This window comes from Aureibaculum koreense (assembly GCF_034296135.1).
Classification (GTDB): Bacteria; Bacteroidota; Bacteroidia; order Flavobacteriales; family Flavobacteriaceae; genus Aureibaculum.
Genome location: NZ_JAXKVV010000003.1, coordinates 115344 through 173014, shown reverse-complemented (window position 1 = coordinate 173014; position 57671 = coordinate 115344). Strand labels below are relative to the sequence as shown.

The window sequence follows — 57671 nt, the reverse complement described above, 5'->3', positions numbered from 1 at the left end:
TAGTCTGTAAAGTGCCTTTGTATAATTTTTGATTTCCCATAATACAAATATACATAATTTATTTATATACATAAGAAAATTAGGTATTAAAATATGACTGTAATAATATTTATTTAAAAATTGGAAATCAATTGAGGTAAAAACACCCCTATTGAGCTACGCTCGGTATCTTCAATGAAAATACATTTTCATTTCGATAATCCTCAAGGGGACAATTCGTACCAATAAATTTTTTTGATAAAAATATTCATTTTTCCATTTTAAAGAAAAGCATTATCGTGTAAAAGCCCTCCCTTGTGGGGAGGGTTGGGCGGGGCTTTTCTCTAAACCGAAAAATGCCCTTCCAATTCCTTCAAGGTAGCGGCAGAAGTTTTAATGTCTTTTACCACAAGTCCTTTTTCAAGGACAACAATGCGTTCACAGACTTCAGTTACGTGACCTAAATCGTGACTTGAAATTAAAACGGTAGCTTTATTTTCTTCGGTCAATGATTTTAATAATTTTTTAAGCCGGATTTGTGTAGTTGGGTCCAAATTGGCAAAAGGTTCGTCTAAAATAATTACTTCGGGGTTTCCGATTAAAGCGGCAACAATTCCTGCTTTTTTCTGATTTCCTTTAGATAAATCGCGTAAATACTTACGTTTTCCTATAATTTCACCGTTAAACAATTCTTCAAAAGGTTGTAAAAAAGTGTCAACATCGGCTTTGTTCATACCGCGTAATTCGCCGATAAAATAGAAATATTCTTCGGGGGTTAGATAGCCAATTAAGAAACTTTCATCAATAAAAGCAGCGGTAAAAGGTTTCCAATCTTCACTTTTGTTAACTTGAATTTCGTTATTGGTAATTGAGCCTGTAGTAGGTTGAATCAAATCTAATAGCAAATTGAAAAAAGTGGTTTTACCGGCTCCATTATTCCCTACCAATCCAAAAGATTGTCCTTTAGGAATTTCTAAACTCTCTAATTCTAAAACGGTTGTTTGTCCGTATTTTTTTGAAATATTTGTTGCTTTTATCATTGTGGGAATATTTTTTTGTTTATTAGCTTTTTCAGTTTATTTAATACCTACAAGGTTTTTCTTGGCTTAAGTCATCGCTTGAAACCTTGCGGGAGAGGCCTTAATTATCCTGCTCAAAAGCGTTTATCATTTTATATTTTGTGTCTGTATATTTTTTGGTAATACTTGTCATTATTTTTTGATGAAAAACAATCCCAACAATTCCTAAAATAATAAGTGTAGTAATTCCTGCTTCAAAATTGATGAGTTTATAGGGGATGTAAAAGAAAATCATTGGAATGAATAACAACGGAAAGCCGATAATCCATTGCACAGCACCCGTACCTTGATAGTTAAAAGCGGCCCGTTGGGTCAGATCAATTTTCTTTCTGTTAAATGAACCTCCATATAAAAGCACATGAGAGTTTACACCAATATTGTAAATCATTGCTGCAAAATGAACCAATAAAACTTTCCAGCCAAAATAAACATAAGGAATACTGATTACAAACATTAATACAGCACTCATCATCATTAAGGTATATTTAGAGCTGAGGTATTCTTTATATTTGATGTTTTGGCTCATTAATAATTTATAATAGCCACTGTCCCAAGCGGGAATAAATTGGCCGAAATTTATCATAAAAATACCGGTAACAAAGATTCCCACAAAGACATAAAAACCAACCATGTTTTGGTATGTAGGATTTGGGTAAAAAATAAGCCCGTAAAACAAACCAAGAACTACAATAAAAATGGAAGAACGAGGCCTTTTATTTCTCCACAACAATTTTAAATCGAGTTGTAAAAAAGGTGCAACGGAGCCGAACCTACGTGTCCAAGCCATGTCTGTTGTGGTGGCGATTTCAGTTTTTGCTTTAAGAGACCTGTCTATATACAATTTCTGCTTTAGAATGGTATAGTTGATATAATATAATAAAAATAAAATACCTATTGGAATGATAAGCAATAACGGGTTCGCAGTAATGGAATTTACAGCACTACCAACCAAATCTGTAAACGAAATAACATTGAAATAATTCAGTCCGAATAAAATACCCGCAAAAGCCAAAATGGGTAAAAAGGACAGTTCCGTTTCAGCAGATTTACTTTCAATTATAAAATTTAAAAAGTTGGTAATTAATGTAAAGACTATCAACAAGAACATCCATGAAAATACAACCGACCCGCTATAGCCATTAAAAAGTAAAATAACGCTAAATGGAATAATGGTAAATAATGGTAAAAAGTTAAAGAACGAACTCGCTGACCTGCCCAGCACATAATGTAAAATACTGCTACGTTTTAGGGGTAAGGTTAATAATGGTTTGATGTTCATTACCGGTAATTTCTGAAAGAAAAACCGCATTAATAAATCTCCCAACAACCAATAAAACAAAAAACCGTTAACTATAAGCAAAGGGTCTTGAGTAGGAAATTGTTCTTTTAATAAGGGGTAAAGCCCAAAGCCCATTCCTAAAAAAATGAGTATAAAATATAAAGCTAAAAAGACCATTAAAATATTCAATGCCATACTTTTTTGCCAATAAGAAGATCGGAAAAATTGTTTCCATTGTAAGCTAAAAAAACGTGAGAACATGTTGTTGATTTGGTATTATTAGTTGTTGATATGCTGTTTTTGTTACATGACTTATCAAAAGGTGTTTTGTTTCACGCAATCCCGATAGCGATCGGGAGCAAAGCAAAAAAACGCAAAGACCGCCAAGATTGATTTTTTAATAATTCAACTGAATAGCATTTGCATTGCAAACAAATTGTTCTTTATCGCTTTCATTTTTAAAAACTAAAAACAAATCGGTAACCTCATCTGTTGGGGTTATTTTAATATTGTATGTTTTTAAATTATCTTTTTCCTTACTAAAATATCCCAATTTGGTTTGCCCAATAACCTCACCGTCTTTCGCACCTTTTCGTATTTCGACGGAGCCTTTGTAGTCATAATTTTTACCATAATAGGCTGTAAAATCAATACTCTTTAGACCGCTTAAATCGATTTTATTGTATTTTAAGTATGAATTATGTTTAATAGACCCTAAAAGAGAATTCCCTCCATTTTGCCAATTTCCTAATCCCGCACTTTTTTCATCAGCTTGTTGGGCTTCAAAATAGGGTGCTTTAAAAATTAGTTGGTTTCTGCCTGTTAATTCAGCATCCTTTAGACCTTCTTTTCCCCTATCGGTATAAGAAGCAGTTAGAATGTAAACTCCGTTTTTGTCAGAATTTTTATGTTTGTCAAATGTTATTGTTCCCGATAAGGGCAACATTTTTTCATTGGAATTCGCTTCTAGTTTTAAAGATAAAATATAATCTACAATTTTTTGAGCATCGTTATTGCTCAATGTTGGATGAGCCACCATCATGGTCTCTCCCCAAACACCAGAACCACCATTAATAATTTTACTAATCAAATAGCCAGTATCTTTCTTACTGTATTTTCCAGCTATGTCTTTATAGCTTGGTCCATTAACTTTTTTGTCAATAGCATGGCAAGCTTTGCAATCAGCGTTGTCTATTATGGTTTTACCTTCAGGATCAATTATTTTTTGATGTCCGATGGTGGCTGTAACCATATCTTTTCCTTGCGGGATATAATTCAAACTAACTTTGACATCCTTAGGGTCAATAGTACCGCTTTGCGTGTCACCATCTTGCTTGTCATTAACAGAAATAGTGTAATCTATGGTTTTACCCCTCCAATAGAAATTATTGTTTGTATTTGTTTTTATTTCTAGTTCAGGTACATCGTTACCCACTAATATTTTTGTAGAAGTGGTTGAGCTTTCCCCTAATTTATCGTTAACTTTTAAACTTACTTCATAAGTGCCAATGTTATCAAAAGTAAAAGTAGGGTTAACTTCCGTAGATTGAATTTTACCATCGTAAGACCATTCATAAGTTAAGTCATCCAGATCATAATCTTTAGAAGAATTTCCGGAAAAGCTTATGGTTAGCGGTTCACCACCGATAGTTTTATCAGTTTTAATATTAGCAATTGGTTTTCTGTTGCCTGGGATATATTCAATTCTGTTTAAACGAGCGTCAAGATTTCTGGTATTCCATGATTGGCCATATTCTAACAGATACATATTGCCATCCGAGCCGAAAATCATATCCATCGGATGCGAAAACTCCGAATTGGGCATAAACGGTTCTGCTTTTACATAATCGTGATTATCATCTAATGTAACCACGTAAATCCAATCACGCATCCATTCGTATAGGAATAATTTGTTTTCAAAATACTCAGGAAAATGTTGTTTGGCATTAGGATAGTCATCTTTGTGAAAGACGGGTCCCGACATCGGATTAACACCGCCAATTCCCAACCACGGAAATTCTTCAGAAGCATCATATGAATACCAAATTTGTGATTTTTGTACAGGAGGTAATTGCTTAAGTCCGGTATTGTTTGGTGAATTATTAATTATACTGTCCGGATTAAATTTTGGACCGGAAACATTGGTTGCAAAATTAAAATCGTTATAGGCTTGATTGTTCCCTCTGGTATATGGCCAGCCGTAAAATCCCGCTTTTCTGGCTTGGTCAAATTCACCCATTCCTTTAGGGCCCCTGTTGGGATTGTCTTTCCCTGAATCTGGACCCACATCGCCCCAATAGATATATCCTGTTTTGCTGTCAACCGACATTCTAAACGGATTTCTATTGCCCATTATGTAAATTTCTGGTCTGGTTTTTTCGGTACCCATTGGAAATAAATTACCTTCAGGGATAGAATAGGTGCCGTCGTCTTCGGGCTTAATTCTTAGAATCTTTCCACGTAAATCATTAGTATTACCTGCTGATTTTTGGGCATCCCACAAGGCTCTTCCTTCACGTTCGTCGATAGGTGCGAACCCTGCCGATTCAAAAGGATTGGTATTGTCGCCAACGGTAATAAACAAATTGCCATTTGGGCCAAATTCTAAGGATCCTCCGCTATGACAGCACTTTCTAATCACGGGGATTTTTAATAAAATCTTTTCCGAACTGATATCTAATGAATCGTTAATTAGATTAAAACGAGAAATATGTTGAACGGGTTCATCACCCGGTGCGGAATAAAAAAGATATATCCAATTATTTTTTTCATAATTGGGGTCAACCGCTAACCCTAATAAACCATCTTCGTTGCCATAAAATACATCAACCTGAGCAATTTGTTTTGTTTTTTCTTCTTTAAAGTCATATAATTTTAAATTGCCACGTCGTTCAACAAACAGAATACCTTTGCCTGGTAATTCATCAAGTTCCATTGGTTCATCTAAATTAAAATCCAATACAGTTCTTGCAAATCTATTTTCTTCAGGAATTTTTTCCGTGGTAGCTTTGCCATAATCCAACTCATTATTACCAATAGCATAAGTGATGCCACCTAATAAATGACTTAAGAATATAGGATTCTTATATGTTTCATCGGTATGTCCCATTCCCGTATAAAACGCCCTTCCGCCATCATAATTATGGTACCAGCTCATCGGGTGGTTTTCACGATTTAGTCCTCCCTCATAACTATTTTCATCGATTTTTAGAAGCACATTAATATCAGGATTAATATTTTTAAAATTATACCATTCGTCTTTTTTAACCCACGTGCTATCAAGCATTTTGGTAGATGGATGATTGTGGTCAACTACATTTAAAGTGGCTTCTTGTATTTTTGGGTGACTGTCAAAATAAGCACCAGCCAATTTACCGTACCAAGGCCAGTCATATTCCGTATCGGTTGCGGCATGCACACCCACAAAACCACCGCCAGCTTGAATATAACGCTCAAAATGTGACTGTTGTGCATGGTTCAAAACATCTCCCGTAGTGTTTAAAAAGATAATTGCCGAATACGTTTTTAATTTTTCTTCTGAAAAGAAACTGGCGTTTTCTGTGGTATCGACTAAAAAACCATTTTCTGAACCCATTTTTTGCAAAGCTGAAATTCCAGCAGCTATTGAGCCATGCCTAAATCCTTCTGTTTTGCTAAAAACCAGCACTTTTTTTTCTTTGGTTTTGGAAGTACAGGATAAAACAAATAGGCAAAGAACAATTGCAATTAATTTTAAAAATGGTTTCATTTGAGAGGTGTTTGATAGATTTATATATAGGTAAAAAAACGTTTAATAGGTAAAAGTACCAAATTCACTTTTAATAGTTAGTTTTTTTGTTGGAGAAGCTTCTACTTTTCCAATAATTTGGGCATCAACGTTGAAAGAATTTGAAATTTTAATAATGTCAACAGCTATTTCTTGTGGGACGTACAATTCCATTCTGTGGCCACAATTAAATACTTGATACATTTCTTTCCAATCCGTATTTGATTGTTCTTGAATGAGTTGAAACAAAGGAGGGATATCAAATAAGTTATCTTTTATGATGTGTAGGTTATCTATAAAATGTAAAATTTTAGTTTGTGCACCACCGCTACAATGCACCATACCGTTGATTTCAGAACGATGCTTTTTTAAGATTTCATTGATAATAGGTGCATACGTTCTTGTTGGTGATAGTACTAATTTACCAGCGTCTATCGGAGAATTCTCGACTTTATCCGTAAGTTTTACATTGCCAGAATATACCAAATCTTCAGGTACAGAATGGTCATAACTTTCTGGATATTTTTCGGATAAGTATTTTCCAAAAACATCATGACGGGCTGATGTTAAGCCGTTACTACCCATTCCGCCGTTATATTCGGTTTCGTAAGTTGCTTGACCAAAAGAAGATAAGCCCACAATTACATCACCAGCTTTTATATTGGCATTGTCAATTACATCGCTACGTTTCATTCTGGCAGTAACCGTAGAATCAACAATTATTGTTCTGACCAAATCGCCAACATCAGCAGTTTCACCCCCTGTGGATTTTATGGTAACACCATGTTTTCCTAAATCGGCAATCAGTTCTTCTGTACCATTTATTATTGCAGAAATTACTTCGCCTGGAATAAGATTTTTATTACGACCAATTGTTGAAGAAAGTATAATATTATCAGTTGCCCCAACACATAATAAATCATCAATATTCATAATCAATGCATCTTGTGCAATGCCTTTCCAAACAGAAATATCACCAGTCTCCTTCCAATACATATATGCCAAAGACGATTTTGTTCCTGCTCCATCGGCGTGCATGATAAGGCAGTACTCATCATCGTTGGTTAGATAATCGGGTACAATTTTACAGAAAGCTTTTGGGAAAAGTCCTTTATCTATATTACTGATGGCTTTATGTACATCTTCTTTTGATGCGGAAACGCCTCTGAGGTTATATCGTTGGTATTTGTTCATGTTGTTAAGTTATTGGGTTATTCTGTTATTGAGTTATTTTATTTACCTAATAACCCAGTAACTTAATAACTTCATTATTTATAAAGATAAAGTTTCCGCTTCTTATAATCTATAATCGCATTGCCTTCTTCTAAAACATCAGCACCAATAATTCCGTTTACGGGTTTGGCTTCTTGTTTTGTCAATGCGTTATTGATGTGCGATAAATCTATCAACACCAGTGGGACTTTTTTAATTTTAAAATCGCCTATTTCAATCTTATTCTTTTTAGAAATTTGTGTGTCAATTTCTTCTGGTCCTGCACCAGCCGCTTTATGCTCGGAATCTTCGGTTTTTAGATTAAATTTTTCAATTTCATCAAAACCCACACAGGAATTTGAAGCACCGGTATCTAAAATAAATCGCCCTTTTACACCGTTGATTTTGGCTTTTATCTCAAAATGATTGGTAGCGATTTTTTTTAATTTAACACTAATGTATTTTTTGTTGATTAAAAAATCTTTCAGGCTCATGTTTAAATAACAGATTTGAATTGTTCTAAAAATCTGATATCATTTTCAAACAGCATTCTAATATCCGGAATTTGATATAACAACATCGCAATACGCTCAATGCCCATTCCAAATGCAAATCCACTATACTTTTCAGGATCAATTTTTGTATTTTTTAGCACATTCGGATCTACCATACCGCAACCCATAATTTCTAACCAGCCTGTGCCTTTAGTAATTCTGTAATCGGTCTCTGTTTTTAAGCCCCAATAAATATCAACTTCGGCACTCGGTTCAGTAAACGGAAAATAGGAAGGTCGTAACCTAATTTTTGATTTGCCGAACATTTCTTTGGTAAAATAAGTCAATGTCTGTTTTAAATCGGCAAAAGAAACATCGGTATCAATATACAAACCTTCCACTTGATGAAAAATACAATGTGAACGTGCAGAAATGTCTTCATTTCTAAAAACACGTCCCGGAGAAATAGTTCTAATTGGAGGTTTATTATTCTCCATATACCGTATTTGAACCGAAGAGGTATGCGTTCTCAGCAACATATCTTTTTCCACATTTTTGTGTTTTTCAACAAAAAAAGTGTCTTGCATATCTCTTGCTGGATGATATTCTGGTAAATTCAATGCGGTAAAATTATGCCAATCATCTTCAATTTCCGGACCTTCGGAAATGGTAAATCCAATACGGGAAAAAACATCAATAATTTGATTCTTAACGATAGAAATAGGATGTCTTGCACCCAACTCTATAGGCTCAGCCGGTCTGGTTAAATCTCCATAAACATTTTTTTGCAAAGCACTATTGTCTAAGGCATTAGTAAGTGTTTCAACCTTATTTTCAGCAGCAGTTTTTAAGTTGTTCAAGGCTTGTCCGAATTCCTTTTTCTGTTTCGGATCAACATTTTTAAACTCGGCAAATAAACCCTTCAATATTCCTTTACTGCCTAAATATTTTATTCTAAATGCTTCTATTTCTTCCTTTGAACTTGAATTAAAAGCATTGATTTCGTTAATGAATTCTTTTACTTTGTCTAACATTTATTGCTTAACTTGGATTGCAAATTTACTATTTTTAGACAATAGATTAAGAATAGTTTTCTATTATTCTAAAGTTAAATGAGTTCAAAATAAATAATTATTGTTTTTAAATTGTCAAAAATATAATTTAACTACATTTGTTAGAAGAATATTGATAAAATCACAAAACTAAGCTCTGCAAATTATGGAATCAAAAATAAATGCTTTTATGGACGAGGTGAGAAAACGCAATCACCACGAGCCAGAATTTTTACAAGCAGTACAAGAAGTTGCCGAAACGGTAATACCCTACATTGTTGACAAAGAAATTTATTATGGGAAAAATATTTTACTGAGAATGGTAGAGCCTGAGCGATTAATTTCGTTTCGTGTAGCATGGACAGATGATGACGGAGAAATTCATGTGAATCGAGGTTACCGTATTCAAATGAATTCGGCCATTGGTCCCTATAAAGGCGGTTTGCGATTCCACCCTACTGTAAATGCAAGTATTCTAAAATTTTTAGCTTTTGAGCAGGTCTTTAAAAACAGTTTAACAACTCTGCCCATGGGTGGTGGTAAAGGCGGTTCGGATTTTGATCCAAAAGGAAAATCCGATGAAGAGGTTATGCGTTTTTGCCATGCTTTTATGTTAGAACTAAGTAGGCATATTGGTCCAAACACCGATGTGCCCGCTGGAGATATCGGAGTGGGTTCAAGGGAGATTGGGTATTTATTTGGTATGTATAAAAGAATTAGAAATGAGTTTACGGGTGTAATAACAGGTAAAGGTCGCTCTTGGGGCGGTTCATTGATTCGGCCAGAGGCAACGGGTTATGGAACGGTATATTTTGCCCAAAGTATGTTGGAAACTCAGGGTGAAGACTTTAAAGGGAAAGACGTGGTTATTTCTGGTTCGGGTAACGTAGCACAATATGCCGCTGAAAAAGCAATTCAATTGGGAGCGAAAGTATTAACGCTTTCAGATTCTCAAGGTTATATTTTTGATAAAGGAGGAATCAATCAGGAGAAATTAGAGTATGTAATGGATTTAAAAAATAATAAAAGAGGACGTATTTCAGCGTATGCAGAAAAATATGCATCAGCAACATTTCATAAAGGAGAAACGCCGTGGCATATTAAATGTGATATTGCCTTGCCCTGTGCAACACAAAACGAACTTGATGGTAATGATGCTAAAACACTACTTAAAAATGGTTGTATTTGTGTGGCGGAAGGAGCAAATATGCCTTCTACACCTGAAGCTATCCATGAGTTTCAAAAAGCAAAAATTCTTTTTGCACCAGGTAAAGCTTCAAATGCGGGTGGTGTTGCCACTTCTGGGCTGGAAATGTCTCAAAATTCGTTAAGAATAAGCTGGTCAAGAGAGGAAGTGGATGAACGTTTAAAAGGAATTATGTCCGACATCCACAATTCTTGTATTGAATACGGTAAAGAAGAAGATGGTTATTGCAACTATGTTAAAGGGGCAAATATTGCTGGTTTTGTAAAAGTGGCTGATGCCATGTTAGCTCAAGGAGCGGTTTGATGTTTGATAGTAGAATAGATGTTATAAATTAATCACGCAACCTTAACTAATAGTATACATCTAATTAAAAAAATTACCAAATATGAAAATGAGAGAAATATTTTTCTTATTGATAGTAGGCATGTTCTTTTTTGGCTGTGATAAAGAAGATACCAGTCATTCTAAACTTGTAGCAATTGATCTCATAACTGAAGTTGAGTCTTCTTTTTTTGAAAAGACGGTAATTTTATTTGAAAATAGCAATTACTTGATAAAAACCAATTTTACTATCTATATTAACTCATATCCATTCAAAGTTATATTTGGTGCAGGGGAGGAACCAATACCTTTAGGAGGTTATGAAGAGATTGAAGCACAAGCGACTCAAGATTCGAAGAATCAGGAGTTTTTATTGATGACAGATTATCTATACCGTCCTAGTGATAGTACTTATATTTTGGCACACCATTTAGAGAAGGGCTCTTGCTTGATTTTTGATAAAAGGGAAAATAGAACATTATCTACAATTGAGATGGAAAAATATATGGAAGGAGGGCCAATGACATCAACAGGAGGTCGTAGGTTTTATTTAAAAGGAGTTTTGTTTTTAGAAACCTTTGACTTTATTAGTTAATAAATCATAAGTCTATTTAATATATTTAAGATCCGCATTAAGAAATACTTCTATTGTGATGTGGTTAAAGTATTTCCGTCAAACACGATTAAATATTTCCCTATATTTGTGTTAAACACAAATAATGACAAAAAAAACGCTTCCAAATCTAAAAACCTACATATTTGAAGATTTTGCTTTTGAACAATTAATGCAAAATCGGATTAATAAAGTATTGATTGTCTGTTCCAATTACGATTTTTATATGTTGGAAGAAGACGGACGAATTGACGAGCGTATTTTTAATGAATATACAGCCTTAAACTTAAGGTATCCACCAACCTTTTTGCATGCCAACTCGGCAAAAAAAGCATTAAAAACTTTAGGTTCCGACAAGATAGACCTAGTAATAACTTGGTTGGATATTGGTAGTTACAAAGCCTTTGAAACCTCAATTTTATTAAAAGAGTCTTTTCCAAAAGTACCCATTGCGGCATTGAGCCATTATTCTTCGGAACTGAGAAAAAAAATATTAAGGGAAAATGTTGGTATTATCGACTATGTTTTCCACTGGAATGGAAATGTTGATATTTTCTTGGCTATTATAAAATTGGCGGAAGATAGAATGAATGCCGATAAGGATATTAATGAAATTGGTGTAAAAGCTATTTTATTGGTGGAGGATTCGCTTAGGTTTTACTCTAGATATTTGCCCGTTATGTATAGGATTATTTTAAAACAAACACGGTCGTTTATGTCTGAGGGTTTAAATGAACATAGGGCTATGAATTTAATGAGGGGTCGTCCAAAAATTTTATTGGCTACCCAATATGAAGAAGGGTTGGCATTGTTTGAAAAATATAAAGAAAATCTGCTGGGCGTAATTTCTGATGTCAATTATTTTAAGGATGGCAAACGCGATCCTACAGCGGGATTTCAATTTTTAAAATACGTACGGAATATTCAACGCTATTTTCCTTTTTTGATACAATCTTCAGATAAAGAAAATGAAAAAAAAGCTTTAGAATTAAAAGGAAAGTTTTTATGGAAACATTCCGAGACCATAGAACTGGAACTAAAAAATTATATTACCAAATATTTTTCTTTTGGTGATTTTGAATTTTGGGACCCCGAACAACATAAAGTACTTGCTACGGTCAAGGATTTAAATGCTTTTCAAAAAGCACTGACAATAGTTACTAAAGAATCGATTACCTATCACGCAATTCGTAGTGAATATTCAAAATGGTTACGGTCTAGAGCACTTTTTCCACTAGCAAATTTATTTCATAATGTTGAATATGCAGATTTTGAAGATGCGGAAGAAATCAGAAACTTTTTAATAGAAGCTATAAAAGTTTACCGCATTTATAGAGCTAGAGGTGTAATTTCCAAATTCAACAAAAATAAATATGATAAATATTTAGGTTTTGCAAGAATTGGCGATGGAGCTTTGGGCGGAAAAGGCCGGGGTTTAGCCTTTATAGATTCATTTCTAAAGCGGAATAGACTGTTTAAAAAATACGATAATGTTGTAATATCTATACCAAGAACAGTAGTATTAAGTACAGAAGTTTTTGATGAGTTTATGGATCAGCATAAGCTTTTGAGGTTTGCGGCCGATTGCGATAACGATGAGGAAATTTTAAGCAAATTTGTTTCAAAACCATTGCCCAACTGGGTAATGGAAGATATTAAAGCATTTTTAAAAGTAACTAAACATCCAATAGCTATTCGTTCTTCAAGCGTTTTGGAAGATTCTCATTATCAACCGTTTGCGGGAGTTTTTGCTACATATATGCTTCCTAAAACCAAATCTAAACAAATGTTGGAAATGGTTTCAGATGCAGTGAAGTCGGTTATGGCATCGGCATTTTTTCAAAATAGTAAACTTTATTTAAAGGCGACTTCGCACACAGTTGAAGAAAACAGAATGGCCGTAATTTTACAGGAAATTACGGGCAATCAGTATGATGATGTTTTTTATCCAAATATTTCTGGAGTAGCAAGGTCTATTAATTTTTATCCTATTGGTAACGAAAAACCCCAAGAAGGCATTGCCAATATTGCCTTGGGTTTAGGCGAGATTATTGTGGGCGGTGGCAAAACATTGCGGTTTTCTCCATATCATCCAAAAAAAATAATCCAGTTATCAACACCAGGTTCGACACAAAGAGATACGCAACAATATTTTTATGGATTAGACATGAACCCTGAAAGTTTTGTAGCTTCTACCAGCGAAGCCGTCAACAAAAAGAAAATATCTATCAGAAAAGCTGAAAATCATGGTTCTTTAAAATTTGTAGCTTCAACTTACGATTTACAAAATAATACTATCAGACCTGGAGTAATGCACGACGGAATTCGCGTAATTACTTTTGATAATATTCTAAAATACGGAACTTTTCCGTTGCCTGAAATACTTCAAGAGTTGTTGCGTACTGGGCAACGCGAGATGCGAAATCCCATAGAAATTGAGTTTGCGGTTAAGTTAGATGTTCCAGAAGGTAAACCCAAGCAATTTAGTTTTTTGCAAATTAGACCTATTGTAGAAAGCAATGAAACGTTGAGCGAGCTACCCAAAGACTTTAATGTTTCCGATACAATTATTTATTCAGAATCTGCTTTAGGCAATGGTAAATACGACCATATTTACGATTTTGTTTATGTAAAACCCGATACTTTTAATGCGGCTAACACTAGGCAAATTGCCTCAGCTGTGGAAAAGATAAACAAGAAGTTTGTTGAAGAAAACAAAAATTATATTTTAGTTGGACCTGGAAGGTGGGGTTCTAGCGACCCTTGGTTAGGTATTCCTGTAATTTGGCCTCAAATTTCTGCGGCAAAGGTAATTGTTGAAGCTGGCTTGAACGATTTTAGGATAGACCCTAGTCAAGGTACCCACTTCTTTCAGAATTTAACCGCATTTAACGTAGGCTATTTAACTATTAATCCATTTTTAGATGATGGTTCTTTTGATGTCGATTACTTGAACAAACAAGAAGCTGTTTATGAAGACGATTTTCTAAGACATATAACTTTTAAAACACCATTGTCCGTTGTTATTGAAGGCAAAAATAATAAAGCTGCTATTTTCAAAGCTGATTATAAATTTAATAACGAACAAATATCTTTAGAAAGTACTTTAGACGAACTACCTCCAGAAGGATTTATGTAAATTTTAAGGATATGATAGATTAGAGCTAGTTCTTGGGGCTCAAATTATCAAATTGAAAAATAATTACAGTTATTTTGTCGAAAATAGAATTTAATAATATTATTTTTGTGTTACAATTTTGTTCGAACCTGTTCTCTTCTTAACGTCAGTTCGAATGCCACGCTTTTTCGTGTGGTGTATCGAGAACTTGTTCTTACCATAAAAATTCACCAAAAAATTCAAAATATGAACGTAAAAGCAATATTGACCAATTTAGAAACCAAACATCCCGGAGAAAAGGAGTATTTACAAGCGGTTCATGAGGTGTTGGAATCTATCGAAACCATCTATAATGAAAATCCACAATATGAAGCGGCAAAAATTATTGAAAGATTGGTAGAGCCAGATCGAGTTTTTACATTTAGAATTTCTTGGGTTGATGATAATGGCGACGTACAAGTTAATTTAGGGTATAGAATACAATTTAACAATGCTATTGGTCCTTATAAAGGAGGAATTCGTTTACACCCAAGTGTAAATCTGAGTATTCTTAAGTTTTTAGGATTTGAACAGATTTTTAAAAATGCCTTAACTACTTTACCTATGGGTGGTGGGAAAGGCGGTTCAGATTTTAACCCAAAAGGAAAATCAGATGCTGAAATTATGCGTTTTTGCCAAGCCTTTATGTTGGAATTGTGGAGAGTTGTTGGGCCAAATACCGATGTGCCGGCTGGCGATATTGGTACAGGTGGACGAGAAATAGGGTTTATGTACGGTATGTATAAAAAATTGCAACAAGAACACACGGGCGTATTTACCGGTAAGGGATTGAATTGGGGCGGCAGTTTAATCAGACCAGAAGCCACAGGTTTTGGAGGTACTTATTTTACCAAAGAAATGCTGGACACTAAAAATGATAGTTTTAAAGGTAAAACAGTTACCCTTTCAGGTTTTGGTAATGTAACTTGGGGCGTTGCTCTAAAAGTTACTGAACTTGGCGGGAAAGTTGTAACTATATCGGGTCCTGACGGTTATGTCCATGACGAGAAAGGACTCGATATAGAAAAAATTTCTTATCTATTGGCACTAAGAGCTTCAAATAACGATATCGTTTCTCCATATGTACAAGAATTTCCAGAAGCCAAATTTTATCATGGAGAACGACCTTGGAACGTAAAATGTGATATAGCGATGCCCTGTGCAATTCAAAATGAACTTAATGGCGAGGATGCTGAAAAACTGGTAGCTAATGGTGTTAAATATGTAGCAGAGGTTTCCAATATGGGTTGTACGCCCGATGCGATTGATGTGTTTCATAAAAATAAAATACTTTACGCTCCAGGAAAGGCTGTTAATGCTGGTGGTGTTGCCGTTTCAGGGTTGGAAATGTCACAAAACGCGATGAAACTAAATTGGCCAATAGAAGAGGTTGACGAAAAATTGCGTCAAATTATGACTTCAATTCATACAGCGTGCTTAAAATATGGTACCGAACCTGACGGATATGTTAACTATGTAAAAGGAGCTAATATCGCTGGCTTTATCAAAGTTGCAGATGCCATGATGGATTTGGGAGTGGTGTAAGCCCCTCCTAACCTCCTCGAAGGGGAGGAATTCAAATTTATATATTAAAAACTCGCTGAAAAGCGAGTTTTTTTATTCCCTCCCTTTGGGAGGGTTAGGGTGGGCTTTTTTCATTATTTTTGGTTATGACTTTATTACCTCCATACCGAAAAATAATCCATATTGATATGGATGCTTTTTACGCTTCGGTTGAGCAATTGGACAATCCCGAATTAAGAGGAAAACCATTAGCTGTTGGCGGTGGTGGAGAAAGGGGTGTGGTATCGGCGGCAAGTTACGAGGCACGAAAATATGGAGTCCGGTCAGCGATGAGTGGTGTATTGGCCCGTAAAAATTGTCCACATTTAACTTTTGTAAAACCTCGCTTTGCCAGATACAAAGAAATATCAAATCAAATTAGAAACATTTTTAATCAATATACAGATTTGGTTGAACCTTTATCGTTAGATGAAGCCTATTTAGATGTAACCGAGAATAAAAAGAATTTTCCTTCAGCTACAATTTTAGCCCAAGAAATTAGACAACAAATTTTTGATGAAGTAGGTTTAAATGCCTCTGCGGGAATATCAATCAATAAATTTGTGGCTAAAATAGCTTCAGATGTCAATAAACCAAATGGGCAAAAAACCGTTCCACCAGAAGAAGTACTCGAATTTCTAGAAGGTTTAGACGTTAAAAAATTCTATGGAATTGGTAAGGTTACGGCTTCTAAGATGTATAATTTGGGAATTTTTACTGGCAAGGATTTAAAAGAAAAATCACTTGAGTTTTTGACACAGCACTTTAAAAAATCGGGTAACCATTATTATCATATCGTAAGGGGAATTCATAACAGTAAGGTAAAGCCCAACCGAATTAGAAAATCGGTTGCGGCGGAACATACATTCTACACCAATCTTACTTCAGAAATCTATATGATGGAGAAGTTAGAACAAATAGCTGTAGAATTAGAAAAACGACTCCAAAAACAGAATATTGCAGGTAAAACCATTACGCTTAAAATAAAGTATAGCGATTTCTCGGTACAAACAAGAAGTAAAACATTACCGTATTTTATAAAGAATAAAAGTGTGTTGTTAGAACAGTCAAAAGAACTGTTATATCAAGAAAAGTTGCATGAATCTGTAAGATTATTGGGCATTTCGCTGTCTAACTTAAACACTAATACGGATATAAAAGAAGAACCAATGGAAGTTCAGTTAAAATTGGAATTTTAAAACCCGCAATTGGAACAATTATTGTACCTTTAAACACAAGATAAACATTTAAAGATGAAGAATTTAATTTATATATTAGGAATATTCGGTTTTTTAATGGTGGGTTGTGGTACGCAACAAACTACAACTACTAATGAAGAAAAAGAAGAGCCTGTAAGAATTGCCAATGATAGTTTAGAATATGAAATTATCATAATAGACCCTGGTTTTAATAGTTATTTAGCAACTGCAAAACCTGAGAGTTATTATACACAAAGTTCGTTAGAAACTAGAAATAGAGTTATGGTAATGGAATGGAATAATAGATTCAGAAGTCCTCTACAGTATAATTCTAACATTTATGAAAATGAAATTGACTATCAGCCAAATATTGATTATGGAATGGAAGTCAATTATAAACTCTATCAATATTTTCAGTTTGCACAGAAAAAATATGGTATGCGTTTAAGCTCTTTTAGGGTTGATTAAAACGCAAAACGCTGTGGGCCGCCACGTCGTATTTCCTCATTGGCTATATCTTCAAATTTATTGAAGTTTTCTCTAAACGCATTGGAAAGTTTGAAGGCCATTTTGTAATACGCTTCGTCGTCGTTCCATGTGGCACGCGGACTTAAAACTTCCGTTGGCACACCTGGACAACTTCTAGGTTGGGCTACTCCAAAAACCGAGTGGATATGATAATCTTTGTAATTGTAAGGACCTAAATCACCATTTAGAGCCGCATTAATCATTGCTCTGGTGTATTTCAATTTCATACGAGTTCCCACGCCATAAGGACCACCCGTCCATCCAGTATTTATCAACCAAACGTTTACACCAGAATCTTTCATTTTTTTACTTAGCATTTCTGCATATTTAGCAGGATGAAGTGGCATAAATGGAGCTCCAAAACAAGCAGAAAAAGAGGGCACAGGTTCTGTAACCCCAGCTTCAGTACCAGCAACTTTTGCCGTATATCCTGAAATAAAATGATAAGCGGCCTGGTTTGGCAACAATCTAGAAATCGGAGGTAAAACACCAAATGCATCCGCAGTTAAAAAGAATATATTTTTAGGATTGCCAGCTAACGATGGAATTTTTATATTGTTAATATGATGTATGGGATAACTAACTCTTGTATTTTGAGTAATAGAAGTGTTAGAAAAATCTACTTCATTGGTGCCTGGTTTGCAAACAACGTTTTCTAATATAGCTCCAGGTTTTATGGCTTTAAAAATATCAGGTTCGTTTTCTTCAGAAAGATTAATAACTTTTGCGTAACAGCCACCTTCAAAATTAAAAATGGTATTGTCTTTTGTCCAGCCGTGTTCATCATCACCAATCAGTTTTCTGTCTGGGTCAGCAGACAACGTGGTTTTTCCTGTTCCAGACAACCCGAAGAAAATTGCGGTTTCACCATCTTCACCTACATTTGCGGAGCAATGCATTGGCAAGGTCTCTTTTTCAACGGGGAGTATAAAATTCAACGCAGAAAAAATACCTTTTTTGATCTCGCCAGTGTAACCAGTACCGCCTATAAGAATTATTTTTCGTTTAAAATTTAATATAGCGAAGTTGTGTTGACGTGTCCCATCTTCTTTAGCAACTGCCATAAAACTAGGGGCTTGTAATATCAGCCATTCAGGTTGAAACATGTCAAGTTCGCTTTCCTTAGGTCTTAAAAACATATTGTAAGCAAATAGGTTTGACCAAGGCAATTCGGTAATTATTCTGATGTTTATTCTGTACCTTTCGTCGGCACAAGCGTAAGCATCACGGGCATATAATTCTTGTCCAGATAAATGATTGATTACCTTATCATAAAGTTTATCAAATTTATCAGTGTCAAAAGGTAAGTTAATGTTGCCCCACCAAACTTTATCGGCAGTTAGCTCATCTTTTACTATAAATCTATCTTGAGGAGATCTACCCGTAAATTCGCCTGTATTTACCATTAAAGCACCAGAATCTGCTATTTCCCCCAATCCTTTATCAACACAGATTTGGGTAAGTTCTTCGGGCGATGAGTTCCAATGTACTTTGGCATCTGTAATTCCGTAATTTTTTAATATCGCATTAACTGATTTAGTAGAATCTTCCATATATTTTCGTTAGTTTGGACTGCAAAATTAAACATTATTACATTTAACGAAAACGTTTTCGTAGTTTTTTTACTTCTTAAAAAAGTTGAAGAGTATGACCGACCATCCTGCAATAAATAACATTCCACCTAGAGGTGTGATAAACCAAATTAGTTTTGGGTCAATACCACCAGCGGTTATGGCGTAAATTGAACCTGAAAAAAATAAAATCCCAATAAAAAACAACCAACTTACTATGTTTTTTGCTTTAGATGAAAAACCGTTATAAGTATTGACAAAAAGTAAGGCCAAAACATGGTACATTTGATAACGCACTCCAGTTTCAAAACTTTGCAAGGCATCAAGACCTAATTTTTCTTTTAAAGCATGAGCACCAAAAGCTCCAAGAATGATAGCGAGTATTCCAAGTGCAGCAGTAACTGATAAGTTTTTTTTCATTTTAACAAGTTTGTTCTACTACAAAAATAACATATATTTACAAGACCGGATTTTAATAATTAAACAAAACTTAATTGAAAAATAAAAGCCTAAAATTGGTATTTCGTTCACCTTATCTTCACGAAGTTCAAATTGCAAAGATGAAATTGGAAAGTGAGGACATCAACAACTATCTGGTTGATGAAAACTTGACCTATACCATCGGTACTGCTTTTATTGAAGATTATAAATTAATGGTTGATAGTACGGATTTTGACAATGCACTATCTATTTTAAGTTTACATAAAACATAGTATTTGTTTAGAAAACATCATCAAATTTTATACCTTCGTTTTATAATTAACACAATCTATGCGTAATATTTTAATCATCGGTGCAGGTCGTTCGTCGGCATCGCTCATCAAATATTTATTGGAAAAATCGGAAGTTGAAAAATTGCAAATTACTATTGCTGATATTTCAACCGATTTGGCAAAATCAATTATTAAAAATCACAAAAATGCTAAGACTATGGTTTTGGATATTTTTAATGAAAAGGCAAGAGTTCAGGCTATTAAAAATACTGATATTGTGGTTTCGATGTTGCCTGCCAGATTTCATATAGAAGTGGCAAAAGACTGTATTACTTATAAAAAAAACATGGTCACCGCGTCTTATGTTTCTGATGATATGAAAGCTCTTGATGAGGAGGTGAATGCTAATGGACTTATTTTTATGAATGAGATTGGCCTAGACCCTGGTATTGACCATATGAGTGCAATGAAAGTAATTGATAGGATTAGGGGAAACGATGCTAAAATGTTGTTATTCGAATCCTTTACAGGCGGATTGGTAGCTCCAGAAAGTGATACAAACCTATGGAACTATAAATTTACATGGAATCCTAGAAATGTGGTGTTAGCAGGGCAAGGAGGTGCGGCGAAATTTATACAAGAAGGTACTTATAAATACATTCCTTACCACAAATTATTTCGACGAACCGAAATTTTAAACCTGCCAGATGCTGGTAAGTTTGAGGCCTACGCTAACCGAGATTCTTTAAAATATATAAAAACTTACGGATTAGAAAACATATTGACTATGTATAGAGGTACCATTAGACGTGTTGGTTTTTCTAGAGCTTGGAATATGTTTGTGCAGTTGGGAATGACAGACGATAGCTATACGCTAGAAGATTCTGAAAATATGAGCTATCGTGATTTTACAAATTTGTTTTTAGCTTATAATCCTAATGATTCTGTTGAATTGAAGTTGCGTTCGTATCTTAAAATTGACCAAGATGATGTAATGTGGGAAAAACTGGTTGAATTGGATATTTTTAATCCCAATAAAAAAGTAGGATTGAAAAACGCCACTCCGGCTCAGGTATTGCAAAAGATACTCATGGACAATTGGACTTTGAAAAAAGAAGATAAAGATATGATTGTAATGCACCATAAGTTTGGTTATGAATATGAGAATGAAAAACGTCAAATAGAATCGAGTATGACGGTTATAGGCGAAGATCAGACTTATACCGCCATGGCAAAAACCGTTGGTTTGCCAGTTGCAATTGCCACTTTATTAATTCTGAATAAAAAAATTACTACGCCGGGCGTTCAAATACCAATAACCAAAGAAGTTTACGATCCTATTTTAAAGGAGTTAGAAAGCTATGGAATTGTGTTTAATGAAATAAAAACACCGTATTTAGGGTATAATCCTGATATAGTTATCGGGTAAATTTTTCGACTACTGGAAATCTTGTTAATAACATCACCCTGTCCCGAAAGCTTTCGGGATTGTTTCAGGGTCTAATCATAATAGTACTACATATTTAGATAGAAGTCTCGCACCAAATCTATATATTCATTTGTGTATTGATGCCGAGCGGTTTCAATTACTAAATTTTCAATTATAGCATCTTTTTCCATAAAAGAAAATTCGATTAAACTTCGTATAGTTTCTGTTTCGGGTGTGCCTTTTACCCTACAGATTTTATTTAATAAGAGGTTATATTTTTTAGCTAAGATGATAAAATTTTCTTCTTCTTTAAAAGGGATAATTATGGAGAAAACACCGTCATTACTCAATAGTTCAGATACTGACTTTAATAATTCCTCAAAAGGCAAAGAGGCCGTAAAACGAGCCGTATTTCTAGCTTTATCATCACTATGAAAATCATCGCTATAAAATGGTGGATTGGAAACAATTAAATCATAATTATCATCAATTTCGATGGTAAACTCTTTTAATGAAGCATGGTAGCAATAAAGTCGATCGCCCCAAATTGAATTTTCAAAATTTTCTACGGCTTGTTCGAAAGCATTGTCGTCAATTTCTAAAGCGTCAATAATTTCTGCATTTGAACGCTGAGCCAATTGCAGGGCAATAACGCCAGTACCTGTCCCAATATCAAGAATGGAATTAGGATTGTTAAGTAAGGATGTCCAAGCTCCAAGCAATACCCCATCAGTACCAATTTTCATGGCACAGCGGTCTTGATTTACCGAAAATTGTTTGAATTTAAAAAGTTGCATTATTAAATTTAAGATTTATGATAAACTGAAAGTTCTCCGCGTATGTGCTTACTCCGTGTGTCTCTGTGGTATAACTAAAGTATCGAATGCTTTTTTGAAATTTGGTGCTTGAAATTTTCTTTTTATTTTTTACCCCAAGTACATTTCAATCAACCCTTCAGGCGTTTCCACCTCAATTTTTTTATTCGCTCTATCTACTTTTTTTATAAAGTCATCAATCATTGGTATCAAAATTTCTTTATTTCCGTTCTCAATAACAAAAAGAGGTTGGGCCGTTTTGTCATTTATTCCGACTATTGTTCCAACATTGCCATAATTTACATCTTCAACTGTAAAATCAATAATTTCATGGTAATAAAATTTATTACCAGTTAGCTTTGGCAATAGCGTTAAGGGCAGATAAACATCGCATTTCATAATTGAATCGGCATCTTCTTCCGTTGTAAAATTTTCAAATTTTACGCGTAACTGATTTCCTTTTTGCAATAGACTATTTTCAATAAAAAAGGGAATAAAATTGTTGCCAACTTCTAAAAAGACAGCATCCATATTTTGATACAAATCAGGCTGATCGGTATCAAGTTTTATAACTACCTCACCTCTAAAACTATGCTTTCTGACTACTTTTCCTAAGTAGAAACAATCTTTTTTTTGCATGATGAAAATTAATTAATTTTCCGTAATTAGTAATAATATTGAACAACGTCATGCTGAACTCGTTTATTCATAGATTTTCTACCGTTTTCTTATGGGATTCATGAATCTTCGATTTCAGCATCATATCACAATTGGGTGCGACCCTGAAACAAGTTCAGGGTGACGAACACATTATATTATTGAAATCCATAAAATTAAAAAAGCCCGACAAAATTTGTCAGGCTTTAAAGATAAGATTTATAAAGTAAATTTATTCTTCTTCTTTTGATGCTCCCGCCTCTTCTTTTTTGGCTTCCACTTCTTTTACTTCTTCTACTTTTTCAGCAACTGGTGCTTCTTGTGCTTCGGCAGCGGCTTCATCAATAGTTTGAGGAGCCTCTTCAGCAACCTCTTCGGTAGCTGCAACTTCTTCAGTTACTTCTGCAACGGGTGCATTTTTAGCGATTCTTGCTTCGTTAGCTTCTTTTTCAGCTTCTAGGGCTTTCGCTTTTGCTTTTTTCTCAGCTTTTGAAAGGCCTTCAATTTTTGCATCAATTCTTTTTGCTTTGTCTTCTAACCAAGCGTTGAATTTTTCATCAGCTTGCTCTTCTGTTAAAGCACCTTTTTTTACACCACCCGCTAAATGGTTTTTTAATAAAGCACCTTTGTACGACAAGATTGCCCTTGCAGTATCGGTAGGTTGAGCTCCGTTTTGTAACCATTTTACAGCACCATCAATATCTAAATCGATAGTTGCAGGATTGGTGTTAGGGTTGTAAGTTCCTAATTTTTCTAAAGACTTACCGTCTCTTTTTGAACGTACATCAGCGGCAACTATCCAATAGAATGGTTTCCCTTTTTTACCGTGTCTTTGTAATCTAATTTTTACTGGCATTTGTTGTTAATTGTTTAAGGTACACGACCTTGATTATTAATTATTTATTCACTTTCTCGAAGTGGGGTGCAAATATAGTATGTTTTTTTGTTTTATATTGTATTGATGTCATTTTTTTAACGCATTGTAAATTCCCCTCTTGTAGAGGGGTGCTCGAAGAGCGGGGTGTAGCCTTTTTATCGCCAATCACGCCCTGCAATTATTCTAAACTAGATATACCACACTCTTTAATGATATATTCTTCCAACCCCATCATCACATTCCCTAAATCCCGTTTAACCATAACATCCTCAATTCGATAAAACTTCAATCCTAAATTTTCAAGAAACAATTGCCTTTTAGCATCATAATCCTCCTTGCCCATATGGCTAGAACCATCAATCTCAATGATTAGACTAAGAGATTTGATATAAAAATCAACAATATAATTTCCAATAATCCGCTGTCTGTCAAAATCTATCCGATGAAATTTATGCTTGTGTACTTGTTTCCAGAATAATACTTCGCTTAGGTTTCCTGCTTTGCGTAATTGTTTTGCAGGGTCTTTTAAAGTAGGGTTGAAAGGGAGGTCTTTGGTGTAGTGTTTTCGGATTTTGGTTTCGTTTATAATAAAATGGTCAACTACCCCGTCCTTCGGACACCCCTTCATGCTTGAAGGGGAATTTTGCTCGCGTTTTGATTTTGCCAATTAGTTTCGTTTCAATATTTCCACCAAGATAAACATAAATTCTATATTTGTAGAAAATCTAACCAGCATGAAAGTTTTAGGAATAATTCCTGCCAGATATGGCTCTACGCGACTAGAAGGTAAACCTTTGATGGATATTTGCGGTAAGCCAATGATACAACATGTTTACGAACAAGCTAAAAAAGCCTTGACCGATGTTCTTGTGGCAACGGACGATAAACGTATTGAAAAAACCGTAAAAGATTTTGGCGGTAATGTGGTAATGACTTCCAATAAACATAATACTGGTACAAATAGATGCTTGGAGGCTTATGAAATTTTTAAGGCTAATGCTTTTATTGATTTTGATGTGATTATTAATATACAAGGAGATGAACCGTTGTTAGAACCTCAACAGATAAAACAAATCATTGCTTGTTTTGAAGATAGTAGAACAGAAATGGCAACTTTGGTTATTCCCGTAAATGCGTCCGAAAACTTATTTGAAGGTGGTGTTTTTGTGGTAATAGATAAGAACAACAACGCTCTGTATTTTAGTCGCTCCGTGATTCCTTTTGTACGTGATGCAGACAAAAACAACTGGCAACAACAACATATTTTTTATAAACATGTGGGGATGTATGCCTTTACACCCAATGCTTTACAAGAGTTTGCCAACTTACCACAAACTACTCTAGAAATTGCCGAATCTCTAGAACAAAACCGTTGGTTAGAAAATGGCAATAATATAAAAGTAGCCAAAACAGAATTTGAAACTATAGCGGTGGATACGATGGAAGACTTGGAAAGGGTAAGAAATATAATTATGAAAAAAAATTAATCACTTTTCCTTCACCCCAAACTTCACTCCATACCACCAGCATAGTGGACCTAAGAGGAAAAAAGCAAAACCAGGCAAACCGAAACTCATTCCTAAATTTAGTTTGGCAATAATTATGGAAATAATACCTACAATTACAAATATGCTAAAATGCCGAGAATAATATCTCAATTCGGCTCTGTTAGAAATATCTGATTTACTTCTAGAAGCGTAGAGGTACATCAAAGAAATAAAAAGAAAAACTAAAGTGAATCCTAAACCATATAATTGAAATAATTCTGATAAATCTTGCATTGAATTAATAGTTCCTTTTCCTATGGTCAGATTTGATAAGAACTTTAAAGGATAAACAAAGAACAATATCACAAATAGCAAAGCCATATTTAAGGCAATTATCCAATTGTCAATTTTTTCAATTCTTCTAAAAAAATTATAGTGTACTTTCCAAATTAGAATTAATCCTAAAAAACTAACAGCGAAACTAAAAAAGCCAAATAAATTCTCTTTTAAAACTTCAAAACTTTCGGGTACGTCTAAAGAAACCACTACCAATGTTGCGGCAAATGCAAAGATGGAATCACTGATAGATTCGAGTCGGCTTTTTGATTGTTTTAGTATGGGCATTATTTTATTATCAGTTTTTTTGAGGCACTCTCTTTGCCGCTAGAAACTCTTAATATATATTCTCCTTTCGGCAAATAATATTTTTCATTATCCGCTTTTTTCAACTCAATTTTCTTTTTACCAAAATAGCTTTTTAGACTTTTCTCAGAAACGGTAAAATCATAATCGGTGTAATTATATCCGTTATCGGCTTTCAGCGTTTTACTATACAATACATTTTTATCATCGGCCAAAACTTCCAGTGTGACATCACTCGCATTGGAAACAAAATAAGAAACATCAATCTTGGGTTCGTAAGGTTCTGAGAATTGACTCCAAGAACTTCCCCAACGCGAAGAATGTCTGGTTTCGGGTAATTCAAATAGTGCAATTGCCTTACTTTTTATATTATTATATTGTTGTAAGGGGCTAATATTTGCTTTGTAAATAGAGCGTCCATGTGTGCCAATTACCAAATCTTTTTCCCTTTCTTGTATTACCAAATCGTGTACGGCAACTTTTGGAATTCCATTCGAAAATACTTTCCAACTAGATCCCTTATCAAAACTCACGAATACTTCGTTATCAGTACCTAAATACAAAATGTTTTCATCCGAAGGGTCTTCTTTTATTACGTTTACAGAATAATCTGGCAATCCGTTTATGATAGATTTCCATGTGTTGCCCATATCTTCACTAACGTAAACATAAGGTTTAAAATCATCATTTCTATAACCGTTTAAGGTCACGTAAACTCTATTTTTATAGTGTTGCGAAGCAATTACACGAGATACCCATAAATCTTGAGGTAAATTATCTGAAATTTTTGCCCAAGTATTCCCGCCATCCTTGGTAAGATAAATTAGACCATCATCAGAACCCGTATAAATCATACCGAATTGAAATGGACTTTCGGATATTGTTGCTAATGTTCCATAAGGTACATTTCCTTTTTTTCCGCCCGTGGTCAGATCATCGGAAATTACATCAAAATTTTCGCCTTTATTCATAGAACGCAACAATTTATTGGCTCCCATGTACAAAATATCCTGATTGTGTGGTGATAATAAAATAGGGGTTTGCCAATTATATCGGTATGGCGAATCGCCCAATTCATGTTTTGGATGGATACTCAAACGCTCACCAGTTTCTAAATTTAGGCGGAAATAATATCCAAATTGCGAACCAGAATACACAATATTATTATTACGACTGTCTATTTGAACTTGCATACCGTCACCACTCCCAATTCTCTTGTAGGGATATTGTCCGCTACTTTCCCAACTTTTAGATGCCTTATAATTACTTGGTCCATACCAAACACCATTATCTTGAAATCCGCCAAAAACATTGTAGGGTTTTTTATTGTCAACAGCTACAGCGTAGTACTGACCAACAGCGGGAGAGTTATTTTTAATCCAATTTTCGCCATCGTCATAAGTTATGTTTACACCGCCGTCATTACCATTGATAACATGACCTTCTTGTTTAGGGTTAATCCATAATGCTTGATGGTCAGCATGTACATTTTCTTTACCTATAGATTGGAAAGTCTTACCGCCATCATCTGTTTTCAATAGGGGTACGCCACCTATATAAACTTTATTCTCGTTAGCTGTATTTACACCAATAGTACCGAAATAGTAACCGTAAGAACTATAAACACCATCTAAATAACCATCATGCGTTTTTGTCCAGGTTTTGCCACCATCAGTTGATTTGTAAAGTTCTGCACCAATTACGGGTGAGTCAAATAACAAGGCGTTGGCATCTACTATATAGGTTTTTAAATCGGCAGGTTTTATCTTGCCATTTTTTACCATTTCTTTTACATTTTTAGCTTCGTATTTTTTTGGGAAGCCGTTGGCTTTTAAAAAATCGTTCAATTTTTCGTTGTCCAGTTCCAAAAAAGTTGAAGTGGTCATCGTTTCAAAATCATCTTTATTCAAACCTTCCGATTTATCCTTTTTCTCATCTGGCCTTCTGTTTTGATTGTCTAAAAAAGCGTAAACTATGTTGTCGTTAAAGGCCGCTAGACCGATACGTCCAACACCATCATCTGACGGAAAACCGCTATTTGCATCGGTTAACTTTGCCCAAGTTGATCCTCCATCCATACTTTTATAAATAGCGGAATTTTGACCATCACCATCAAAATCCCATGCTTTTCTGATGCGTTCCCAAGAGGCAGCATACATAATATCAGGATTGGTTGGTGAAACTGAAATATCAATTACTCCTGTGTTTTCATTAATAAACAATACATTTTTCCATGTTTTTCCACCATCTGTAGTTTTAAAAATTCCACGTTCTGTATTTGGAGTATAAAGGTGCCCAATTGCTCCAACAATTAATTCGTCAGGATTGTTTTTATTAAGTATCATTCTGCCAATGTGATGCGAATCAGGTAAGCCTACATTTATCCAAGTTTTACCTTTGTCTGTACTTTTTAGAATACCGATTCCTGCATAAGATGAACGTGAAGAATTACTTTCGCCCGTACCGATATAAATAATGCCCGATTTCCAATCCACGGCAACATCTCCCATGTTTTGGGTTGGGGCGTTTTCGGTTACAGCTGAAAAAGATGTTCCGTTATTATTAGTGTACCATAATCCACCCGAAGCATAAGCTACGTAAAACTCTGTAGGTTGATTAGGATTTACATCAAAATCCACCACACGACCGCTCATAACTGTTGGGCCAATATTGGTAAAAGGTACATTTTGAACGATGGATTGAGAAATTATGGAAGTAGAGATTATTAAAAAAGCTAAAAAAAGTAGATATTTTTTCATGAGAATAGTTTAGTTTTTTGTTGATGTTCAAATATAAAGATTTGATGTTAATTTCACGAATTACCACTAATTTATTCATTGATTTCGAATTTTCGTTATAACAGGTATCAAGCTCCCTTTCCTTGGGAAAGGGCTGGGGATAGGATTTTACACACTGCTAACCAAGACAAAAAAAACGCAAAGACCGCAAAATATTTTGTGCCAATTAACCTTTACTACTTTCCGAAATTCTCTGCGTTCTCTGCGTGAAACCCTAATATCAGTCATATGATTTTATAAACCCAGTGTTAATAAAAACTCTAGATATCCAACTCAAAATCCCAACCAAAAACCCTATTTTTATAAACTCTAATTGCCCCAAAAAAACACATCAATTTATGTACTTAATATTTGACACCGAAACCACGGGACTACCAAAAAAATGGAATGCTCCAATTACTGATACCGATAATTGGCCTAGGTGTGTGCAAATAGCATGGCAACTGCACGATAAGTATGGAAAATTGATTGAGACTCAGGAATTCTTAATAAAGCCTAAAGGATTTAATATACCTTATGATGCTGAACAAATTCACGGCATTTCGACCGAATTGGCCAAAGCGAAGGGGGAAGATTTAAACACGGTATTAAACCTGTTTAACACAGCACTTTCTAAAACAACTTTTGTGGTAGGGCAGAATGTCGAGTTCGATTTAAATATTATGGGTAGTGAATTCTACCGACAAAGCATCGACACAAAACTTAACGATTTACCAATTTTAGATACTTGTACCGAAAAAACGGCTGCGTTGTGTCAAATTCCGGGAGGTCGTTACGGCAAATTCAAGTTGCCTACTCTAACAGAATTACATGAACATTTGTTCAATCAGCCATTTGCAGAAGCTCATAATGCAACTGCGGATGTTGAAGCTACTACCAGATGCTTTTTTGAACTTATCAGAAAACGTGTTTTCACCAAAGAAGAACTTGATGTTGATGCAAAATACTTTGAAGAATTTTCCAAAGAAAATCCAAAGGAGATAGAGCTAATAGGCCTCAAGCATATCAATTTAAAAAAGGAGAGCAAAAAGCTTAAAAAGAAGTTAGAAAAAACAGATGCTTCAGATAGTACTGTAGGCTCATCTTCTAACTTGAACGTGAATGATTTTTCGTTTTCACATTTACACAATCATTCTCAATTTTCTATTTTACAGTCAACCTCAAGTATCAATAAATTAGTAGAAGCCGCCGTACAACAGCAAATGCCAGCCATAGCCTTAACGGATACAGGAAATATGATGGGAGCTTTTTATTTTGTAAAAGAGGCACTAAACAGTAATAAAAACAATGAACATCAAATAAAGCCTATTGTGGGTTGCGAATTTTTTGTTTGTGAGGACCATACCAATAAATCGGTTAAAGATAACGGTTATCAAATGGTGTTGTTGGCCAAGAACAAAAAGGGCTATCATAATTTAGCGAAGATGTCTTCTACTGCTTATGTTGATGGATTTTATTATGTGCCGCGAATAGATAAATCCATTGTGGAAAAATATAAGGATGATATTATTGTTTTGAGTGGTGGTATTTATGGAGAAATCGCTTCTAAAATTCTCAATATGGGTGAAAATCAAGCTGAGGAAGCCCTGGTTTGGTGGAAAGATACTTTTGGGGATGATTTTTATTTAGAAATCAATAATCACAACCAAGAAAACGAACAACATATCAATAATGTGCTGATCGAATTTTCTAAAAAGCACAATGTTAAAATGGTTGCGGCGAACAACACATATTATATCAATAAATCAGATGCGGATTCACATGATATTTTACTCTGTGTTAAGGATGGTGAAAAAATGGCAACACCTAAAGGTAGAGGTAGGGGGTTTCGTTACGGTATGCCCAATGAAGAGTATTACTTTAAAAGTCAGGACGAAATGAAACAATTGTTTCAGCATATTCCCGAAGCTATTGCCAATATTCAAGAAATTGTCGATAAAGTTGAAGTGTACTCGTTGCAACGAGATGTTTTGCTACCAAAATTCGATATTCCAAAAGAATTTATCGACCCGAAAGATGCCGAAGATGGAGGTGTACGTGGTGAAAACGCATACCTAAAACATTTGACATTTGAAGGTGCCAAAAAGCGTTATGGTACTTTGGACAATGAGACTCAAGAACGCCTCGATTTTGAGTTAGAGGTCATTGAAAATACAGGTTATCCCGGTTATTTTTTAATTGTGCAAGATTTTATTGCCAAAGCAAGGGAAATGGATGTTTCGGTAGGGCCAGGACGTGGTTCTGCCGCTGGTTCTGCTGTGGCGTATTGTTTGGGAATTACGAATATTGACCCTATTAAGTACGATTTACTTTTTGAGCGTTTTTTAAATCCCGATCGTGTTTCGTTGCCCGATATTGATATTGATTTTGACGATGAGGGCAGACAAAAAGTAATTGATTATGTAATAGATAAATATGGAGCAAATCAAGTAGCACAAATTATTACCTATGGTACCATGGCGGCCAAATCATCAATCAGGGATACCGCTAGGGTATTGGATTTACCATTGCCCGATGCGGATAGAATTGCGAAGTTAATACCCAACACCAAATTGGCAACTATTTTTGGAGAAGATGAAAAAAGCATCTCTAAAATAAAAGCTTTACGAAATGATGAAATTTTACGCGTAAACGAATTACGAAATTTAGCGGAAGGTGAGGGCATAGAGGCAGAAACAATTACACAAGCTGTTGCTTTGGAAGGTTCAGTTAGGAATACGGGAACACATGCTTGCGGTGTTATTATTACACCAGAAGATATTACCAATTTGATTCCAGTGGCTACGGCAAAAGATTCCGAACTTTATGTCACCCAATTTGATAATAATGTGGTTGAGGATGCTGGACTTTTAAAAATGGACTTTTTAGGTTTAAAAACCTTGACCTTAATAAAAGATACTGTTAAAATTATTAAGGCATTACATGGAAAAACCTTAGACCCTGATGAATTTCCCTTAGACGATCAAAAAACTTACGAACTTTTTCAACGTGGAGAAACTGTAGGTATATTTCAGTACGAATCTCCGGGAATGCAAAAGCACATGAAGCATTTAAAACCGACCGAATTTGCCGATTTAATTGCAATGAATGCTTTGTATCGTCCAGGGCCAATGGAATACATTCCGTTATTTATTCAGCGAAAACATGGTGTTGAAGCTATTGAATATGATCTTCCAGAAATGGAGGAATATCTTAAGGAAACTTATGGTGTTACGGTTTACCAGGAGCAGGTGATGTTATTATCGCAAAAATTGGCAGGATTTACTAAAGGCGAAGCAGATGTTTTGCGTAAAGCGATGGGGAAAAAGATTTTTGCATTACTAGAAAAGCTAAAACCTAAATTTATTGAGGGTGGTAATAAAAATGGACACCCAGCAGAGGTCTTGGAAAAAATTTGGAAAGACTGGGAAGCCTTTGCCGCTTATGCTTTTAATAAATCGCATTCTACTTGTTATGCATATATAGCCTATCAAACGGCTTATTTAAAAGCCCATTATCCTGCCGAATACATGGCGGCGGTATTGTCAAATAATATGAACGATATCAAACAGGTATCCTTCTTTATGGATGAGTGTAAACGTGCAGGAATTGAAGTATTGAGTCCTGATGTAAATGAATCTTTCTACAAATTTGCGGTAAATAAAGAAGGAGCCATCCGTTTTGGTATGGGAGCTGTAAAAGGAGTTGGAGCAAGTGCTGTTGCAGCCATTGTTTCAGAGCGTAAAGAAAATGGTCCCTTTACTTCTATTTTTGATATGGCAAAACGTGTTGATTTACGTTCTACCAATAAAAAGGCCTTTGACGGATTAGTATTAGCAGGTGCTTTTGATTCGTTTACGGATACCCATAGGGCACAGTATTTTGAACTCGATGAACGGGGACAAACCTTTATTGAAAGGGCCATCCGTTTTGGGAATAAATATCAAGAAAATAAGAATTCTGCACAAATTTCAATGTTTGGCGAAACCTCTGAAATACAGTTTGAAGAACCAGTTATTCCCAATTGTGAACCTTGGGGGGTTATGGAAAAATTGGCTAAAGAAAAAGAAGTAATTGGAATTTATATTTCGGGTCATCCGCTTGACGATTACAAAACCGAAATGAAATATTTTTGTAACGCACCCATTAGTGCTTTTAATGATTTGCAACAATTGTTGGACAAGGATTTAACCATTGCGGGAATTGTCACAGATGTACAACATAGAATTTCTAAAAATGGTAAAGGTTGGGCTGCTTTTACGGTTGAGGATTATACCGATGCACACGAATTTAGAATGTTTGGTGAAGATTATTTAAAGTTCAAACATTTTTTAATTCCCAATTCCTTTTTGCACATAAAAATTTCCGTACGTAAAGGATGGCGAGAAGGTGATGTGAGAATGCAATTCAATCATATTCAAATGTTGCAGGATGTGCTAGAAATTTTGGCTAAAAAATTGACATTGCAATTGGATATTTTAGAACTAAATGACGAAAAAATAAATACATTAGAAGAACTATTAGAAGATCATAAAGGCAAGGATACACTAAACTTTATGGTGTTTGATAGAGAAGAAAAACTAAAATTGCAAATGCCGAGCAGAACAGCAAAAGTAAAAATTTCGCAAGAGTTATTAAATGAATTAGACGTGAGAAAACTTCGATATAAATTAAATTGATGAACAAAGTTTTTTTAGATAATTTAGTTAATAATCCAAGTTCTAAGTACGGTAAATATTTTGCCATTGGTATTCAAACTTTAATTGTCATTGCTATCATTTCGTTTTCGGCAGAGACCGAACCTGGATTACGGCCTGAGACCAAGAAATGGTTACAAATTATCGAAGTTTTTTGTGTAATTGTTTTTTCGATAGAATACGCATTGCGGATTTATGTTGCAAAAAATAAGCTAAAGTTTATGACCAGTTTTTTTGGAATAATAGACCTCTTGGCCATATTACCCTTTTACCTATCAACGGGCATTGATTTACGAGCGTTAAGGGCTTTAAGGTTTTTACGGTTGTTCAGTATTTTCAAGATGATTAGGTACAATAAGGCTATCCATCAATTTACACGTGCCGTAGTATATGCCAAAGAACAGATTTTACTTTTTCTATTTGTTACACTCATACTAATCTATTTGTCAGCAGTAGGTATTTACTATTTTGAAAATGCGGCACAACCCGAGGCGTTTTCTTCCATTTTTGATAGTTTATGGTGGGCTATTATTACTTTAACAACTGTTGGTTATGGAGATGTTTATCCGATAACCGTTGGTGGACGTGTTTTTACTTTTATTATTTTAATGATAGGTCTAGGTATTGTAGCTATACCCACAGGTATTATTTCATCTGCATTAACACAATCTGTAGAAGAAAAGGATAAGAAAGAATAATCCTTTTTAATTAATCATTGATTTTCACTTGCTCTCCAGTTTTAGCACTTTTTTTGGCAGCATCTAAAATTTCGACCACAATCATGTTATTTTCTAAAGAGGGCAAGTCGTAAGGAGGTAATATAATTCTATCTCTGATAACCGCCTCAAACATCGCAAAAGGGTCATCATAAGGTTTTGGTTTTTCGGTTAAAACCTCTTTTTGTTCTTCCTCTTTTTCACTTAAACGGTAACGCAAATCTTTTGCATTGTCGCTATAAATATATCCTGTTTTACCGTAAACTTCCATGTCTTTTCTAGACATTGGCCAATTCCATGAAGCTTGAATAATTCCTTGCATTTTAGGATATTTTAATACGATTGTAGCTTCATCGTCAACTTTCGGGTAAATATCTGGTTTATTGGTCTGGGTCATTGCCATAACAGCTTCAGGTTTTTTACCTTTTGTAAGCCAAGTGATTAGGTTTGCACCATAACAACCAAAATCGACCAAAGCTCCACCACCATTTAGAACAGGATCCGTAAGCCATTCTAAAAATTCTTTGTTGATACCAATCTCTTTTGGCCCCTGATGTCCATCACGAACTACTATTTTTCTCAATTCACCAATATCACCGTTTTCTACCATTTTATATGCTTTATGATTGGTGGCATACCATGTGGTTTCATAATTGGTCAATAGATGTATGTTGTATTTTTTGGCAAGGGCTTCCATTTTTTTGGCGTGTTCCATACTTACTGCCAAAGGTTTTTCTACCATTACATGAATGCCCAAAGGAGCACAGGTTTCAACTACTTCTAAATGTTGGTAAATAGAACCAAAAGCGGTAACGGCTTCAGGTTTTGTAGCTTTAATCATTTCGTCAATGGTTGTAAAAACAATATTCATGGAGTAACCAAAATGTTTGGAGTAACGTTCAGCTAAGTCTTTATTGGGTTCTACAATACCCACGATTTTTATATCGCCTTTATCTGGTCTGCCCAATATCCAACCGACATGACTATGAGATAAGCCCACAACACCAATTTTAAGCGGTTCAGTTTTGGTTTGGCTTAGCGAAAGTTCTGAATTCAATAAGAAAAAGGATAATATAACTAGGAATAAGGTGTTCTTAAATTGCATACTATTTGAAAAGAAGTTCTTATCAAATGTAGTGAAAAAAATAAACCTCATAATTATTAATTCTATGAGGTTTAGGTTGTTTATTCAAAAAAATCATCTGGATCAAAAGGAATATCATCATCCGGATCATGATCGTCGTAGTTTACACCGGGCGGATTGAACAATCCCCAACGGTCAATAATATAGTTTTCTTGGTCAAAGGTTTTTACCCATTCCGCAAACAATATACGAAATTCCTCAATTTCATTCCGCAATAACTCTATATAGTCATCATCTTGGTAACCGCAGATTTGCATCCCAGTACAGCTGGTCATAATTTCGCGTGCGGCCCTTCTGATGATAGATGCGTTTTCCATACGAATATCGTATAGGTCGCCACCTTCGGCACCTGCAATTTTTGCTGGAATAATCATGGAATTTTCCACAATATAGGAGGCATAAGATTTTAACATTTCCAATTCGGCCTCGTCAGCAGTTGGTGGTTCTTCATTAGAAGCAATCGTACCGATTTTTCTACCCAGCACCATTATTTCCCAAGCCTTTTTGTAGATAGGCATTTTTTCTATTTCCTCATGTGATTTGAAATCATCGTCATCGTAGTCATCGAACATAAGCAGTCTTTTTTGTTGTCTTATAGTAACGAATTGAATTTGGAAGTAGTATTTCGGGCGGGTTTATTTATTTGTTAAAGTTTGTCGTGTTAATGGCAATGATTGAAAAGAGTTTAGTAATCAATTTTGATTTTAATCACTCTCTTGAATTCAATTTCAAGACCATATAAACATCCTGAACATGTATTAATTTTAGAATTTCTTTTTTCTAGATGTTTAATAATATTCATTTCATCTTTACCTACTGATCCTAGATTAAGTAGTCCTATTGTGCCTAATGTTTGAAGTTCGGGTGAAAATGAACGAAGCCAAGCATTTAACTTTTTTCTATTTTTTTGTTTTGTATAACGTTGCATCAGTTGTGAATATTTTGGAATATCCATTCCGACAATTCCACATCCAAATCCAACCGTATATTCATCATTTAACTGTTCAATTAATTGGTCTTTCTGTATATCAGTTTCATAAAAAGCATTATGTTTCTTTAAATAGTTTGTAATAAATGAATTTGAGTCACTAAAGAATTCATATTCTTTAGGTTCATTATCTTTCCAATCTATAACAGTTGTAATTCCTAATTTAATTGAATCACCATAAGAAATGATATCTATTCTAAAATCGCCATCACTGTGGGTCATAATAAGTTTTCTGAAATGACGGTATCCAAAGTCTATATCTCTTTCCATTTCGTTTTGAATGGTTAATATACTTAATGTTGGAAATTTCTTTTTATCCAATAAGGATAAATCATCCACAACCTCAATTTTTTTGAGAACCGAATTTAATTCGATTATTTTATTTTGACTAAAACAAGAAATCGATATGATTTGAAAAAATATTATCGAAAAAACTTTTTTCATAACTTTAATTTACCATTATTACACCTACAAGGTTAAACTTAAAGAAGAAACCTTGTGGAGATTTCAAATTTATCCATCACAACGTTCCCTCCCCTTTTCGGGGAGGGCTAGGGAGGGGCTTCTCTACTTCACAAGAACCCTAACCCCTTCACTATGACTACTAAACTCAGGTGCATACATGCTTTGAATCGTAGTAATGCCATTGGAGAAATCACCTTTGTTGTTGACACGTAAATCGTATTCAAAAACATAAACCCCTTTTGGTAGATAGTCAAAAAAGAAATTGGTGGCCGCATCTTTGGTGCTTTCATAATAACCTAAATTGTCTTGCCATTTGTATTGCGACAATACGTTTACAGGTTCAAATCCAGCGGCACGCATGTCTTTCATGTGAACGAACTCCATGTTTCTATCTACTTTTAATTCAATGCGAACTCTTACTAAATCACCCAATTTTAAATCGGTGTTCTCGGTTATTGCTGTGAGCTCTTCGCCTTTGTCAGTATTCTTTTTTAGGAATAATTTTTTAGACAACTGCAATGGCGTTTTTGCTGAGGTAATTTTATCTAAATCCTCAAAATATTGCCAATACAAGGCTCCCCAAGCCACGCCTTCCGTTTTCTTGCTCAATGTTACGGTTGCCATATTATTATTTATTTCTTCACCTTTCCATGAGGTTTTAAAATAACCCGTTCCCGCTTCTACTTTCGTGTCTTCCAATTGTAATGGGTCAATTTTTTTATCATCAATTGTAATTCCTACAAATTCGGTTACTTCTAACCAATCTGTGCCTTGTAATAATAAAGCATAAACGGCTTCTGTCGTGGCTTTGGTTGTTTTCCACCGGTTGGTTTGTTTGTTTTTTAACAACCAAACTTTAAGCTCGTCAATGGTTTTGATATCGCCTTCAACTTCTGAAAATGCTTCAATTAATAAAGCTTGTGTTTCAATTGGTGCTTGGTACCAATACCAGCTTGAAGTGTTTTCTTTCCAATACATTCCCAGTTCTTTACTTGTAATAGAGTTTTCTTTTAATGAAGCAATGATTTTATCTGCTACAGTCGATTTATCGTTTCTTTTGGCAATTAAAGAGATCATTCCTTTGGTATACAAATTATTGTCTTTCCAAAATTCATAGGCTTGATTAGTAAAATAATCCACCGCAACTTGCACATTTTTACGGATAGCAATATCCTTATAAAAACTACGCATATACAAATATTGGATTTGAAAATGATGCGTGTGGTTACTCGCCCAAAACTCTTTTACTTTTCGTTCGCCTTCAGCTTTTGTTTTGGCTTTTTTACGAATGATGTTAGCTTGTTTTTTCAATTCATTAAAGTCAGATAAAATTTCATCATCTAAAAATTTAACGGCTTTTTTAATCATTTGCTCGGATTCTGGATTAGAAACCCCTAACTTGTTTAAATGCCCAAATCCTGATGCAATGTGCTGTGTAATATAACGGTTAGGATATCTTGCTCCTTTAAACCACGGGAATCCGCCATTGCTCATTTGAGCCTGTTCTAATTTACGAACAGCCGAAGCGAATTCGTTTTTCATTTTATTCAAATCGAACAACAAAGCGATTCGCTTTTTCTGCTCGGTTTCCGATTGGGCATCACGTAACCAAGGTGTTTCTTGAATAATGATTGATTTTAATTCTTGATTTTTCTCTAAATTACTCAACAATGCATCGCTATTCTTCCACTGATTAAACACCTCCTGAATTCGTGGATTAGAATTCGCAATATGACTTGCTAGTGCGTTTGAATAATACCTCGCAAAAGTTTGCTCTGAACACTCATAAGGATATTCCATCAAATACGGTAAGGCTTGCACCGCATACCAAGCGGGATTTGAAGTTATCTCTAAACTCAAATTATGATGTTTTAAACTTGTTGAAGCATTGTTTTTCAACTTGTCTAACGTAAATGTTCTCGTTTCATTAGAACGCAACCACATGGGTAAGGTTTCCGTAACCAACATTCTATTTGACAATACGGGTAACGCATTTTCTTCGCCATCGGTAAAGTCGCCCGCTTTAGCCACTATTTTATATTTAACTGCTTGTACGTCAAAAGGAATTTTTAAGGTCCAACTTACATTAGCGTTTCCTTTGGCATCTACTGTGAAGCCCACTCTGTCGCTTTGCGACATCTCTCCCTTGGGGAGAGAATTATCGGAACTCAAAATCAACTTTGGAGTAATTTCTTTATCCGTTAAAGCATCATATACTATTAATTGTGCAATACCCTCTAAACTTTTATCTGTTAAGTTGGAAATTTTTGAAGCAAAAACAATTTCATCTCCTTCACGCAAAAATCGTGGTGGATTTGGCATTACCATCAGCTCTTTCTGAGTAACTGTAGAAAGTTGCATTTGAGCCATGGCCATATCTTTAGTATGTGCTAACAGGTTCAAATTCCATCGTGTTAAACTTTCAGGAATGGTAAAATTAAAACTCACATTGCCCTCCGCATCTGTTTTTAAATGTGGGTAAAAGAAAGCAGTTTCTTGTAAGTTTTTACGAGCTATGATGCCTTTTAAAGGTGATGCCTGTTCTAATCCGTCTTGGTCTCTTTTACCGCCACTTGGACTACCTTCTTTGTTTTTTTCGGCATCTTTTACAGCACTCGGACTCATCGCAGGTTTTGCTAAACTATCTTCCATTGCCATTTCTTCGGCTTCAACTCCATCCGCAACTTTTTTTCGACTAATCTCACCTCTAACTAGTGCACCAGAAGATACAGATTTATTTTCATATTGGATGCCATAACCAACCGTTACAACTTCATCCAGGGTTTGAGCATCAACACTCAACGTGATATTTAATACATTATCTTCTTTTAGTTGTATCTCCGAAGTATTAAAGCCTAACATGGAGAAGACCAATGTTTCACCTTTTGATGCTTTGATCTTAAAATTTCCATCAAAATCTGTAACCACACCTCTTGTTGTTCCTTTGACAAATATATTCACTCCAGCTAAATTTTCGGAATCACCTTTAACCGTCCCAAAAATGTAGCCTTTCTCTTTTTTATCATCATAACGTGAACTAAATGAGTAAGGGCTGTGTTTTCTCTTAATTCTATAGATGTAGTCATTATTAAACCAAGTGTTGGTTAAATTAAACCCGAACCAGTTCAGTTGATCATATCCTTGAGAGGAATACCCATAATAATTATAATTTTTTTGATCGATATTAAAATTAATATTTCCAAAACTATAATTGGCTGTACTCTGATTGTAATTATAATAATACCTTTGGTTTAATGGGCTGAAGTACCAGTTGTGCGGTCTAAATTGGTCTAAAGAAGCGTCATACATAGAAGCCAACACTTCGGCAGCTACTTTGTCTTTTTTGTCTCCTTTTATCTTAAAACTCCATGTTTCGTTTTGTCCTGGTTGTAATTTATCCCTGAAAGTTGAGGTTTCGATAGAAAGCTCATTTTTAGGGTAGGGCACATTTATATTGATGTTTCCATTACTGAACGCGTTATGGTTTACCAATTGGTACTGTATTGAAAATCCACCAAGGTCTTCAGGTTTTACAGGTATTGAAATAGTTTTAATTTCATTGGATAATTTTATAACTTTAGTATCAACGATGTTGTATTTTTTTACAGTAGTAAGTGTAATGGATACATTTTCAGATGCTGAGCCTATTTGTAATTTTACAAATTCATTGGGTTCGTATTCATTTTTATCTGTTTTTACAAATAGCAATTGATTATCGGCTACCGTTTTTTCATTTTTGCCAAATACGTCGAAACGGAACTCATCTCTTACGGTTTGCTTGAATTTATCTTCGCTTTCAGCGACAACGATGTATTTACCTGAAATCCAGTTGTTGATATTTTTCAACTTAATTTCTTTCTCTTTTTCTGTGTTGAATTTGGTTTCAAAAACGAGTTTTCCTTGTTCCCATGTATTGGGATCGTTTTCTTTTTTATACGCTTCATGGGGAAACAGTTTTCTGAACTCTTCTTCCGAAAAAGATTGATAATCAGGAGCTTCCCAAGGTCTTGTTCTTAATACGTGTTTAGGGGCAATTAATTTGTAAATTTTTAAGCTCCCTTTCGTAGGTACAAATTCACCGTTTAGGTTGTTAGATTCTAAATTAATGACATGGTTTTTATCAGATTTTTCCAAAGGAGCAGACATAGAAATAGCCAAGGTCAACGCATGATAACCCACATTAACCGTAGTTGAAGTACTACGTGTTTCTCCATTAATATCTGTAACATCAGCCGTGACGCTATAATTAAAAGTGGGCTGATTATTAGGGTCAATGCTTATATCTGGAATGGCTTTAAACTTAATCTTATAATTGCCACTGGCGTCAGTTGTAGTTTCTCCATGTGTAATTTCTTGAGATTCTGAATTATAGCCATAGTCATCATAATACCACCAGCACCATCTTGGGAATTGAGCAGTTCTAAAGACCCTGTATGTGACTTTGGCATCCGTAATGTTACTTCCCGCAAAAGCGTTTGCCATTCCATTAAGTGTAACGGTATCGTTAACCCTGAACGTTTCGGTAACGGTTTCAAATTCGGTTTCAAATTTAGGGCGTTTATATTCTTCAACAGAAAAACCAAGACTACCACCTAGACTGTGCCCTAAATGCCAATGTCCGGAGGCAGAAACATAAAAATTCCCAGTTAACCCAGTTGTGGGTAAAACAAACTCACCACTAAAAGAAGCAAATTCGTTGGTTTTTAAACTCAACATTTTGACTTCTTGGTTGTTAACGTCGTAAAGACGAACGGCGACATTATTATTAGCAATAGCGGTAGATTTATTATTTTCGGAATAAACCGCAATTCCTTTAAAATGAACTGTTTGCCCAGGTCTATATATGCTTCTGTCAGAAAATAGAAAAATACGTGCTGATTTATTTTCACCTACGGTCGGTTTACGATCTTCATACATATAATACTCCCCAAAAACAGCTTCATCATTTTTGTAATTTACAGTAATGATTACGTTATTTCTATAGACATCGTTCTTAAAATGGACTTGGCCTTTATTATCGCTAATAAAAGTTTTATTAATAGGTTTATTATATCTACCCGTGTTATAATTTTTGATATTTACTTTGGCATCTTGCAAGGGTTTACCCGTATTTCTATCTACCACTTGATAGATATTTTTACCCTCTAATTTGTTTTCAATTAAAGCAATGTCTGTAACCTGCAAAAAAGTATGTCCATAAGTAAATTTTTCGGAAATAGTTTCATTGGTAGAAGTAAAAATCATGTAATTTCCACCTTCCAATTCGGGTAGAAGTACCTCAGTGGTATGTTGGAGATAATCATTTTCATTTTTCAATTCGGCATTCCATGTTTTAATCGTTTTTAGTTTTTTGATAAAAGCAATTTTCTCATCATCTTGATAAAGTTCTTGGAATTTTTTTTCTTGACTCCTAGAAATTTTTAATGCCGTAAAATATAGATGATTTGTGTTTTTATAGTTCACAAAAAGACGGGCAGGTTTGTTTATGGGGATAAATTTTTCCGTCGTAATTTGCAAACTTGGATTCAAAATTTGACTCTGCAAAGCTTTACATTTTTCAGCTCCAGTTGATTTAGGAAAACGGGCTATTGCCTTTTCACAAACCTCTAAAGCTTCTTTGCGTTTCCACTGATTGGTATTTTTTATTGAGTCATAAGCATTTGCTTGACCATCAAGATATGCGGCTATTTTATAATCAATTTCCGTAACAATTTCGTACTCGTTATATTGTTCTTTAAGTGCCTTTAGCGTTTTTAAATAAATCTCATCTTTATTGTTAAAAACGGCGTTGGCATAGACAAAATCCAATCGTTCTAAAGTTAAGGTAACCAAGGCGGTAGGGTCTTTGTCTTTCAGGTGGGCTAAAGTCAGATTTTTATACAATCTCAAGGCATGTAATTGTTGTGACAAACTATCTTTTGCGTAGAGTTGGTTTTTTGTGAACTCAGTATTTATTGCTAACAATTCAGGATTGTCAATTTCAAACTTATAAGCAGGTCTTTTCAGGTTTCGCTCGTCTGTTCTGTAAAAATCAATAGCCCTGTTGGCCAAAAAATCATATAAAGTGGGCCTATATATTTTAGAGTTTCCTTGAAGATGCAGAATAGCATTAAACGCAGATAAATCTGTTTCTTGTAAGCCAATTGAATTCTCTAAAGATTCTTGAAAATGAAGGTGTGTTTCTTCGAAAATGGTTTGCAAATCCCAGGTTCTAAAATCTACAGAATCAACTTTTTCAGCGGTATTGGTTCTATTATAAAATTTCCATCTGTTTTGTTGAAAATACTGCCAATAAATATCGGCAATTATGCTTTCCAACATGTTTTTTGCAGGAAATGGTAGACTTGATTTTTCTTCTTTTAACCTATTGATAATTTCCAATTGAGCATCTTCTTCAAGAGTCAATGCAAATTTGGATTTGTAGAGCAAAGTTTTTATCAATTGTGGATTATTCTTATCCTTTTTCGCTTTTTGATATATTTTTTCAACGATTTCCAACGCCGATTTGGGCAAACCCTCAATTTCAAAGGATTCCACTTTGTACCAATCTTCCGAATAATTGTCGGGAGTTTGAGCTTTTAGGGTTGTTGAAAATAGAATTATCATCGTCAATATTGTGATTGATTTTTTCATAACTTTTTAATTTGTAGAACAAATAACTATAACATAACCTAAAATTACAATTAATATTGAGTAAACTAAACATTTCGGTAAGTTAAGTAGGTTTTTGGTTGAGCGGTTACATTTCAAATTCTATATTTGTGGTTTAAACTATACAATGATTTCTGCACAAGAATTATACCAGCAAACAAAGCATAAAACTAGAGTTATAATTTTAGCTTCAAAAGCAAACAATAACATCACGGCGATGTTACTTCATATATTGAAATACCATGATAAAAGTGTGGATTATGTATTGCCAAATGGCAAAAGCCATATTGCCGAGAATAATGAGTTTATCCTAATTGAAGTAGCAAAAAACGCCAACGAATTAAAAGGGAATATTGCTCTGATTAGTGATGTGAATCCTGAAATTCAAACCGTTAAATTTGTCAATTCAATTACAAACGGTGGTATGTTAGTTTATAATGAAGATGTTCCAGCGATTAAATTAATAGTAGAAGCGAGTACAAATCCGATTAAGAAATATCCGTACCTATCTCCAAATTTCACTTTAGAAGATGATATTTATTTTTTAGACACCAACGAAGGTAAATTACCTTTGGAAATCACAAATGAAAATGATATTAAAAATATGTTAGGCATAAAATGGATTTGCCAACATATGGGTGTAGATGAAGATGATTTTTATGAGGCGGTGGGGACTTTAAGGTTTAATCACAAATAAAAATGCAATTTCTTATCAACCTGAAAATCAATAGCAAATGAATAAAAAAGCAATCATATTCGACCTAGATGGCGTAATCGTAGATACGGCTAAATACCATTATTTAGCTTGGAAAAATTTGGCCAATGAACTAGGGTTCGATTTTACAGAAACCCAAAATGAACTTTTAAAAGGTGTAAGTCGTGTAAAATCTTTGGAAATTTTATTGGAAATAGGTAAAGTAAATTTAAGTCAGGATAAAAAAGATAAACTTTTAATCGAGAAAAATAAGGAATATCTAGAGGAAGTCAATCAAATGACCGATGATGAAGTTTTACCTGGAATTTTAGAGTTGCTGAATTTTTTAGATAAAAGCAATATAAAATATGCGTTAGGTTCTGCCAGTAAAAATGCACCATTAATTTTAAAAAAAGTGGGATTGTACAATAGGTTTGCAGCTATAGTAGATGGAAACGATGTCATTAAAGCAAAGCCCGATCCAGAAGTTTTTTTAATTGCAGCAAAAAAATTAAATGCAGATCCTAAAGACTGTATTGTATTTGAAGACGCTATTGCTGGGGTACAAGCAGCAAACGCAGCAGGTATGATCTCCATAGGAATTGGAGAAAAAGAAACGTTGCATGAAGCAGACTATATTTATGCTGACACCTCGAAAATAAATATTGATTTTATAACAAAACTATTGGGAGTTGAAAAAAGTCAGAAGACCAAAGTCTAAAGTGAAAAATACAATAGCACTTCAATAGTTCCCCTCTTGAGAGGGGTTAGGGGTGTGTTTTTTGGACAAAGAATAATTTAATAATAGTAGAATTACAAAAAATAAGCCTAGCGTCTAACGTCTAGCATCTAATATCTAGTAAACCAATGAACCAAGATTATATAAAACCCAATCCATGGTCAATTTTAGAAGAAGGATTTGACCCTGAAAACGTAAAGGCATCCGAAAGTTTGTTCAGTATCGGTAATGGAGCCATGGGGCAACGTGCCAATTTTGAAGAAGCCTATTCGGGTGCAACTTTTCAGGGAAGTTATATTGCAGGTGTATATTATCCAGATAAAACTAAAGTGGGTTGGTGGAAAAACGGGTATCCTGAATATTTTGCCAAAGTATTGAACGCTCCAAGTTGGATCGGTATTAATGTTGCCATAAACGGTGAGCAGTTGGATCTTTGCAAGTGCAAAAAAGTTGAGAATTTTAGACGTGAACTCAACATGAAAGAGGGGTGGTTGTCGCGTAATTTTAAAGCTACTTTGAAAAGTGGTATTGAAATTCAAGTAGATGTTAAACGTTTTTTAAGTTTGGAATTGGATGAGGTCGGTGCTATTTCTTATGGTGTTACTCCCCTCAACCAGGATGTAAATATTTTATTCGAACCTTATTTGGATAGTAGTATCACAAACGAAGATTCTAATTGGGATGATAAATTTTGGCATACGACTAAAGTTTCTAAAAGTGGTCAAAAAGCATTTATAGAAGCACACACTATGAAAACAAAATTTCATACCTGCACTTTTATGGAGTCGCAATTTTTTTTGGATGGCAATCCTTTAAAATTAAAACCGGTTGCTAGGAAAAAACCACAGTTTATTGCTCTAATGTACGAGCAAAATGTAAAACAAAACGAGACTTTTACCATTCACAAATTTGGTGGCTATACAGTAGATAGAAATCATCCTAAAAACGAACTCATTGCTTATGCAAAAAAAACATTGGCTAAAGCCAGTAAATTAGGTTTTGACCAACTGTTAGACTTGCAAAAAGAGTCGTGGAACGCGATTTGGGATATGGCGGACATTACCATTGATGGCGATGTTAAGGCACAACAAGGCATTCGTTTTAATATTTTTCAATTGAATCAAACCTATTTAGGTAAAGATTCGCGATTAAATATCGGCCCTAAAGGTTTTACCGGTGAAAAATACGGTGGTAGCACTTATTGGGATACTGAAGCCTATTGTATTCCATTTTATATGGCGACAAAAGATCAACAAGTGGCTCGTAATCTGTTAAAGTACAGATACAATCATTTAGAAAAAGCCATAGAAAATGCAGAAAAATTAGGGTTTAAAAATGGAGCGGCACTTTATCCAATGGTAACGATGAACGGTGAGGAATGCCATAACGAATGGGAAATTACTTTTGAAGAAATTCATAGAAACGGTGCAATAGCTTTCGCTATTTTTAATTATCATCGCTACACTGGAGATTATAGCTATATTCCTGAAAAAGGCTTGGAAGTACTCATTGCTATTGCAAGATTTTGGTACCAACGTGCCAATTTTTCTAAGGAAAAAAAGAAGTACGTTATTCTAGGTGTTACAGGTCCTAATGAATATGAAAATAATGTAAATAATAATTTTTATACCAACTATATAGCTCAATGGTGTATCAATTATACATTGGAAAATATTGCTATAGTTGAGAAAGAATTTTCTTCTGATTATAATAGAATTTCTAACAAAACCAAAATCTCTAATGATGAGTTACAGCAATGGAAAAAGGTTGCTGACAATATGTATTTTCCATTTTCTGAAGAATATAATGTCTATCTACAACAAGATGGGTTTTTAGATAAAGAATTGATTACAGTTTCCAATTTAGATAAATCTCAACGTCCCATAAATCAAAAATGGTCTTGGGATAGGATTCTCCGTTCGCCATATATCAAACAGGCAGATGTCTTGCAAGGATTCTACTTTTTTGAAGAGTATTTTACCAGGGAAGAACTGGAACGTCATTTCGATTTTTACGAGCCGTTTACGGTTCACGAAAGTTCATTGTCGCCATGCGTACATAGTATTCAAGCGGCAAAATTAGGCAGGATGGATAAGGCGTATCAATTTTATTTACGGACATCACGATTGGACCTTGACGACTACAATCATGAAGTGGAAGAGGGGTTGCACATTACTTCTATGGCAGGTACATGGATGAGTATTGTAGAAGGTTTTGGTGGAATGCGTGTTAAAGATAACATGTTAACGTTCGAAACAAAAATTCCGAAACAATGGAAATCGTATACTTTTAAAGTGAATTTTAGGAACAGTATTGTTAAGGTAAATGTAAGTCATAATGAAACGAGTTTTAATTTGCAAGGAGATGAAACTATAACAATTATTGCAAATAATAAATCGATCAAACTAGCTCCTAACGAGTAGTTGACTGCTTAAATTTATAACAATGAAAAAATTCTTATTTATAATGATTGCACTTGGCTCAAACCTAAATTTTGCCCAAATAGAACGCATAGAACCACTCAATTGGTGGGCGGGTTTTGAAAATAACAACTTACAACTATTGGTAAAAGGTGAGAATATCGGCAAAGCTATTCCAAGCATTTCTCATGATGGTGTTAACTTGATGAGTGTTAATAAAGGGACGAGTACAAATTATTTATTTTTAAATTTAAAAATAAACAGGGATGCCAAACCCGGAAAATTTGATATAGTATTTCGTCAAGAAAATAATAAAGATTTAAAGTATTCCTATGAGTTAAAAGCTCGTAAAAAAAATGCTAATGATTATGTTGGTTTTGATAGCTCTGATGCTATTTATTTAATTACACCAGACCGTTTTGCCAATGGAAATGCTGTTAATGATAAGGTTACGGGCTTAAAAGATCAAACGTTGAACAGGGCTGAAGATTATAATAGACATGGTGGCGATATTAGAGGAATGATCAATCATCTCGATTATATTAAAGATATGGGTTTTACGGCTATATGGCCAACACCATTATTGACCAATGATATGTCCGAATCTTCTTATCACGGTTATGCCATTACCGATTTTTATCAAGTCGATCCTCGTTTTGGGAAATTAGAAGCTTATGTAGAGTTAGCCGAAAAGATGAAAGAAAAAGGAATGAAATTAGTAATGGATCAAGTGGCTAACCATTGCGGAATTGAACATTGGTGGATGAAAGATTTACCATTTGACGATTGGATAAATCAGCAGGAAAAGTATAAGAACAACGAAACGGTTCTAAAATCCAATCACAGAAGAACGGCGAATCAAGATTTATATGCTAGTAAAATTGATAAAGAACAATTGAACGATGGTTGGTTTGTGGATTCAATGCCCGATTTGAATCAGAAAAATCCATTTATGGCGACCTACATTATTCAAAACAGTATTTGGTGGATTGAAACATTGGAATTAGGCGGAATCCGCCAAGATACCTATCCCTATCCTGATAAAGATTTTATGTCGGATTGGGCTGGGGCGATTATGAAAGAATATCCCAACTTTAGTATCGTAGGTGAGGAGTGGAGTTTAAATCCATTGTTGGTTGGATACTGGCAAGCTGGAGCAAAAAATAAAGATGGATACGAATCCAATTTAACTTCGACTATGGATTTTCCTATGCAAAATAATATTGTGCAAGCACTAAATGAAGAAGAATCTTGGGATCAAGGTTTAGTAAAACTTTATGAAGGATTGGCAAATGATTTTCATTACCCGAGTCCAGAAAATATTATGATTTTCCCTGATAATCACGATATGAGCCGAATTTACACCCAATTAGGTGAGGATTTTACCAACACCAAAATGGCATTGGCAACTGTTTTACTATTGCCGAGAATTCCACAAATTTATTATGGAACGGAAGTGTTGATTAGTGATGTTGAAAAACCGGGCGACCATGGTCTGATCCGTACAGATTTTCCTGGAGGTTGGCCAGGCGACTCTGTAAATGCATTTACAGGAGAAGGATTGAGCAACGACCAAAAAGACATGCAAAATTTTCTTAAAAAAGTATTGAATTATCGTAAAAGTAGTGAAGCTATTCACAACGGGAAAACCATACATTTTGCTCCTGAAAATGGAATCTATGTATTGTTTAGAGTAGGAAAAGATGAAACCGTTGCGATGATTTTGAATAAAAATGACCAACAGGTTCAATTAAACCTGAACCGTTTTAAAGAAATGGGCTTGGATAAAAAACCGATGAAAAATATAATTTCTGAAGAAGAAATAACATGGAACAGTCCTTTTGTAATGATGGAAAAAGGAGTGGTTCTGTTAACTACAAAAATGTGATATTACAAGTAATAGTTCCCCTCTTGAGAGGGGTTAGGGGAGTGTTTTTGTTAACTCAAATAGATAAAGGAAGTATCAATAGATGACCAAAGTAAAGTTCATATCAACTTGGGTATTTTTGTTTTTAGCAAACATATCTTTTACTCAAGTAACTTTTGTTGTAAATAAGTTTCCTGCCGATACGGTTTTAACCGACATCTATATTTCAGGTGACTTTGAAAGATGGACAGGTGGTCAAAAAGATTATAAACTCCAACAAATAAAAAATCATTATTTTATCACGTTGCCACAATACGAAGGAACAATCAATTTTAAGTTTACCAAAGGTACATGGGAGACTGTTGAAACCGAAAAAAATTTTAATCAAATTGAAAATCGTCAATACACTTTTAATATGCCGAACGACACTGTAAATATTGAGATAAAAAATTGGTCGAAAGGGAAAGTTCCAAATTCAACGGCATCAGAAAATGTAAAATTATTTTACAAAGCGATGCACATTCCACAGCTCAAAAGGAAACGACGAATTTGGGTGTATTTACCTCCTGATTATGAAACTTCTAAAGAAAAATACCCTGTATTATACATGCAGGACGGACAAAATTTGTTTGATGCTGCTACCGCTTTTGCTGGAGAATGGGCTGTTGACGAAACAATGAACAGATTGGCAAAAGAGAAAAATTTAAAAATGATTGTGGTTGGTATTGATAACGGTTCAAAACACAGAATGGATGAATATTCCCCTTGGAAAAATAAAATCTATGGTGGCGGAAAAGGAGATGCTTATATCAAATTTATTGTAGAAACACTAAAACCAAAAATAGATAGTAGTTTTAGAACTAAACCTCAAAGTAAACATACTGCAATTATGGGAAGCTCTATGGGCGGATTGATTTCGTATTATGGAGCATTAAAATATCCAAAAACATTTGGTAAAGTTGGTGTGTTTTCACCTTCGTTCTGGTTTTCGGACAAAGTGATTGATTTTACTAAAAAGCAAAGTAAAGGCACTAAGGTTAAGGCTTATTTTTTAATGGGAAGCGAAGAAGGAAATAGTGCTATTGAAGCCATGGAAAAAGTAGTAACTACCCTAAAAAAAAGTGGTTATAAAAAGAAAAATTTCATAAAAAAAATTGTATTGGGCGGCAAACACAATGAAGCTCTATGGAGAAACGAATTTGAAGAAGCCATTTTATGGCTATTTGATAAATAATACAGATTATGAAGAAATATTTATATCTTTTTTTAGTAGTTTCACTATTATTTGCGTGTAATAAAGAGAAGAAAACGAAAGAAAAACAACATATGAAAGTAGAAAATAAAGCCCATAAAAAAGTAATTTATCAGGTTTTTACACGCCTATTTGGCAACACCAACACTACCAATAAACCTTGGGGAACTATTGAAGAAAATGGGGTTGGAAAATTCATTGACTTTACGGATAAAGCCCTAAAAGAAATTAAAGAGTTGGGTATTACACATATCTGGTACACTGGTGTCCCACACCATGATGTCATTAGAGATTATACAGAATTCGGAATTTCTAACGACGATCCTGATGTGGTGAAAGGTCGTGCGGGATCGCCGTATGCAGTTAAAGACTATTATAATGTGAATCCCGATTTAGCTGAAAATCCAGCGAACAGACTGGAAGAATTTAAAGCCCTGATTGAACGGACACATAACGCAGGACTAAAATTAATTATCGATATCGTTCCCAATCACGTAGCAAGAAATTATCAAGGGTTAACAAACCCAAAAGGAGTTGATGATTTTGGTGCTAAAGATATTAAATCTGTGGTTTATGATGTAAACAACAATTTTTACTATGTTACGGGTGAGGCATTTAAAGTTCCAGAATGGAAAAATGGTTATCAACCGTTGGGAGGTGAAAAGAACCCTAAAATTGATGGCAAGTTTGAAGAATATCCGGCAAAATGGACGGGTAACGGATCAAGGGCATCTCAACCCGGTATGAATGATTGGTACGAAACGGTAAAAATAAATTATGGTGTAAGTCCAGATGGTAGAAAAGATTTTAATGAGTTGCCCGAGGGTTTTGAAAACGAAGATTATAAAAAACACTACCATTTTTGGAAGGACAAGACAATACCTAATTCTTGGGTAAAATTTAAAGATATTGCTTTGTATTGGATAGAAATGGGCGTTGATGGATTCCGTTACGATATGGCTGAAATGGTGCCAGTCGAATTTTGGAGCTATATGAATTCTGACATAAAAATGAAAAATAAGGACGCTTTTTTAATGGCTGAGGTTTACAATCCAGATCTGTACCGAGAATATATCCGCAATGGTAAAATGGACTATTTATATGATAAAGTTCAGTTGTATGATACAATTAAAAACATTATGCAAGGGCATGGTTCAACGGATCACATTTCAGGAATTCAAAACTGGAAACATGATATAGAGCATAATATGTTGCACTTTTTAGAAAATCATGATGAGCAACGAATTGCTAGTCCTGAATTTGCTGGAAATGCTGAAAAAGGTAAACCTGCAATGGTGGTTTCTGCAACAATAAGCTCATCACCAACATTGGTGTATTTTGGTCAAGAATTGGGTGAACCCGGAGCTGAACATGCAGGATTCGGTAGCCCATCACGAACTTCCATTTTTGATTATGTTGGTGTTCCTCATTTACAACGTTGGGTTAATGATAAAAAATTTGACGGAGGGCAATCCACACCTGAAGAAAAAGCATTACGTGATTTTTATAAGCGATTGTTAAACTTCACAATCAAGAATTCTGCTTTGATGGGCGAGTATCAAGATATACACCATCATAACAGAGAACATACGGAATGGTATAACGACAAAGTGTATTCTTTTGTGCGTTGGAGGGGTGATGATAAACTAATTATCGTTTCTAATTTCAACGACAGTAATCACTACGGATTTGATTTGCAAATCCCAAAAGATGTCATTGAAAAATGGAATTTAAAAGATGGCTCATACTCAACCGAAGATCAAATATATCATAAACATAAACCTACTTTAGAAGTTAGAGATGGTGTTGGTTATATAAGGATTGAGTTAGATACGTTGGAATCTGTTATCCTAAAATTAGAATGATAACAGTAAAATTCCTCTCCTTTTTTCAAGCCCGTCTGCCTTTGTCGGGCAGGGAGGGATGCCTAACGCTAGTTTAAATTTTAGGAGGATTTTTTAGGACGGGGTAGTTTTTTGGTAATTGAGCAAAAAGTTGAAGAATTAGTTTTGTTGAAGGATTGAAGATTGCATGAACACACCCAAGGTGTCCCCTCAAGGGGACAACACTCATGGTAAAAAAATTATATGAAAAATACTTATATTTTTAAAGTTGGAAGAAAGTTAAAAAATATATTACAAATTTAATCGCATATATTGTCCCCATGAGGGGACCTTGGGGGTGTTTACGCGAATCACTAAATCCACCCAAAATTTAAAATCATAAAAAAATGAAAAAATACCTATTCCCAATTTTATTGGCCATACTACTTTTTAACTGTACAGATAAAAAAGAAAATAAAGATGTAGAAACAATACGGCCAGAAATCCCATTTGTCTGGGAATCTGCCAACCTTTATTTCCTGTTGACAGATCGCTTTAATAATGGTGACACAACGAACGATATCAACTTTGATCGCACCAAAGAAACTGCAAAATTAAGAGGCTTTAAAGGGGGCGATATTAAAGGTGTAACTCAAAAAATTAATGAAGGATACTTTACTGAATTAGGTATTAACGCTATTTGGATGACACCCATTGTAGAACAAATTCACGGTGGTACAGACGAAGGCACAGGTGTAACCTACGGATTTCATGGCTATTGGACAAAAGATTGGACGGCTATTGACCCAAATTTCGGCACAAAAGAAGATGTAAAGGAATTGGTGGAAACCGCTCATAAAAACGGTATTAGAATTTTATTGGATGCGGTGATAAATCATACTGGACCAGTTACTGAAAAAGACCCTGTTTGGCCTTCGGAATGGGTGCGAACAGAACCAGCGTGCACCTATCAAGATTACGAAAGTACCATTGCTTGTACCTTGGTTGAAAACCTTCCAGACATCAAGACCGAAAGTGACGAAGAAGTTGATTTACCGCCACAATTGGTCGAAAAATGGAAAAAAGAAGGACGTTACGAACAAGAAGTAGCTGAATTAGATGCTTTTTTTAAACGGACAGGTTATCCAAGAGCACCAAGGTTTTACATCATAAAATGGTTAACGGATTATATTACCGAATTTGGTATAGATGGCTACCGTGTAGATACGGTTAAACATACCGAAGAAAGCGTTTGGCAAGAATTCAGAACCGAATGTGATTTTGCTTTTGCCGAATGGAAGAAAAACCATCCTGAAAAAGTGTTGGACGACAATAATTTTTATTTGGTTGGTGAAGTATATAATTACGGTATAAGTGGCGGTAAATTTTTTGATTTTGGCGATAAAAAAGTTAATTATTTTGACGATAGTTTTAATGCATTAATCAACTTTGAAATAAAATATGACGCCACAAAAACCTACGATAGCATTTTTGTAAAATACGATTCACTGTTGAACACGAACTTAAAAGGGCACAGTGTTTTAAATTATTTAACGTCACATGATGATGGTCGGCCATTTGACGCTGAAAGGACTAGACCTTATCAAACAGCCACGACTTTGTTATTAACTCCTGGTGCTTCACAAACCTATTACGGCGATGAATCAGCTCGTGATTTAACAATTGAGGGCACTCAAGGTGACGCCACCCTACGTTCTTTTATGAATTGGGATTCTATTCAAAATAGTTCAGAAACCAAAGAAGTCTTAACCCATTGGCAAAAACTAGGCAAATTCAGAAATCATCATCCAGCTGTGGGTGCGGGTCGTCATCAAAAAATATCAGATTATCCTTATGTATTTTCTAGAACTTTTGCTAAAGGAAATTATACCGATAAAGTTATCATTGGTTTGGGTCTTAAAAATGGAAAAAAAGTAATGGAAGTCTCGTCTGTTTTCGATGATGGCATTGAATTAAAAGATGCCTATTCAAATCAAATTGTTAAAGTTGAGAATGGTAAGGTAATTATTGATTCTAATAATGAAATTGTTTTATTGGAACAAAATCTGGTACAAGATTAAAATTAACCAAATACTTTTTTCCGTTAAAAATTTTATTGTTTAAGCTAATCTGTTTTTTAAGGTAAAGTATATTCGTTTTGTTAGAGTCTATCATTTTCCTAACTTAGTCAATTATACATAATATGGAAAAATTGAAATAATATCACAGTTTCAAGAGTAACAGTTTTGTTTTATCTTTTCATGTCAACAATAAAAAATGGCAACAGAAATTATTTTAGTATTTGTTATTTTATTGATTACGGTGGTGCTGTTTGCCTTCGAGATTTTTTCTGTTGATAAAATAGCGTTTTTTATTATAGTTTCTTTAGTGCTTTCAAGTCTGGTTACACCAGAAGAGGCTATTAGCGGTTTTTCCAATAGTGCTACCATTGCGGTATTGGCATTAATGATATTAGCCATTGCTATGGAAGAAAATGGAGTTATTAATTGGCTCACTTCTGGTATGAGCAGGGTAAAATCATTACCACTTTATTTTATGGCACCTATTTTTATGATGGTAACCGCTGGTATTTCGGCTTTTATAAGTACTACCGCTGTTGTAATTGTATTTATTAAGATAATAAATCACTCTCCGAAAAATATAATATTTCGCAATCTAAATTGTTGTTGCCTATTTCTTTTGCTGGTATTTTAGGAGGCTCGTGTACGTTAATGGGTACTTCTACAAATCTTTTGGTAAACTCTGTAGCTATTGATTTAGGGGCAACCAGATTAGGTTTTTTTGAATTTTCTATGTTGGGACTGATTTTTTTAGGAATATCGATTATCTATCTTACCATAATTATACGCTGGTTACCTTGGGACAAACAAAAAAACTTCAGCGAAGATTATAAAATCAACAGTTATATAACCCAAATAAAAATAAACAAAGATTCAGATTTAATAGGAAAAACTATTGACGAAACTTTTATTTATAATGAGGAGGACATCTCATTGTTAAAATTGACCAGAAATAAAAAAGCACATAACTCACCAGGTAAATATATCACTTTAAAGGAAAACGATGAGCTTTTGATAACTACCGATTTAGAAAATTTAACAAAGCTTAACGATTCGAAACACTTAACCATTCATCAAGAAAAATTTATTCAAAGAAATGGTGAAAAACTAAATGATAACACAGAAAAACCTAAAGATGACGATAAAGTATTTGTAGAATTGCTAATGTTACCTGGAGCCTTGTTATTAGGAAAAAAAATAGGTGAATTATATAACTTTATGATTACAGATGCAATTCCCATTGCCATAAAAAAGCGAAAAACTTTCAATATAAACGAAAGGTTGTTCTTAGATAGAAATAAAGATAATATTACTTTAGAAGCAGGCGATAGATTGTTGGTGCAACTGGAAAGGGAAAATGTTCAGTCTTTAGAAGAAATTGAAAACATTGTGGTTTTAAAAGAACTGGAGTCTTTACAAGTGGTTAAGCCTTTTAAAAAATATTTTTCTTTAATTGTATTGCTAGGAGTTATAACATTGGCTGCAACGGGCATACTTACTATTTTAGTAAGTGCCTTAACCGGTGTTGCTGTGTTGCTACTTACCAACACCTTAGACCTGAACAATGTTTATAAAAAGGTGAATTGGCAAATATTTTTCTTGTTGGCTGGTATGATTCCGCTAGGAATAGCAATGCACAATAGCGGAGCTGATACCTGGATTTCCGAAAAACTACTGGGCTTTTTGTCAGGTCAGTCTAAAATAATGGTTATAGGTACGCTTTTTTTGGCAACTATGGTTATGAGCGGTGTAATAAGCAATAACGCAACTGCCATAATAATGACACCCATTGCTATATCTGTGGCACAAGGTCTTAATATGGATTTTAAAGCATTTATTTTGGCAATTATGTTTGCAGCTAATTTCAGTTTTTTTACACCCGTTGGGTATCAGACCAATACCTTAGTTTATGGTATTGGCGACTATAAATTCAAACACTTTTTTTTAATTGGAGGTTTGTTGTCCTTAATTTTATGGATAACAGCCACATTATTATTAACTAAATATTATTAAAATGACGACAAAATTTTCTATAGAAGAAGCAATAAGTAAATTATGGGACAAATTAGATGGTTGGTTAGATGCCGTCATACTCAAGTTGCCAAATATCGCAATGGCAATAATTGTGATAATAGCATTTTATTTTTTAGCCAAAGGCATTCGTAACCTTTCCAGAAAATATTTGTTGAACAAAATTAGTCAGGTTTCTATTCAAGATATAATTGCGAAAACTATTTTTCTGACCATAGTGATGATCGGATTTTTTATTGCACTTGGTGTGCTAGAGCTAGATAAAGTTTTGACAAGTATTCTGGCAGGTGCGGGCGTTGTTGGTCTGGCAGTGGGCTTGGCCTTGCAAGGTACATTAAGTAATACCGTTGGTGGTGTGGTACTTTCATTTATGCCAAGAATTCGTATTAACGATTACATAGAAACCAATGATATGTCTGGCTTTGTGTCAGAAATTAGTTTGAGAAATATTGTGTTAAGAAAACCAGATAATAATTATGTTATTATTCCAAACTCTAAATTTGTTACTGATTCTTTTACCAATTATTCCCTCACTGAAAGAACTAGAATTACAGTAACATGCGGTGTCGGTTACGAATGCGATTTACAAACGGTTGAAAACATGGTTGTAAAATTAATTGGAGGCAGTTTTGAACAAAAAGGGAATGAAGAAGTAGAATTTTTCTTTACCGAATTTGGCGATAGTTCCATTAATTTTATGGTAAGATTTTGGATTGACATGACAAAAAGTAAACAAGAACACGATGCGAGGCATAAAGCCATAAAACTTATAAGAAGCAAGTTCAACGAAGAAAATATAAATATTCCTTTCCCCATCAGAACGTTGGATTTTGGGAAAAATAATTTGCAAATTGAAACAGATAAAACACAGAAAAAATAATTTTAAATAATAGAAAAGCCCAAGGCATTTATTCTTCGGCTTTTCTATTATAATAAAAAGTATACCAATTAATTTTTTTTTTAGTTTATTTTTCAGCCTTATATGCCACATCTCCATAGTTTTGTAAGTTTATAGAACCTGATTCTCCTGAACCTACATTATCCGTTTGAAGATAGGAATCCCAAATATTATTTTCGGTAATCCAATAGTCGGCACTTACAATACTTACTGATAAAATTACTAGATTAGGATCGTGCTTGCCATCAAACCAGTTGTTCATAATAGGTTTCCATAACTTCTCTAATTTCACATCATCTAAAATATGTGTAGCATGTGCGAATACCGATAAATAATCTTGCTTATCATGATTTGCGTAAAGTAGCTGAACACGGTTGTCCTTTTCTATTTCCTTAAAAGGAGAAGCTTTTTTGCTGGTAAAAAAGATGAGGTCACCTTTATCATCTAATTCTAATGTTGTCATCGGGTAAACAGAAAAAGGTGTTTTCTGCAAGTTTGTTGCCATCATACAAACGGGATTGTCTCTAACTATACTACTGATTTTATTTATTTTTTCATCTCGGCTTAAAGTTTGTGTATTGTCCATAATTATATTTTTAAGTTTCAATAAATATGATAAAATAGGTGCAGAGATATTAATGTTTTTGAAATTAAAATTAACTCAGAAAGGTTCCTCAAGTTAAAAGATTGTAATGCTATTATTATTGATTAAATGTTATTGGAGTTTTATTTAAGATTGGTTGACGTAATTAAGAAAAGTTTAAAAAAAGTTGAATGTTTTGTAAAGA

The 57671-nt window shown here is 34.5% G+C and carries 41 protein-coding genes (1 of these 41 only partly in view); 21 read left to right on the top strand and 20 right to left on the bottom strand.

Going from position 1 to position 57671, the window contains the following annotated elements:
• The 7 genes from UMM65_RS04500 to pheS all read right to left on the bottom strand — a co-directional run.
• Positions 1-40, bottom strand: partial view of a PadR family transcriptional regulator gene (locus tag UMM65_RS04500; RefSeq protein ID WP_321975398.1) — the 5' end (the start) only. It extends 293 nt beyond the left edge of the window; only the first 40 of its 333 coding nucleotides appear in the window; it begins with the start codon at positions 38-40; its stop codon lies beyond the left edge, outside the window.
• A 283-nt stretch (positions 41-323) separates the two neighbouring features.
• On the bottom strand, positions 324-1019 hold the full coding sequence (locus UMM65_RS04495; protein ID WP_321975286.1) for an ABC transporter ATP-binding protein: 696 nt from the start codon (positions 1017-1019) through the stop codon (positions 324-326).
• A gap of 100 nt (positions 1020-1119) precedes the next feature.
• Positions 1120-2598 carry a DUF5687 family protein gene (locus UMM65_RS04490; RefSeq protein ID WP_321975285.1) on the bottom strand — a complete coding sequence of 493 codons (1479 nt, stop codon included), beginning with the start codon at positions 2596-2598 and terminating at the stop codon, positions 1120-1122.
• A 136-nt stretch (positions 2599-2734) separates the two neighbouring features.
• Complete coding sequence (locus UMM65_RS04485; RefSeq protein ID WP_321975284.1) at positions 2735-6085, bottom strand: ThuA domain-containing protein; 3351 nt, start codon at positions 6083-6085, stop codon at positions 2735-2737.
• A gap of 42 nt (positions 6086-6127) precedes the next feature.
• Positions 6128-7297, bottom strand: a complete 1170-nt coding sequence (locus UMM65_RS04480; protein ID WP_321975283.1) for an AIR synthase related protein — start codon at positions 7295-7297, stop codon at positions 6128-6130.
• Positions 7298-7371: 74 nt separating this feature from the next.
• Entirely contained in the window at positions 7372-7809 is a 438-nt protein-coding gene (locus tag UMM65_RS04475; protein WP_321975282.1) for a retropepsin-like aspartic protease, read from the bottom strand.
• Positions 7810-7811: 2 nt separating this feature from the next.
• Positions 7812-8843 carry a phenylalanine--tRNA ligase subunit alpha gene (gene pheS, locus UMM65_RS04470; RefSeq protein ID WP_321975281.1) on the bottom strand — a complete coding sequence of 344 codons (1032 nt, stop codon included), beginning with the start codon at positions 8841-8843 and terminating at the stop codon, positions 7812-7814.
• Between the two features lie 184 nt (positions 8844-9027).
• Between pheS and gdhA (UMM65_RS04465) the strand changes: the two genes are divergently transcribed.
• The 6 genes from gdhA (UMM65_RS04465) (at position 9028) to UMM65_RS04440 (ending at position 17389) form a co-directional block, all read left to right on the top strand.
• Entirely contained in the window at positions 9028-10371 is a 1344-nt protein-coding gene (gene gdhA, locus UMM65_RS04465) for an NADP-specific glutamate dehydrogenase (protein WP_321975280.1), read from the top strand.
• Between the two features lie 82 nt (positions 10372-10453).
• The gene (locus UMM65_RS04460) at positions 10454-10984 is read left to right on the top strand and encodes a hypothetical protein (protein WP_321975279.1); all 531 of its coding nucleotides are present in this window, start codon (positions 10454-10456) and stop codon (positions 10982-10984) included.
• Between the two features lie 124 nt (positions 10985-11108).
• Positions 11109-14141 (top strand): PEP/pyruvate-binding domain-containing protein, encoded by a 3033-nt coding sequence (locus tag UMM65_RS04455; protein ID WP_321975278.1) that lies wholly within the window; start codon positions 11109-11111, stop codon positions 14139-14141.
• A 225-nt stretch (positions 14142-14366) separates the two neighbouring features.
• The gene (gdhA, locus tag UMM65_RS04450) at positions 14367-15704 is read left to right on the top strand and encodes an NADP-specific glutamate dehydrogenase (RefSeq protein WP_321975277.1); all 1338 of its coding nucleotides are present in this window, start codon (positions 14367-14369) and stop codon (positions 15702-15704) included.
• 125 nt (positions 15705-15829) lie between these two features.
• On the top strand, positions 15830-16921 hold the full coding sequence (gene dinB, locus UMM65_RS04445) for a DNA polymerase IV (protein ID WP_321975276.1): 1092 nt from the start codon (positions 15830-15832) through the stop codon (positions 16919-16921).
• Positions 16922-16975: 54 nt separating this feature from the next.
• Positions 16976-17389, top strand: coding sequence for a DUF6146 family protein (locus UMM65_RS04440; RefSeq protein ID WP_321975275.1), 414 nt, complete (start codon positions 16976-16978; stop codon positions 17387-17389).
• Here the strand turns inward: UMM65_RS04440 and pckA are convergent.
• Complete coding sequence (gene pckA, locus UMM65_RS04435) at positions 17386-19002, bottom strand: phosphoenolpyruvate carboxykinase (ATP) (RefSeq protein WP_321975274.1); 1617 nt, start codon at positions 19000-19002, stop codon at positions 17386-17388. The genes UMM65_RS04440 and pckA overlap by 4 nt on opposite strands.
• A gap of 69 nt (positions 19003-19071) precedes the next feature.
• Positions 19072-19440 carry a DUF423 domain-containing protein gene (locus tag UMM65_RS04430; protein WP_321975273.1) on the bottom strand — a complete coding sequence of 123 codons (369 nt, stop codon included), beginning with the start codon at positions 19438-19440 and terminating at the stop codon, positions 19072-19074.
• Between the two features lie 74 nt (positions 19441-19514).
• Between UMM65_RS04430 and UMM65_RS04425 the strand changes: the two genes are divergently transcribed.
• Together UMM65_RS04425 and UMM65_RS04420 are read left to right on the top strand one after the other, a co-directional pair.
• Positions 19515-19733, top strand: a complete 219-nt coding sequence (locus UMM65_RS04425) for a putative signal transducing protein (protein ID WP_321975272.1) — start codon at positions 19515-19517, stop codon at positions 19731-19733.
• A 58-nt stretch (positions 19734-19791) separates the two neighbouring features.
• The gene (locus UMM65_RS04420) at positions 19792-21162 is read left to right on the top strand and encodes a saccharopine dehydrogenase family protein (RefSeq protein WP_321975271.1); all 1371 of its coding nucleotides are present in this window, start codon (positions 19792-19794) and stop codon (positions 21160-21162) included.
• 86 nt (positions 21163-21248) lie between these two features.
• Here UMM65_RS04420 and UMM65_RS04415 read toward each other — a convergent pair whose 3' ends face one another.
• The 4 genes from UMM65_RS04415 to UMM65_RS04400 form a co-directional block, all read right to left on the bottom strand.
• On the bottom strand, positions 21249-21959 hold the full coding sequence (locus UMM65_RS04415) for a tRNA1(Val) (adenine(37)-N6)-methyltransferase (RefSeq protein WP_321975270.1): 711 nt from the start codon (positions 21957-21959) through the stop codon (positions 21249-21251).
• A gap of 129 nt (positions 21960-22088) precedes the next feature.
• Positions 22089-22616, bottom strand: coding sequence for a ribosome maturation factor RimM (rimM, locus tag UMM65_RS04410; protein WP_321975269.1), 528 nt, complete (start codon positions 22614-22616; stop codon positions 22089-22091).
• A 250-nt stretch (positions 22617-22866) separates the two neighbouring features.
• Positions 22867-23490, bottom strand: a complete 624-nt coding sequence (locus UMM65_RS04405) for a 30S ribosomal protein S16 (protein ID WP_321975268.1) — start codon at positions 23488-23490, stop codon at positions 22867-22869.
• Positions 23491-23689: 199 nt separating this feature from the next.
• Positions 23690-24178, bottom strand: a complete 489-nt coding sequence (locus tag UMM65_RS04400; protein WP_321975267.1) for an endonuclease domain-containing protein — start codon at positions 24176-24178, stop codon at positions 23690-23692.
• A gap of 67 nt (positions 24179-24245) precedes the next feature.
• Here UMM65_RS04400 and kdsB point away from each other — a divergent pair, with 67 nt between their 5' ends.
• Positions 24246-24998 (top strand): 3-deoxy-manno-octulosonate cytidylyltransferase, encoded by a 753-nt coding sequence (gene kdsB / locus UMM65_RS04395; protein WP_321975266.1) that lies wholly within the window; start codon positions 24246-24248, stop codon positions 24996-24998.
• Here kdsB and UMM65_RS04390 read toward each other — a convergent pair whose 3' ends face one another.
• Both UMM65_RS04390 and UMM65_RS04385 read right to left on the bottom strand, forming a co-directional pair.
• Positions 24999-25622 (bottom strand): TMEM175 family protein, encoded by a 624-nt coding sequence (locus tag UMM65_RS04390; protein ID WP_321975265.1) that lies wholly within the window; start codon positions 25620-25622, stop codon positions 24999-25001.
• Complete coding sequence (locus UMM65_RS04385) at positions 25622-28399, bottom strand: WD40/YVTN/BNR-like repeat-containing protein (protein ID WP_321975264.1); 2778 nt, start codon at positions 28397-28399, stop codon at positions 25622-25624. Before UMM65_RS04385 ends, UMM65_RS04390 begins: the two co-directional genes overlap by 1 nt.
• Before the next feature lie 377 nt (positions 28400-28776).
• Here UMM65_RS04385 and dnaE point away from each other — a divergent pair, with 377 nt between their 5' ends.
• Positions 28777-33096, top strand: a complete 4320-nt coding sequence (dnaE, locus tag UMM65_RS04380) for a DNA polymerase III subunit alpha (protein ID WP_321975263.1) — start codon at positions 28777-28779, stop codon at positions 33094-33096.
• Positions 33096-33812: an ion transporter gene (locus UMM65_RS04375; RefSeq protein WP_321975262.1), complete on the top strand. Its 717-nt coding sequence runs from the start codon at positions 33096-33098 to the stop codon at positions 33810-33812. The genes dnaE and UMM65_RS04375 overlap by 1 nt, the downstream gene beginning before the upstream one ends.
• Positions 33813-33822: 10 nt before the next feature.
• On the opposite strand, the gene UMM65_RS04370 is transcribed toward UMM65_RS04375, so the two are convergent.
• The 4 genes from UMM65_RS04370 to UMM65_RS04355 all read right to left on the bottom strand — a co-directional run bounded on the left by UMM65_RS04370 (position 33823) and on the right by UMM65_RS04355 (position 43060).
• Positions 33823-34887 carry a Gfo/Idh/MocA family protein gene (locus tag UMM65_RS04370; RefSeq protein ID WP_321975261.1) on the bottom strand — a complete coding sequence of 355 codons (1065 nt, stop codon included), beginning with the start codon at positions 34885-34887 and terminating at the stop codon, positions 33823-33825.
• Positions 34888-35015: 128 nt separating this feature from the next.
• Positions 35016-35546: a hypothetical protein gene (locus UMM65_RS04365; RefSeq protein ID WP_321975260.1), complete on the bottom strand. Its 531-nt coding sequence runs from the start codon at positions 35544-35546 to the stop codon at positions 35016-35018.
• 113 nt (positions 35547-35659) lie between these two features.
• Positions 35660-36406, bottom strand: coding sequence for a hypothetical protein (locus UMM65_RS04360; protein WP_321975259.1), 747 nt, complete (start codon positions 36404-36406; stop codon positions 35660-35662).
• Positions 36407-36529: 123 nt separating this feature from the next.
• Positions 36530-43060, bottom strand: coding sequence for an alpha-2-macroglobulin family protein (locus tag UMM65_RS04355; RefSeq protein ID WP_321975258.1), 6531 nt, complete (start codon positions 43058-43060; stop codon positions 36530-36532).
• Positions 43061-43205: 145 nt separating this feature from the next.
• Between UMM65_RS04355 and UMM65_RS04350 the strand changes: the two genes are divergently transcribed.
• The 10 genes from UMM65_RS04350 (at position 43206) to UMM65_RS04305 (ending at position 56865) form a co-directional block, all read left to right on the top strand.
• Entirely contained in the window at positions 43206-43775 is a 570-nt protein-coding gene (locus tag UMM65_RS04350; protein ID WP_321975257.1) for a Mur ligase domain-containing protein, read from the top strand.
• A gap of 37 nt (positions 43776-43812) precedes the next feature.
• The gene (gene pgmB / locus UMM65_RS04345; RefSeq protein WP_321975256.1) at positions 43813-44493 is read left to right on the top strand and encodes a beta-phosphoglucomutase; all 681 of its coding nucleotides are present in this window, start codon (positions 43813-43815) and stop codon (positions 44491-44493) included.
• Between the two features lie 146 nt (positions 44494-44639).
• A complete protein-coding gene (locus UMM65_RS04340; protein ID WP_321975255.1) occupies positions 44640-46934 on the top strand; it encodes a glycoside hydrolase family 65 protein in 2295 nt (764 codons plus the stop codon).
• A gap of 22 nt (positions 46935-46956) precedes the next feature.
• Positions 46957-48819 (top strand): glycoside hydrolase family 13 protein, encoded by a 1863-nt coding sequence (locus tag UMM65_RS04335; protein WP_321975254.1) that lies wholly within the window; start codon positions 46957-46959, stop codon positions 48817-48819.
• An 82-nt stretch (positions 48820-48901) separates the two neighbouring features.
• The gene (locus UMM65_RS04330; RefSeq protein WP_321975253.1) at positions 48902-50032 is read left to right on the top strand and encodes an alpha/beta hydrolase; all 1131 of its coding nucleotides are present in this window, start codon (positions 48902-48904) and stop codon (positions 50030-50032) included.
• Between the two features lie 8 nt (positions 50033-50040).
• The gene (locus UMM65_RS04325) at positions 50041-51915 is read left to right on the top strand and encodes an alpha-amylase family glycosyl hydrolase (RefSeq protein ID WP_321975252.1); all 1875 of its coding nucleotides are present in this window, start codon (positions 50041-50043) and stop codon (positions 51913-51915) included.
• 365 nt (positions 51916-52280) lie between these two features.
• The gene (locus tag UMM65_RS04320) at positions 52281-53954 is read left to right on the top strand and encodes an alpha-amylase family glycosyl hydrolase (protein WP_321975251.1); all 1674 of its coding nucleotides are present in this window, start codon (positions 52281-52283) and stop codon (positions 53952-53954) included.
• Positions 53955-54150: 196 nt separating this feature from the next.
• Positions 54151-54588 (top strand): SLC13 family permease, encoded by a 438-nt coding sequence (locus UMM65_RS04315; RefSeq protein WP_321975250.1) that lies wholly within the window; start codon positions 54151-54153, stop codon positions 54586-54588.
• Entirely contained in the window at positions 54561-55967 is a 1407-nt protein-coding gene (locus tag UMM65_RS04310) for an SLC13 family permease (protein WP_321975249.1), read from the top strand. Before UMM65_RS04315 ends, UMM65_RS04310 begins: the two co-directional genes overlap by 28 nt.
• A gap of 1 nt (position 55968) precedes the next feature.
• On the top strand, positions 55969-56865 hold the full coding sequence (locus tag UMM65_RS04305; RefSeq protein ID WP_321975248.1) for a mechanosensitive ion channel family protein: 897 nt from the start codon (positions 55969-55971) through the stop codon (positions 56863-56865).
• An 85-nt stretch (positions 56866-56950) separates the two neighbouring features.
• Here UMM65_RS04305 and UMM65_RS04300 read toward each other — a convergent pair whose 3' ends face one another.
• Positions 56951-57469: a pyridoxamine 5'-phosphate oxidase family protein gene (locus UMM65_RS04300; protein ID WP_321975247.1), complete on the bottom strand. Its 519-nt coding sequence runs from the start codon at positions 57467-57469 to the stop codon at positions 56951-56953.
• Between the last annotated feature and the right edge of the window lie 202 nt (positions 57470-57671).

Coding starts and splice junctions, on each gene's coding strand:
- UMM65_RS04440 (WP_321975275.1), top strand. CDS start 16,976: ATGAAGAATTTAATTTATATATTAGGAATATTCGGTTTTTTAATGGTG.
- UMM65_RS04305 (WP_321975248.1), top strand. CDS start 55,969: ATGACGACAAAATTTTCTATAGAAGAAGCAATAAGTAAATTATGGGAC.
- UMM65_RS04420 (WP_321975271.1), top strand. CDS start 19,792: ATGCGTAATATTTTAATCATCGGTGCAGGTCGTTCGTCGGCATCGCTC.
- gdhA (WP_321975277.1), top strand. CDS start 14,367: ATGAACGTAAAAGCAATATTGACCAATTTAGAAACCAAACATCCCGGA.
- UMM65_RS04460 (WP_321975279.1), top strand. CDS start 10,454: ATGAAAATGAGAGAAATATTTTTCTTATTGATAGTAGGCATGTTCTTT.
- UMM65_RS04430 (WP_321975273.1), bottom strand. CDS start 19,440: ATGAAAAAAAACTTATCAGTTACTGCTGCACTTGGAATACTCGCTATC.
- pckA (WP_321975274.1), bottom strand. CDS start 19,002: ATGGAAGATTCTACTAAATCAGTTAATGCGATATTAAAAAATTACGGA.
- gdhA (WP_321975280.1), top strand. CDS start 9,028: ATGGAATCAAAAATAAATGCTTTTATGGACGAGGTGAGAAAACGCAAT.
- pheS (WP_321975281.1), bottom strand. CDS start 8,843: ATGTTAGACAAAGTAAAAGAATTCATTAACGAAATCAATGCTTTTAAT.
- UMM65_RS04335 (WP_321975254.1), top strand. CDS start 46,957: ATGAAAAAATTCTTATTTATAATGATTGCACTTGGCTCAAACCTAAAT.
- UMM65_RS04495 (WP_321975286.1), bottom strand. CDS start 1,019: ATGATAAAAGCAACAAATATTTCAAAAAAATACGGACAAACAACCGTT.
- UMM65_RS04355 (WP_321975258.1), bottom strand. CDS start 43,060: ATGAAAAAATCAATCACAATATTGACGATGATAATTCTATTTTCAACA.
- UMM65_RS04390 (WP_321975265.1), bottom strand. CDS start 25,622: ATGCCCATACTAAAACAATCAAAAAGCCGACTCGAATCTATCAGTGAT.
- UMM65_RS04375 (WP_321975262.1), top strand. CDS start 33,096: ATGAACAAAGTTTTTTTAGATAATTTAGTTAATAATCCAAGTTCTAAG.
- UMM65_RS04480 (WP_321975283.1), bottom strand. CDS start 7,297: ATGAACAAATACCAACGATATAACCTCAGAGGCGTTTCCGCATCAAAA.
- dinB (WP_321975276.1), top strand. CDS start 15,830: ATGACTTTATTACCTCCATACCGAAAAATAATCCATATTGATATGGAT.
- UMM65_RS04475 (WP_321975282.1), bottom strand. CDS start 7,809: ATGAGCCTGAAAGATTTTTTAATCAACAAAAAATACATTAGTGTTAAA.
- kdsB (WP_321975266.1), top strand. CDS start 24,246: ATGAAAGTTTTAGGAATAATTCCTGCCAGATATGGCTCTACGCGACTA.
- UMM65_RS04485 (WP_321975284.1), bottom strand. CDS start 6,085: ATGAAACCATTTTTAAAATTAATTGCAATTGTTCTTTGCCTATTTGTT.
- UMM65_RS04325 (WP_321975252.1), top strand. CDS start 50,041: ATGAAGAAATATTTATATCTTTTTTTAGTAGTTTCACTATTATTTGCG.
- UMM65_RS04415 (WP_321975270.1), bottom strand. CDS start 21,959: ATGCAACTTTTTAAATTCAAACAATTTTCGGTAAATCAAGACCGCTGT.
- UMM65_RS04315 (WP_321975250.1), top strand. CDS start 54,151: ATGGCAACAGAAATTATTTTAGTATTTGTTATTTTATTGATTACGGTG.
- UMM65_RS04350 (WP_321975257.1), top strand. CDS start 43,206: ATGATTTCTGCACAAGAATTATACCAGCAAACAAAGCATAAAACTAGA.
- UMM65_RS04330 (WP_321975253.1), top strand. CDS start 48,902: ATGACCAAAGTAAAGTTCATATCAACTTGGGTATTTTTGTTTTTAGCA.
- rimM (WP_321975269.1), bottom strand. CDS start 22,616: ATGCAAAAAAAAGATTGTTTCTACTTAGGAAAAGTAGTCAGAAAGCAT.
- pgmB (WP_321975256.1), top strand. CDS start 43,813: ATGAATAAAAAAGCAATCATATTCGACCTAGATGGCGTAATCGTAGAT.
- UMM65_RS04300 (WP_321975247.1), bottom strand. CDS start 57,469: ATGGACAATACACAAACTTTAAGCCGAGATGAAAAAATAAATAAAATC.
- UMM65_RS04455 (WP_321975278.1), top strand. CDS start 11,109: ATGACAAAAAAAACGCTTCCAAATCTAAAAACCTACATATTTGAAGAT.
- UMM65_RS04490 (WP_321975285.1), bottom strand. CDS start 2,598: ATGTTCTCACGTTTTTTTAGCTTACAATGGAAACAATTTTTCCGATCT.
- UMM65_RS04365 (WP_321975260.1), bottom strand. CDS start 35,546: ATGTTCGATGACTACGATGACGATGATTTCAAATCACATGAGGAAATA.
- dnaE (WP_321975263.1), top strand. CDS start 28,777: ATGTACTTAATATTTGACACCGAAACCACGGGACTACCAAAAAAATGG.
- UMM65_RS04360 (WP_321975259.1), bottom strand. CDS start 36,406: ATGAAAAAAGTTTTTTCGATAATATTTTTTCAAATCATATCGATTTCT.
- UMM65_RS04385 (WP_321975264.1), bottom strand. CDS start 28,399: ATGAAAAAATATCTACTTTTTTTAGCTTTTTTAATAATCTCTACTTCC.
- UMM65_RS04405 (WP_321975268.1), bottom strand. CDS start 23,490: ATGCCAGTAAAAATTAGATTACAAAGACACGGTAAAAAAGGGAAACCA.
- UMM65_RS04320 (WP_321975251.1), top strand. CDS start 52,281: ATGAAAAAATACCTATTCCCAATTTTATTGGCCATACTACTTTTTAAC.
- UMM65_RS04340 (WP_321975255.1), top strand. CDS start 44,640: ATGAACCAAGATTATATAAAACCCAATCCATGGTCAATTTTAGAAGAA.